Genomic DNA, 57,671 nt, shown 5'->3' with positions numbered 1-57,671 from the left:
TCCTGGAGGGCACCGGTGAGCAGCTCGGCCGCGCTCATCGTGCCGCCGTCGACGAGCGCGACCAGGGGTCTGGTGGTGTCGCCGCCCGGTTCGGCGTGCAGGGCGCGCTGCTCGCCGTTGACGTCGTACGTGGCGACGAGGCCGCCGTCGAGGAAGGCGGAGGCGGCGGTGACGGCCTCGGTGACCAGCCCGCCGGAGTTGCCGCGCAGGTCGAGAATGATCCCGGCCCCGGCCGGCGCCTTCCGGACTGCGCCGCGCACCACATCGCCGACGCCCTTGGTGAAGGCGGCGACCCGGATGACGGTGACCTTCTTCTCGGCGACCTGCCGGACGGTCGCGGAGTCCGTGGAGAGCTGGGCCCGGCGTACGGTCCGGCTCCACGCGTGCGTGCCGCGTTCCAGACCGAGCCGGACAGCCGTACCGGCGACGGCGTCCTGTGCGTCGCCGCGCAGTAAGGAGACGACCTCGGTGACCGGCCGCCCGTCGACCGGCTTGCCGTCCACACTCCGCAGCCGGTCGCCGCTGCGGATCCCGGCGACGGCCGCGGGCGACCCGGACCGCACCTTGGTGACCTCGATACGGCCGTCCCGCTCACGCCGCGCCCACAGGCCGACGCCCGTGTACCGGCCGTCGAGGGCCTCCTCCAGCTCCTCGTACTCGCCCGAGGAGTACACCGCCCCCCAGCGGTCCCCGCTGCGGCTGACCGCGCGCTCGGCGGCCTCCATGGGGGACTTGCCCACGGCCATGGCCTCGGCAGCGGCGGCGGCGACCTCCTCGTGGTGCCCGGCGGGGGCGGCGGAGGGTGCCGGGTCCGGGAGGGGGGCCTTGCGCTCGGCGGTCTCGGGGAACGAGCCGGTGGCCGCGCCGGCGATCAGGACGCCGGCGAACAGCAACGTCAGAGCCGCCCCGCGGCCTGCGCGGCGGGGCTGTGTGAACAGGTCGCGGCCCGACATGCCGGTGAGTCTAGGACAACGCGAAGGGCCGTACGGTCGGTTGACCGAACGGCCCTCTTGGCATGCGTCACACCTTCAGGTACTTGCGCAACGCGAAGAACGCGGCAAGCGCGGGCATCAGCAGACTCGTCGCGAGGATGAGCGGCAGCTTGGTGAGTACGGCTTCCCAGCCGATGAAGTTGATCAGATTCAGCTTCTCGGACAGGGCCAGCCCGTGATCGATGATGAAGTACCGCGCGACCAGCAGGAAGGCACAGGCGACACCGCCCCCGATCAGCCCGGCGACGGCCGCCTCCATGATGAACGGCGCCTGGATGTAGAACCCGGAGGCGCCGACGAGCCGCATGATCCCGGTCTCACGCCGACGGCTGAACGCGGACACGCGCACGGTGTTGACGATCAGCATCAGCGCGACGACGAGCATCAGCGCCATCACCGCCCGGGCGGCCCAGTTCATGCCGTTGAGCAACCCGAAGAGGTTGTCAAGGATGCCTTTCTGGTCCTGCACGGACTGCACACCGTCACGCCCGTCGAACGCGGTGGCGATGACCTGGTACTTCTCCGGGTCCTTCAGCTTGATCCGGTACGACTCCTGCATCTGGTCCGGGGTGAGCGAACTGGCCAGCGGGGAGTCGCCGAACTGCTCCTTGTAGTGCTTGTAGGCCTCGTCCGCGGACTCGTACGTGACCGTCTGCACGACCGAGTCCATCTTCTCCAGATCGGCGAGGATCTGCTTCTTCTGGTCGCTGGTCACCGCGCCCTTGGCACAGTTCGGGTCGGACTCGGCGTCGCTCTTGTTGCAGAGGAACACCGAGACGTTGACCTTGTCGTACCAGTAGCCCTTCATCGTGCTGACCTGGTCGCTCATCAGGAGCGACCCGCCGAACAGGGCGAGGGAGAGGGCGACGGAGACGACGACGGCGAACGTCATCGTCAGATTGCGACGGAGACCGACACCGATCTCCGACAGTACGAACTGGGCGCGCATGGCGTGCTCAAGCCTTTCCGAGAACTCCGAGGACTCCGAGGACTGTGGGCGTCACTGACCGTCAGTGCTGGTAGCCGTAGACGCCGCGCGCCTGGTCGCGGACGAGACGGCCCTTCTCCAGCTCGATGACGCGCTTGCGCATCTGGTCCACGATGTTCTGGTCGTGCGTCGCCATCACCACGGTCGTGCCCGTCCGGTTGATCCGGTCGAGCAGCTTCATGATGCCGACGGAGGTCTGCGGGTCGAGGTTGCCGGTCGGCTCGTCGGCGATCAGCAGCTTGGGCCGGTTCACGAAGGCCCGCGCGATGGCGACACGCTGCTGCTCACCACCCGACAGCTCGCCGGGCATCCGGTCCTCCTTGCCGCCGAGGCCGACGAGGTCGAGCACCTGGGGCACGGACTTGCGGATCTCGCCCTTCGACTTGCCGATGACCTCCTGGGCGAAGGCGACGTTCTCGGCGACCGTCTTGTTCGGCAGCAGCCGGAAGTCCTGGAAGACCGTCCCCAGCTGGCGCCGCATCTGCGGCACCTTCCAGTTGGAGAGGCGCGCGAGGTCCTTGCCGAGGACGTGCACCTGCCCGTGGCTGGCGCGCTCCTCGCGGAGGATCAGTCGCAGGAAGGTGGACTTTCCGGAGCCGGAGGACCCGACGAGGAAGATGAACTCACCCTTCTCGACCTCCAGGGTGACATCCCGGAGAGCGGGGTGGTTCTGCTTGGGGTAGACCTTGGAGACGCTGTCGAATCGGATCACGGATACACCACGGACCATCGGGGGCAGATGGCGTGACCATACGCGACCCGGGCGTCCGGGCGCAGGCTCCGGTCACGGTTGCGCAAGGGTTGTGGCCTTTTGTACGGGGCCGGTCGCCGGCCCGGTGTCGGCGGCAGAGCCCCCGAGGACACGGGGAATCGCGCAACCTCCACCGGAACCTGTCACAGTGGAGCGTGAAGTCGGGAACGGATGCGGTCCCGAAAGCGTTGGGTACGTGGAAGCGGCGCAAGGAGGGCGAGGCGCATGACGTACGACCGATTGGTGTGCGCGAACTGCGCGGCGCCCGTGAACGAGGGGCGCTGTCACGTCTGCCGGGCGAACCGCGAGCGGTTGCAGCAGGAGAGCCCGTTCGCCGGGCTCAACCCGATGACGCTGATAGCGCTGCTGGCGGTACTGATAGCGGCACTGGCCCTGGTGGCTCACCAGACGGCATAGCCCACGCTTGACAGTGACACGCGAAGGGCCCGGAGCGATGATGCTCCGGGCCCTTTTGCGCTTACGCGCCACCGGCTTCCGCCGGCTACAGGTGCCGCTTAGGCCGCTGCGCCGCCACGGCCGCCCACGAGACGCGGGAGAACGCGGAAGGCGACACCGCCGGCGATCATCGTGGCCGCACCGATGATCAGGAAGGTCGTCTCCATGGCACCGGTCTCGGCGAGCTCGGCACCGGAGCCCTGGGCCGAGGTCTCCGAGCCCGTGTCGGTGAGGGCCGAGGTGCCCTCCTCCTGGGCGGAGGTGTTCGAGCCACCGTCGGGGCTGGTGTTGTCGCCGCCGTCGGTGTCCGTACCGGAACCGTTGCCGTTGCCGTTGCTGCCGGAGCCGGCGTCGTCCGTGGGCTCGTCGTCGGTGGGCTCACTCGGCTCGGCGGAGGGCTCCGACGGTTCCGAGGGCTCCGGGTCGGCCGTGGTGGGCCCCGGGTCGGGCAGCGGCGGCTCCGGGTCCGGCAGCGGCGGCTCCGGGTCGGGCAGCGGCGGCTCGGGGTCCGGCACCGGCGGCTCCGGGTCGGGCAGCGGCGGCTCGGGGTCCGGCACCGGCGGCTCGGGGTCCGGCAGCGGCGGCTCGGGGTCCGGGCTCGGCGTACCGGCGCAGATACCGAGCAGCTCGCAATCGTCGGCCGAGGCAATGCCCGCGGTCGTCAGCGAGGCACCGGCGGCGATCACCACGCCCGCCGCTATCCGCGCGACACGAACCCGCGTCTTCTTCGTCATATAACTGCTACCCCCAGTAGCTGTTCGTCAGGTGGGGCCGCGTCGGGGCGGTGATCGACGGGGCGGCAAGAGAAGCCCCCCGGTTCACATGCGCCCCAGAGATACGCATGCCGCGCTTTACCTTTCCGATTTTCCAAGAGCACGTCAAGGTCGTTGCGCGCGCAATGTCCCCTTGTTCCTTCCTTGCCGCACATCGGACCCTGTGAGTGTGATGTAAAACCCAGACATCTTTCCAACGCAAAGCAACCACCGCCCGGTGGGCGGCGGTTGCTTTGTCGATAAGGAGCTCTGCGGGAGTTCTACTTCTCCTGCTGCTTGCGCCAGCGAATTCCGGCTTCGAGGAAACCGTCGATCTCACCGTTGAACACGGACTCGGGGTTACCGACCTCGAACTCCGTCCGCAGGTCCTTGACCATCTGGTACGGGTGCAGGACGTACGAACGCATCTGGTTGCCCCAGGAGTTGCCGCCGTCGCCCTTGAGGGCGTTCATCTTGGCCTGCTCCTCCTGGCGGCGCCGGTCGAGGAGCTTGGCCTGGAGCACGTTCATCGCGGAGGCCTTGTTCTGGATCTGCGACCGCTCGTTCTGGCAGGAGACGACGATGCCGGTGGGGAGGTGGGTCAACCGCACCGCGGAGTCGGTGGTGTTGACGCCCTGGCCGCCGGGACCGGACGACCGGTAGACGTCCACCCTCAGTTCGGACTCGTCGATCTCGATGTGGTCGGTCGTCTCGACGACCGGCAGGATCTCCACACCGGCGAACGAGGTCTGCCGACGGCCCTGGTTGTCGAAGGGCGAGATGCGTACGAGGCGATGCGTGCCCTGCTCCACGGACAGCGTCCCGTAGGCGTACGGCACCTGGACGGCGAAGGTGGTCGACTTGATGCCGGCCTCCTCGGCGTACGACGTCTCGTAGACCTCGGTCTTGAAGCCCTTCTGCTCGGCCCACCGCAGGTACATCCGCTGCAGCTTCTCGGCGAAGTCGGCGGCGTCCACGCCACCGGCCTCGGCGCGGATGTTGACGAGGGCCTCGCGGGCGTCGTACTCGCCGGAGAGGAGGGTACGGACCTCCATCTCGTCGAGGGCCTTGCGGACGGAGGCGAGCTCGGCCTCGGCCTCAGCGCGGGTGTCCGGGTCGTCCTCCTCCTCGGCCATCTCGAAGAGCACGCCCAGATCGTCGATCCGTCCGCGCAACGCCTCGGCCTTCCTCACCTCCGCCTGGAGGTGGGAGAGCTTGCTGGTGATCTTCTGCGCTTCCTCCGGGTCGTCCCACAGGGACGGCGCTGCCGCCTGCTCCTCGAGCACGGCGACATCTGCCCTCAGCTTGTCGAGGTCCAGGACGGCCTCGATCGACTCCATGGTCGAGGAGAGGGACTTGAGCTCTTCGGATACATCGACGACTGCCACGACACCAGCGTAACGGCTCCGCCGAGCGAGGGGTTTCCCGCCCGCCCACCCGTTTACCGCATGTGGCCCCGGCGCACCTCAGCCCGTCCGGCGTTTGAGGACGAGGCCCCTTCGGGGCCGAAAGCGGGGGTCCGGGGGCGGCAGCCCCCGGGGATGGGACGGGTAGGGGCGGCGGGGGCGAGGAACCCTCACGGCGCCCCCGGCGCCGAGTTCCCCGTGTCCTGCGGCGTAGCCCCCGCATCGTCCCCCGACGTGGCCACCCACGTCCCGACCCCCAGCACCGCCACCAGCACCACTCCCGCCACCCCCAACGTCACCCTCCGCCGCCGCGCCGAAGCCCGATGCCGAGCCGACCCAGGACGCGGCGCCCCCACCGGCCGCGGCACCCGCGCCGTCCCCAGCGCCCCACCCGCCAGCTCATCAGGCCCCGGCACCCGCATCGACGTATGCGTATCCCGGTTGGAGTCCGGCTTGGCCCCCCGCACCAGCGGCACCGCCCCCCGCCGCACCCGCTCCCCCGCCGGCACGGCCACCTCGTCGTAACCCTCGTCCCGCACCGCCCCTGACCCCGGCCCATGCCCAGGCCCCGCCCCCTGCCCGGACTCCTCCCCGTCCTCCGACTCGGGCTCGTCCACGTCCAGCGGCGGCATCCCCACCAGCAACGGCAACTGCTCCCGCAGCCGCACCCCCAGCTCCGACGCCCGCAGCCGCGACGCCGGCGCCTTCGCCAGGCACTGCACGATCAGCTGCCACAGTTCCTCGGGAATCCCGGGGAGCGGGACCACCGTCTCGGTCACGTGCCTGCGCAGCACCGCGCCCGGGTGGCCGCCGCCGAAGGGTGTGAAGCCGGCCAGCAGCTCGTACAGGACGGTCGCCAGGGCGTAGATGTCGACGGCCGCGCGCGGGGGCAGGCCCTCGACGAGCTCCGGCGCCAGATAGTCGGGCGTACCGATGATCTTCGTGGCCCGCGTCCGCCGCGGTGAGTCGATCAGTTTCGCGACGCCGAAGTCCGTCAGAAGGGCGGGGTGCGAGCCGCCGGGGCCCAGGGGGCCCTGCATGTCCAGCAGGACGTTCTCCGGCTTCACGTCACGGTGCACGATCCCGGCGGAGTGCGCGGCGGCCAGCCCGTCCGCGATGTCGGCCACTATCGCCACGGCGGCCTCGGGGGCGAGCCTGCGTTCGCGGTCGAGCCGGGTGCGCAGGTCGGTGCCCCGCACCAGGTCCATGACGAGCGCGAGGTCGTTGCCGTCGACCACCAGGTCCCGTACGGACACGATGTTGGGGTGTTCGAGCCCGAGCAGCGCGGTCCGCTCCTGTACGAAGCGTCCGACGAGCTCCTGGTCCGACGCCAGGTCCTCGCGCAACAGCTTGACGGCGACGGGCCCGTCGGGACCCTCGCCCAGCCACACCGTGCCGGCGCTGCCCCGCCCCAGGATCTGGTTGGCGGTGTACCGGCTGCCGATCTTCCGTGCCAAGACTGCTCCTACAGACGCGTGTTGCCGACGCGGCGCCGATCCGGGGCGTGACACCAGCGGCAGCGCCGCGGGTCCCCGGACCGCCGGCCGACAAGACCTCGACCTCAGCCGATAAAACTACGCGTCCGGAGCCCCAACCTTCACCGCCGGGACGTAAATCACCCGCCAGGTGTCGACAAATCCCCAGAGTCGCACCGGAATCACAGTCGGAACACCGCCCGACTGATCCTCAAATGCACGGCAACCACCTGATTGCCCCGCCGGAGCAGTGGGTCGGTTCGGGTCAGTTCCCCGTCCCTGCGGAACCCCCGGAGCCGCCAGACCCGCCACCGAGATCCCCCACCCACCCGCTGACCGTGTCGATCCAGTCACCGAGCTGCGCGAAGAACCCCTTCGTCGAGCCGATCCACCCCTGCAGTGGGCTCAGTTCCCAGATCAGCCACGCGGCGACGAACAGGATGACGATCGTGAACAGGCATCCCTTGAGGCAGCCGAGCCCGGGGATCTTCATCGGGTTGGCGCTGCGCTGCCGGGGTTCCCTCGGCTCGCGCGCCGGCCGGCCCTCGGGCTGCTGAGGGCGCTGGGGAGCGGGGGCGGGCGCGGGCGGCGCGTACCGCTGCTGCGGTTGCTGTTGCTGGTGCCGGGGCTGCTGCTGATGCTGGGGCGGCGCGTACTGCTGGTGCTGCGGGGGCTGCCCCGGCCCCTGCGGATAGCCGTATCCGGGCTGGGGCTGCGGGCCGCGCTGCTGCTGACGCGACGGCGGCTGCTGCTGGTACGGCGGCTGCTGGGGCTGTTGCTGCGGCGGCCTGCCCGGCTGCCGCTGCGGACGGCGGCGCAGCGGGTCGTCACCGGGGTCCAGGTACTGGACCTGGGTCTGCTCGTTGCGGTCCCGGGCGGCGCGCAGCTGGTTCTGCCAGGGGTGCGGCTCCTCGGGCCCTCCACCCTGGCCCCCGCCCTGGTTTCCGGGCTGGTTCTGCGGCACGGGCGGCATGACCGCCGTGGGATCCGCGGCGCCCAGGCCGCCCACGGCGCCCATCCCCACGGAACCAGGGCCTCCGGTGTGCGGCAGCACGCTGGTGGCGGCGTTCGGGTCGTACGCCCCCGGCATGCCCGCGCTGTGCGGCAGCACCTGGGTCGGGTCGCCCGCCCCGGGCACCGCGGTCGGTGCCGGATCCGGTGCGAGCAGGTGGACGACCCCTTCGGCCGCCGCGATCTGCATCGAGTTGGAGTGGACGCCGATGCCCTCGGCGACGACACGCAACCCGCGCGCGAGGTTCTCGGCGCTGGGCCGTTCGTCGGGGTTCTTGCGCAGGCAGCGCTCGATGACCGTCCACAGGGGTTCGGGCACGGTGGACGGGCGGCGCGGCTCGGAGGCGAGGTGGTGGTGCAGTACTTCGAGCGCCGACTCGCCGCTGAACGGGGGACGGCCGGTGACCAGCTCGTACATGAGGATGCCGGCGCCATAGATGTCGACGGCGGAGGTCTGCGGACGTCCTTCGGCGGACTCGGGTGCGACGTACGCGGGCGTGCCGACGAACTCGTGGGTGCGGGTGAGGCCCGGGGAGTCGGCGAGGCGGGCGATGCCGAAGTCGGTGAGCATCGGGTGCATCCGGCCGTTGTCCTGCATGAGCAGGACGTTGGCGGGCTTCAGGTCCCGGTGCACGACCCCGTCGGCGTGGCTGACGGCGAGCGCGTCGGCGATCTGCGCGGTGAGGAGGGCGGCGGCGACGGGCGTGAAGGGGCCGTTCTCCCGCAGGTACTTGTGCAGGTCGGGCCCGTCGATGAGGTCCATGACCAGCGCCAGCAGATCGCCCTCGACCACCAGGTCCCGTACGCGGACGATGTTCGGGTGGGTCAGCCGCAGCAGCACGGACCGCTCGCGCAGGAAGCGCATCACGATGTCCGCGTCGTTGGCGAGTTCCTCCTTGAGGACCTTGATCGCCACGGTCTCGCCGGGCTGGCCGGGCACGGCCGCCTCGGCTCCCGCGGTCTCCCTCTGGCGGGCGCGCCAGACGGTGCCTGTGGCGCCGCGTCCCAGCGGCTCCTCAAGGAGGTACTTGCTCCCTACCGGCCGCACGTCATGGCTCCCTTACATACGTACATCCCGTACACGGTCCTCCGACCCACTGTAGTGCCGCGCTCCATGGACACCCTGTGGGCGGCGGCCGCCGCCCACAGACGGCTACGTACCGCCTCCTTCTCGCGTTCGACTCGAAGAGGCCGGTAAGTCGTCGAAAAATCGTCGGAAAGTCGATGGGAAAGACGTCTCGACCGTCGTCCCGGTTGCCGAATCCCGAACGTGACCGATCTCAAACCGATTGCCAAACCGATCCGAATCGGACAGCCGCCGGTCACTGGTCAGGCACTTTTGCGGGCAGAGGTGACCATTCAAGATCACTTATGGGTGGGGGGCGGGCGCGTTGTCAGTGACAGGTGCGAGGATGCCTCCAGTACTGGCCTACGTGCTCGTGTGCGGTGGGGGAAGTCCGCGGTGGTGGGACCCGTGGCGTGGCTTCGTCCTCCTTTCCGGGTGTCCGTGCAGAAGGGACCGCTGACGGCGATGCAGATCCGGTTGACCGTCGTAGACCCGCTGGGGCCGCCCTCGGAGCCGTGGGCGCGTGCCGCGAGCTGCGATGTGCTGGTCACCGCTCCCGCCGGCACGGCGCTCGCCTCGGTGGCCTCGGCCCTGGCGTCGGTGGTCGCGGGCGACGGGGGTTCGACCCTGCCCGAGCGCGGCTCGGGCCGCGAGAGCGGCGGCGCGGTGGTGCTGTACGCGGGCGACCAGCGCCTCGACGCCCAGCGTTGCACCCTCGGTGAGCCCCCCTTGGTCGACGGGGCGGTGCTCGCCCTCGGTACGCCCGCCGAGCCCGAGCCGCACCCGGAGGCCGACGAGGTGGCGGCCCAGCTGCACGTGGTCGCGGGACCGGACGCGGGCGGGGTCCATCTTCTGCACGGCGGCCAGATCACCATCGGCCGCTCCGCCGACGCCGACGTCCCGCTGGACGACCCGGACGTCTCCCGGCTGCACTGCGCGGTCACGGTCGAGGAGGACGGCCGGATAGCGGTCGCGGACCTCAACTCCACGAACGGCACGACGCTGTCCGGCACCCGCCTGGGCACCCGCCCGGTCCGTCTCGCGCCGGGCGCGCTGCTGCGCATCGGGGAGTCGGCCCTGCGGCTGACCCCGCCCGGGGACGCGGGCGCCCGCGTGGGCACGACCCCCGACGGCGAGGGCCACGTACGCGTGAGCGTCGCCGAGGGCCACACGGGCGACGCGGGACACCCGGCCGACAAACCGAACGACACCGAGGACACCGAGGACACCCACGGCAGGCGCCTCACGTCGTTCACCTCGTCGCCGCCCTCCGGGGAGACCCATCACGCCTACGGTTCGGCGAGTTGGGGAGCCGCCGGTGGCGCCTCCGAGTCTCGGGGCACCCGGAACCCGGCGGAGGCCGCGCAGCCGCTCGTCCCGGGTCAGGGGCGGGCCCCGCGCATCGAGAGCCGCAAGACCACGGGTACGGCCGGTACGGGCAGGGCCTCGGACAGCGCCGGGGACACCCACGGCGCCGGGTTCTCCGTACCGGGGCCGGTGTCCGGGACCCCCGCCGTACCGCACGCGCGCTCGCACGACGAGGGCGGGCGACAGGCGGAGGCGGAGGCTTCCACGGGCGGCGGCGGCCGGAAGGGAACTCCCCTCAGGGGTACGGATGTTCCGCAGGGTGCGCGCAAGCGCGGCGGTCTCTCCAAGTGGGCGCGGCGACTGACCGGCGGGCGCGCCGAGCCGGAGACGACCGAGGGCGAGGCGTACGACGACGAGGGTGCGGTGTACGAGCAGGCCGCCCGGGAGTTCGCCGACGTCCCCGCGCAGGTCCCGGAGAGCTGGCCCGACCCGGCGACGCTGCTGCTCACGGCCCTGGGTCCGGGCCCCCGGCTGTGGGAGCGCGGCCCGGGTCACCCCGAAGCACTCACGGTCCGGCTGGGTACGGCGGACCGCGCGGCCCCCGACGGCTCGGGGCTGCTGCCCGCCGTACCGGTGACCGCCGGGCTGCGTGAGGTCGGGGCGCTGGGGCTGGCGGGGCCGCGCGCGCGGCTCGTGGGGCTGGCCCGCGCGATAGTGGCCCAGCTGACGGCGCTGCACTCCCCCGAGGCGCTGGAAATCGTCCTGATCAGCACGGACCGCGCGCGTACCGCCGAGGAACGCACCGCCGAGTGGTCGTGGCTCGGCTGGCTCCCCCATCTGCGCCCCGGGCACGGCCAGGACTGCCGACTCCTCCTCGCCTACGACCGCGAGCAGGCCACGGCCCGCACCGACGAACTCCTGCGCCGCCTGGAGGACCACGACACGGAGACGACGGCGAAGAGGGTCGCCTCCGGCGAGGGAGAGCCCGCCCTGGGCGACCGGGAGGTCCCCCAGGGCGCGGCCCGGCGGCCTTCCTGGGCCCGGCCCGACGACCCCGCCGATGACGGGGCGGACCGTTTCGCTGGGCCCTACACCGTGGTCGTCGTGGACGGCGACCCGGGCGGTGCGGCGATCCGGGAGGCCGTCGCACGGCTGGCGCAGGAGGGCCCCCGGGCGGGGATCCATGTCGTGTGCCTCGCGGAAACGGAGGCGGCATCCCCCGCGTCACCGGTGACGGAGACGTACGAGGCGGCGTGCGCGGTCTCACCGCCGTTCCGCGAGTGCGGCGCGGTGGCACTGCTCAGCGGCGACGTGGCCACGGCTGTGCATGTGATGCGGGTGGCCAGGGCGGGGGGCCACGTATCCGGCCACGTATCCGGCCGGGGCTCCGCCGACATGGGGTTCGATGACTTCGGGGGTGGGTCGGGGGGCGGGGCGCGGGGCGGTTCCGTTGGCGGTGGTGATGCGCGGGGTGGATTCCGGGGCGGTTCCGGGGGTGATGCGCGGGGCGGTTCCGGTGGTGATGCGCGGGGCGGCTCCCGGGGCGGTTCCAATAGTGACTCCGGTGGTGACGCCCGGGGCGGATTCCGAGGTGACTCCGGTCGTGATGCCCGGGGCGGATTCCGGGGTGACTCCGGCGGCGGGTCCCGTGCCGGTTCCGGTGATGACTTCCGTGGTGACTCCGGCGGCTTCCGTGATGACTCCGGCGGCTTCCGTGATGACTCCGGCAGTGACGTTCGTGCCGGTTATGGCGGTGACTTGCGTGGCAACTCGGGCGGCGGCTCACGCAGCGACTCCGGCAGCGGCGCGCGCGGCGGTTCCGGCGGCGGTTTCCGCGGCGGCAGCGGCTCCCGTGCCGGTTCCGGTGGCGACTCCGGCTCCGGTGGCGGCTCCCGTGCCGGTTCCGGTGGTGACTTCCGTGGCAACTCCGGCGGAGCGCATGGCGACTCCGGTGGCGATTCCCGTGTCGGTTCCGGCGGCGGTTTCCGCGACGACTCCGGCAGCAGCGCCCGCAGCGGTTCCAGCGGCGCCCATGGCGACTCCGGTGGCGGCTCCCGTGCCGGTTCCGGCAGGGGTGACCGTGGTGAGTTCGGTGGTTCGGCAAGTCGGGGGCCCGGCGGGCTGGTGGGGCAGGGGTCCGTTGCTGCTGTGGATGCCGTGTCTCTTGCCTGGGCCGAGCGGTTCGCGCGGGCGCTGGCTCCGTTGCGCACCGACGGTGCCGCCGGTGGGCGCCCGCAGCGCGTCTCCGCGCCCTTGCCGCAAGCAGCACGCCTGCTCGACGAGTTGGGGCTCGCCAGGGCCACCCCGGCGTCCCTGATGGCCCGTTGGGCCGACGCGGCGGACCACGCGGAGACGCTCGGCGGCCGGGCCTGGGCCGTACTCGGCGCCGGCCCGCGCGGCCCCGTCGGTGTGGACCTCGCGGCCGAGGGACCGCACCTGCTGATCGAGGGGCCGCCCGGCAGCGGGCGTACGGAGTTGCTGCGGGCCGTCGTCGCGTCGCTGGCCGCCGCCGAGCGGCCCGACCGGCTGGGCATCGTGCTGATGGACGGCCGGGACGGCACCGGCGGCAGCGGCGGGGGCGCCCCGCACGGGGAAGGGCTGCGCCTCTGTACCGACCTTCCGCATGTCACCACCCACCTCACCGCCAACGACCCCGTCCGGATGCGCGAGTTCGCCCAGTCGCTCAGCGCCGAACTCAAACGACGGGCCGAGCTTCTCGGGCGGGTCGGTTTCGGCGAATGGCACAACGGGCGCGAGCTGTCCGGCCGGATCGGGCCGCAGCGGTCGAAGTCCGGGTCGGGCACGCACGGTTCGGTGGGCACGGGAGCGAAATCCAGCTCGGGAGAGGGCGCCGGGGATCTCGATTCGCCGCCCAGTTCGACGATGAGGCTGCGGCCGGCGGCGAGCAGGCGGCGTACGGAGACACCGCCCCTGGCCCGTCTCGTCGTGGTCGTCGACGACCTGGACGCGTTGGTGTCGCCGCCGCTGGGGTCCCCGGGGCGGCCGTCGGCGGGGTCCGTGGTGCGGGCGCTGGAGGCGGTGGCCCGGGAGGGTGAGCGGCTCGGGGTGCATCTGGTGGCCGCGGCGGGCGTCGGTGGGCGCACCGCGGAGACGGAACTCGCCCGGGGGGCCGCGCTGCGGGTCGTCCTCGACGCACCGGCGCCGGGGCCGGACGAACCCGCCGCCGGGCGGGGGCGGTTGAGCGGGGCGGACGGGAGGGGGGTCCCGTTCCAAGGGGGGCGGGTGACGGGGCGTATCCCGCGTACGGCGACGTTGCGGCCGACTGTCGCGGCGCTGGACTGGCAGCGGATGGGGGATCCGCCGGCGCGGCGGCCGGTGCGTGAGCTGGGGAACGGGCCGACTGATCTGGCGTTGTTGGCGAGTGCGTTGGAGCGGGCGGCGCGGTCAGTTTCGGCGGCGGAGGTGCCGTCACTGCTGTGAGCCCGGCCGGGTTCTTCGCCCCCGCCGCCCCTACCCGTCCCTCCCCCAGAGGGGGGACCCCAGGGGGGACCCCCACTGGGGGCTGCGCCCCCAGACCCCCGCTTTCGGCCCTGAAGGGGCCTCGTCCTCAAACGCCGGACGGGCTGAGGGTGCCTGGGCCGCGCTGATCACATGCAGTAAACGGGTGGGCGAGTGGGAAAACCAGGCCTGTGTTGCAGCAGCGTTGTGCGTGAAGGAGCAGTTCGAGGGCACGCTGCAAACTGGCCGAGTCGGGCAGGCGCACTTGCCGACCCCCACGACCCGGCGTAGACCAGAGCCCACGGGACAGCGCCGAACGACGAACGGGGCCCACATGCGCAGCACGCTACGTACACGCACCCTGACCGCCCTCTCCGCCACCGCCCTCGCCCTAGCCCTCACCTCCTGCGGCTCCGACGACGACAGCCCGGGCGGCAAAGGCACCGACGCCACCACCGGCAGCGGCGGGGACACCTCCGCCTCCGTCAAGCTCCCCAAGCTGGACGGCCAGACCTTAGAGGTCGCCGCCGTTTGGACGGGCCCGGAGCAGGAAAACTTCACCAAGGTCCTCCGGGAGTTCGAGAAGCGCACCGGCGCGAAGGTCAACTTCGTGCCGACCGGCAACAACACCTCCACGTTCCTCGGTACGAAGATCCAGGGCGGCCAGCCCCCGGACGTCGCCTTCCTCCCCCAGGTGGGCGTACTGCACCAGTTCGCCGAGAAGGGCTGGCTCAAGCCGCTCGGCGCGGATGCCCAGGCGCAGCTCGACAAGAACTTCTCCGCCGGGTGGAAGGACCTCGGGGCCTTCGAGGGCAAGCAGTACGGCATCTACGTAAAGGCCGCCAACAAGTCCCTGGTCTGGTACAATACCGCCGCGTTCGAATCCGCGGGCCTCACCGACACGCCCAAGACCTGGAAGGACTTCATCGCCGCGGCCCAGACCCTCTCCGACGCGGGCTCCCCCGCCGTCTCCGTGGGCGGCGCCGACGGCTGGACCCTCACCGACTGGTTCGAGAACGTCTATCTGTCCCAGGCCGGTCCGGAGAAGTACGACCAGCTGGCCCAGCACAAGATCAAGTGGACCGATCCCTCGGTGAAGGACGCCCTGACCACCCTCGCCGAGCTCTGGGGCAACGACGAGCTCCTGGCAGGCGGGCGTTCCGGCGCGCTGGCGACCGAGTTCCCGAAGTCGGTCATCCAGACCTTCACCGGCGACAACCCGGCGGCGATGGTCTTCGAGGGCGACTTCGTGGCCGCCAACATCAACGCGGACACCAAGGCCAAGATCGGCACGGACGCGAAGGTCTTCCCGTTCCCGGCGGTCGGCAGCCAGGCACCCGTGGTCAGCGGCGGCGACGTCGCCGTGGCGCTGAAGGGCGGCGCGGGCGCCCAGGCCCTCCTGACGTTCCTCGGCTCGACCGACGCGGCGGAGATCTGGGCGGCGCAGGGCGGCTTCCTCTCGCCCAACAAGGCGATGGACCAGTCTGCGTACAAGGACGATGTCACCCGGGACATCGCCAAGGCCCTCATCACGGCCGGCGACGACTTCCGCTTCGACATGTCCGACCAGGCCCCGGCCGCGTTCGGCGGTACCCAGGGCGTCGGCGAGTGGAAGGACCTCCAGGACTTCCTGAAGAACCCGAAGGACGTCGCGGGCACGCAACAGAAACTCGAGGCCGACGCCGCCAAGGCGTACAAGAACGGCTGACGGCGCCGACATGGAGTCGAGGAGAGACAACAACACACCAGGGGACGACACACCAGGGGACAACCCGCCAAGGGACAACACGACACCGGTCGGCTCGACAACCACCATGCCGGTCGGTACGACGCCGGGCAGGCCCAGGAAGGTCACGGGCACCCGCTGGTGGGTGGCAGGCCTGTTCCTGCTGCCCGCCCTGGTTCTGCTGGGCTCGCTCGTCGTCTACCCGATCGGTTACTCCGTCTGGCGCAGCCTCTACGACGCCGACGGTTCGGGTTTCGTCGGCCTGGAGAACTACGGCGACATCTTCACCAACGACGCCACGCTGACCGCCGTACGCAACACGGCGATCTGGGTGGCCGTGGCCCCCGCGCTCGTCACCGCGCTGGGGCTGATCTTCGCGGTGCTGACGGAACGGGTGCGCTGGGGTACGGCGTTCAAGCTGATCGTCTTCATGCCGATGGCGATCTCGATGCTCGCGGCGGGCATCATCTTCCGCCTCGTCTACGAGCAGGACCCGGACCAGGGCGTCGCCAACGCGATCGTGACGTCGGTGCACGACGCCTTCGTGGACTCCTCGGTCTATCCGAAGGCCCGTCCGAACGCGCAGGCCAGTGACCTGAAGCCGTCCGGTGGGGGGTCCTTCACCTCCACCGGGTCCGTCAGCCCGGGCACCCCGGCGCTCCTGCCACTGGTGGGGATCGCCCCGAACAAGCTCCCGGGCACGCCCGAGGACGCGAAGGCCCCCGGCGCCTCGGACGGCTCCGGGATCACCGGCACCGTCTGGCTGGACTTCAAGCTCGGCGGTGGCGGTACGAAGGGGCAGGTCGACCCGGGTGAGAAGGCGCTGGAGGGGGTGAAGGTCGAGGCCGTGAAGGATGGGAAGGTCGTCGCGTCGGCGACGAGCGGCGCCGACGGGACGTTCAGCCTGCCCGCCGATGCCGACGGCGCCCAACTGCGCCTGCCGGGCTCGAACTTCGCCGCCGCCTACAACGGCATCGACTGGCTCGGGCCCACTCTCGTCACCCCGGCCATCATCGGCAGCTACACGTGGATGTGGGCCGGGTTCGCGATGGTGCTCATCGCCGCGGGGCTCGCGGGCGTGGACCGCAACCTGCTGGAGGCGGCGCGCGTGGACGGCGCCAACGAGTGGCAGGTGTTCCGGCGGATCACCGTCCCGCTCCTCGCGCCTGTGCTGGTCGTTGTCCTCGTCACGCTGATGATCAATGTGATGAAGGTGTTCGACCTCGTCTACATCATCGCCCCGCAGCCGAGTCAGGACGACGCGAACGTCCTCGCGCTCCAGTTGTTCCTGTCGTCGTTCGGCGGAGGCGGCAACTACGGCGTCGGCAGTGCGATCGGCGTGCTTCTGCTGCTGCTCGTCATGCCGGTGATGTTCGTCAATCTGCGTCGGCTCAGGAAGGAGCGTCAGCGGTGACGACTGTCGACCCGCCCGTCGAACGGACCATCGACCCGCCCGCACGCGCCAGACGCTCCTTCGCCGCCCGCGTCGCCAGTGGCGCCGCCGGCGGGGTGCTGCGGCTCTTCCTCATCCTCGTCGCGCTGATCTGGATGGTGCCGACGTTCGGGCTGCTCGTGTCGTCGTTCCGCGACCCGACGGACATCTCCACCTCCGGGTGGTGGAAGGTGTTCACGGCTCCCGGGCAGCTGACCGCCAAGAGCTACAAGACTCTGCTGGAGAACGACGCGATCACGAGCTCCCTCGTCAACACGGTGTGGATCACGGTCCCGGCGACGCTCCTGGTCGTCGTGATCGGCGCGATGGCCGGATACGCCTTCGCGTGGATGGACTTCAAGGGGCGCGACTGGTGGTTCCTGGTCGTGGTCGCGCTGCTGGTCGTACCCGTGCAGGTGGCGCTGATCCCGCTCTCGGATCTCTTCGGGAAGATCGGGATCTTCGGCGACATCATCGGGGTGGTGCTGTTCCATGTGGGGTTCGGGCTGCCGTTCGCGATCTTCCTGCTGCGCAACTTCTTCGCGGAGATCCCGCGCGAGCTGCTGGAGGCGGCCCGGCTGGACGGCGCGGGCGAGATCAGGCTGTTCGCAACCGTCGTCCTGCCGCTCGCCGCGCCGGCGATCGCGTCCCTGGGGATCTTCCAGTTCCTGTGGGTGTGGAACGACATGCTGGTCGCGCTGGTGTTCTCCGACTCGCAGTCGCAGCCGCTGACGGTCGCGCTCCAGCAACAGGTACGGCAGTTCGGCAGCAACATCGAGGTGCTGGCCCCGGGCGCGTTCATCTCGATGGTGATCCCGCTGGCCGTGTTCTTCGCGTTCCAGCGGCAGTTCGTGTCGGGGGTGATGGCAGGAGCGGTCAAGTAACCACATAAGAAGCTCAGTTCAACGGTCCCCCACATGCCGCAATCGTCGTAACCAAGTCACTCCATCGGCCGTTCCCGGGCAGTAGGCCCCGCGTCGACCCACCGACCCATGGATGTGCCTTGCCCAGGTTCAGTGTCATCGTCCCCGCGTACAGGGTTCAGGCGTATCTGCAGGACTGCCTGGAATCGGTTCTCGGCCAGTCGTATCCGGATCTCGAAGTGATCGCGGTCGACGACTGCTCGCCCGATGCCTGCGGTGCGCTCGTCGACGAGTTCGCGGCCCGCGACGCCCGGGTGCGCCCCGTCCACCTGCCGGAGAACGGCGGGGTGGGCGCGGCGCGCAACGCGGGGATCGATCAGGCGACCGGGGACTACCTCGTCTTCGTCGACGGCGACGACACCCTCGCCCCGAACGCGCTGCGGGCGGTCGCCGACCGGATCAAGGAGGCGGGCGAGCCGGACGTGCTGGTCTACGACCACGCGCACGCCCTGTGGAACGGCGAGAGCGTCCGCAGCCCGTTCCTCGGGCAGCTCACCGAGCAGGGTCCCGTCCCCTTCACCCTCGACGACCGCCCGTTGTTGCTCAAGCTGCCGCCGGTGGCCTGGAACAAGGCGTACCGGCGGGAGTTCGTCGAGCGGGAAAACCTCACCTTCCCGCCCGGCACCGACGCGGACCTCGCCTGGACGGTGCCCGCGCTGCTGGCCGCCGAGTCGGTCGCGACCCTGGACCGGGTCTGCGTCCACCACCGCCGACCGCGACAGCACGCCAACTCCCCCGTCGGCCTTGGGCACTTCGACATCCACGAGCAGTACGACCGGGTCTTCGCGTTCGTCGAGGCGCGCCCCGAACTCACGCACTGGCGGCCGGTGTTGTTCCGCCGGATGGTCGACCAGCTGATGTCGGCGCTGGCCCTGACCGAGCGGCTGCCGAGCGCTGTCCGCGCCGAGTTCCTGCGCAAGTCGCGGGCCCACTACCGCCGTTACCGCGTCCCGGGCGCCACCGTACCGCTGTACTCCCGCCTGCGGCACCTGCTCGTACGGACGGGCAGCTACCGTACGTACCGGGCGGCGCGGCTCGCGTCCGCTCTGCGCAGGCACCTCACCCGTTTCGTCAAGTCCCTTGCGCGGAGCGTCCGTTCGTCGGCCCTGCGACTGCACTACCGGGTCCAGCGGCGGCTGCCGCTGCGGGCCGACCGGGCCGTCTTCAGCAGTCGCTCGGGGCGCGGGTACGGCTGCAACCCGGGCGCCCTGGAGGCAGCGTTCCGCTCGTTCGTACCGGGCATGCGCACAGCGTGGGTCGCACGCCCCGAGCACCATCACACGCTCCCGACGGCGACCGCCCGGGTACGGCCCGGCACCGCCGCCTACTGGACGGCCCTGGCCCGCGCCAAGTACCTGGTGAGCAACGGGAGTTGGGACGAGCGGTATGTGAAGCGGGCCGGGCAGGTGGTGATCCGGAGCCAGGACGGGACGCCGCTGAAGCGCATGGGCCTCGACCTCCAGGACCGGCCGGCCGCCGCCCGTGAAACCGACTTCGCGGCACTCCTCGCGGACGTCGACACCTGGGACCACTGTCTGTCGGCCAACCGCCACTCCACCCTCGTATGGGAGCGCGTCTTCCCCGGCGGCTACGGCACCATCGAGACCGGGCAGCCCCGCAACGACGTGTTCCAGCAGGCGACTTCGGCGGACGTGGCCCGGCTGCGCGAGTCGCTCGGCATTCCGGAGGGCTCGGTCGCGATCCTGTACGCGCCCACCCACCGCGACTACCGACGCGGCCCCCGCCTCACCCTCGACCTGGAACGCGTCCTGCGCCAACTCGGCCCGCGCTACGTGCTGTTGACCCGCGCACACCAAGTCTACGACGCCCCGCTGACGTATGCCTCCGGCGGCCGGCTCATCGATGTGACCGACCATCCGAGCATCGAGTCGCTGTGCCTGGCCTCGGACGCGCTGGTCACCGACTACTCGTCGCTGATGTTCGACTACGCCAACCTCGACCGGCCGATCGTGATCCACGCGGACGACTGGGAGGCGTACGAGGCGGCCCGTGGCACCTACTTCGACCTGCGCGCGTTCCCGCCGGGCGCGGTGTCGCGCAGCGAGGACGAACTGATCGACATCTTCGCGACCGGCCACTGGCGCGGGTCGCGCTCGACGCAGCTGCGGACCGCGTTCCGCGAGCGGTTCTGCCCGTACGACGACGGGCGCGCCGCCGAACGAGTCGTTCGGCGGCTGGTGCTGGGCGAGACGGCCCGGCAGGTACCGGTCATTCCGCTCGCCGAGCGTCACCCGGTGCCGTCGGCGGCGGCCGCGTTCGCCGGCGCTCCGCTCACCAGCGTGCCGCGTCCGCAGGCCGCCCCCGACGGCGCACTGACTACTCGACCTCGAGGTTGACCTCGATGTTGCCGCGCGTGGCGTTGGAGTACGGGCAGACCTGGTGGGCCTGCTCGACCAGCTTGCGGCCGGTCTCGGCGTCGACGGAGTCGGGCAGCTCGACGCGGAGGGTGACCTTGAGGCCGAAGCCCTCGCCCTGCTTGCCTATGCCGACCTCGGCGGTCACGGCGGCGTCGCTGACGTCGACCTTGGCGCCACGGCCGACCAGGCCCAGCGCGCTGCCGAAGCAGGCGGCGTAGCCGGCTGCGAAGAGCTGCTCGGGGTTGGTTCCGGCGCCGTTGCCGCCCAGCTCCACCGGCATGGCGAGCGCGAGGTCCACCTTGCCGTCGGAGCTGACGGCGCGACCCTCACGGCCGTGTGTGGCGGTGGCGACTGCGGTGTAGATGGCGTCCATGGAACCCGTCCCTCTCGTCAAAGCTTCGTTGGAGCCCCTTGCGGGGTTCCTCGTGGACATCACTTAATCACACAATTCAATTGTGCACAACTAAGTGGTGGGCAAGGAGGTACTCTGGAGTCATGTCAGCAACCTCCGCCGAGGACTACCTCCGTCTCGACCACCAGATCTGCTTCTCCCTGAACGCGGCGTCCCGCGCCTTCAACGGCGTCTACCGCGTGGCGCTCAAGGACCTCGGGCTCACCTACCCGCAATACCTGGTGATGCTCGTCCTGTGGGAGCACGGACAGCTGCCCGTGAAGAAGCTCGGCGAACACCTCCGCCTCGACTCCGGGACGCTGTCACCGCTGCTCAAACGGCTGGAGACGGCCGGCCTCGTCCGGCGCGAGCGCAGCGCGCGGGACGAGCGGTCGGTGGAGGTGCGGCCGACCGACGAGGGCCTCGCACTGCGCGAGCGGGCGCTCCAGGTACCGCCCCGGATCCTCTCGGCGACCAGCTTGAACGTGGACGAGATCCGGGCACTGCGGGCCCGTCTCGACGAGCTCACCGTCGCTCTGGACGCGGCGGCCCTGGAGGGCTGACGCTCCGCTGGAGGCGCGGCGCCCCGCGCTCCTGTCGGGGCGCCGCTCCCGCCCTGCGTTCGTAGAGGCGCAGGGTCACTCCGCTGTCGCTGAACTCGCGCCTCGGCTCGAACTCCTCCTCCACCACCGCTCGCTTGACCCGGTCCGTCGCGCTGCCCGGGGACCATGTCGGGCGCAGGGCGTACGGCTCCGCGACCAGCCACACGTGGTCGAGCCCGGCCAGTTGCCGCCGCAGCGCCGCCGGGCCCACCTCGACGCCGTACAGCGTGCCGGACGTGCGCGCGGACTCGGCGAGCGCGACGTCACGGGTGTCGTGGAACCCCTTCGGGTACGCCAGTGCCGAGCGCCGTCCGATGGCCGGGAGGAACAGCACCGGGTCGCCGGGGCGCAGTTCGCGGGCCGCGATCGCGGAGGCGGCGGCGAGGTTGTCGCCGCCGCGCTGCGCGACGGAACGGTCCTGCCGGAGCAGCGGCAGCTGGTGCGCGCAGACGACGGCCACGGCGAGCAGCCCGGCCACGGTCACGGCCGCCCGGGGCAGGCGCGGCACGGCCCGCGCGAGACGATCGGCGCCGAAGGCGGCGAGGAGGGGGGCGCCGGCGAGTGCGTACAGGACGTACCGGTCGTCGTAGAGCGGCGACCACTGGGAGACGGTCATGAGGACCGCGGGCGGTACGAGGAGCAGCGGGAGGGCGACGGAGGCGAGGGACGGTTCATGGCCGTCGCGGCTGGGCCAGGGGCGCCGCAGGGCCACGTACATGAGGAGGAGGCAGGGCACGAGGACCTCGTCGGTGGAACCGGCGAACCGGTGCACCAGCCGGTTCACACCGCCCTGTCCGGGTGGCCGCAGCCAGCTCACCTGCGCCGACTGGGCGTGCGACACCAGCACCAGCGGGAGAATCACCAGCGCCACGGCGCCGGCCGCGCACAGCCACGCCGCCCACACCCGCCGGGGGACGCGGGCGAGCACGAGGGTCAGGGCGTGCGCGAGGAGCAGCAGTACGGCGAACTCGTGGAGGAGGCAGGTGACGGCGACGACCACCGCGTACGGCGTCCAGGATCGGCCCCCGAGCGCCCGTACGAGCAGCAGGGTCGCGCCCGCCGCACCGGCCGCGACCAGGGCGTACGACCGGCCCTCCTGGGCGTAGTGGCCGACCATCGGGTTGATGGCGTACAGCAGACCGGCCCAGAGGCCGACGCGCGGGCGGGCCAGGCGGGCGCCGAGGAGCGCGACCAGGCCGGCGGTCGCGGCCGCGGCGAGGACCGACGGGAGCCGCAGGAGGACCTCGCCGGGGTGGAGGGCGAGGACGGGCCGCATCAGCAGGTAGTACAGGCCGTGCACGGCGTCGACCTCGTGCAGCAGCCGCCAGATCTGCGGCACCGTGCGTCGCGCGACCTGGAAGGTGGCCGCCTCGTCGCGCCACATGCCACCCCGGTCGAGGCCCCAGCAGCCGATCACCAGCATGGCGACCACAGGGATCACGGGGACCGCGACGGCGGCCGTCTTCTTGTTCTTCCCCTTGTTCATCGGCCTGTTGATCACAGGCCTGATTTTGTGCGATTAGACAACATTTGATGGTTATTGACGGCGTTTGATAACCGATTGACGTGAATATGGCATCCGCTCGGCTTACGATCCGGCGGTGACGAGACCCCCCGCCCTCCTCGCCCTCACTGTCGGCTGGGCCGCCTCCCGCGCCCTGATGCTGTGGCTGCTGATCCACGACGACCTCCCGCCGCTCGGCGGCGGCTCGGTGGCTCGTGAGGTGCAGCGGCTGTACTTCCGCTGGTACGGCGTCCTCACTCAGGGCACGTTCCCCGCGCACGACACGCTGTGGCAGTACCCGCCGGGCGCCGGTCCGGTGCTGCTGTCGCCCGCGCTGCTTCCGACGTTCACCTACTTCGAGGCGTTCGTGGCGCTCACGCTCGCCACCGACGTCCTGGTCCTGCTGGCCCTCACGCGCGCGGGACGCCGCCCCGGCCGCTCCCTGCGCGGCGCCGTGTACTGGACGGCGAGCCTGCCCCTGCTCCTCCATGTCCCGCTCGCCCGCTACGACGTGCAGGTCACGGCGTTCGCCGTCATCTCCCTGTTGACTTTGTCGCGCTCCCCGCGCGCGTGCGGCGCGTTCGCGGCGCTGGGCGCCCTGGTGAAGGTCTGGCCGGCCCTGGTGCTGCTGGGTACGCCGAAGGGTTCAGCGACCCGGTCGGCGTGGACGTCCGCGACGGTCACGGCGACGGCCGCGCTGGCACTCCTGGCGGCCGTTTTCAGCAACCCGTTCGCGTTCCTGCGCCAGCAGGGCGGGCGGGGCGTGCAGATCGAGTCGCTCGGCGGCACCGCGCTCTCCCTCGCCACGCGCGCGGGGTGGGACGGGCGCGTGCGCTACCAGTACGGCGCGATGGAGTTCGTGGGCCCGTACGTCGCCTCGGTGGCGGCGCTGTCCCTCGCGCTGACGGCCGGCGCGTTCGGACTCCTGCTGCTGTGGCGGGTGCGGGCCCGGCACTGGACAGAGGCGACTCCGTTCGACGCGGCCATGAGCGCCGTACTCCTCTTCACGGTCACCAGCAGGGTGATCAGCCCGCAGTACCTGGTCTGGCTGGTGGGGCTGGCCGCCGTGTGCCTGACCTCGCGGCACACCAGCCAGCGCCCGGTGGCATGGTTGCTCCTCGCGGCCGCGGCGGTCAGCGGCCTCGACTATCCGGTCCTGTACGCCGAGGTCATCCACTGCACCTGGACGGGCGTGACGGTGATGGTCGTACGCAACGGTCTGCTGGCCGCGGCGGCGATCCTGTCCTTCGTACGACTGTGGCGCTCGACCCGGCCCACCGCGGCCCGGCTCCCGGTTCCTGCTTCCGTTCGTTCACTCCCCGAGCGGGAACTTAGCGCGCCTTAACGGAAGTTAACTGACAAAGTACGACCGAAACACCCGACCACACGAGGGGACGGCCGCAATGACCTGGCTGATCACCGGCGGCGCAGGCTACATCGGGGCGCACGTCGTGCGCGCGATGACCGAGGCGGGCGAACGCACCGTGGTGTACGACGACCTGTCCACCGGCATCGCCGAGCGCGTGCCGGACGGCGTGGCACTGGTGGTCGGCTCGACCCTGGACGGGGAGCGGGTGGCGCGTGCCCTCAGGGACCACGAGGTGACGGGCGTGGTCCATCTGGCGGCGAAGAAGCAGGTGGGCGAGTCGATGGACCGGCCGCTGCACTACTACCGGGAGAACGTGGAGGGGCTGCGCGTCCTGCTGGAGGCGGTCACGGCGGCCGGGGTGCCGTCGTTCGTGTTCTCGTCCTCGGCGGCCGTGTACGGCATGCCGCCCGCCGCGCGGAAGGGGGCCCTGGTGACGGAGGACACGCCGTGCGTCCCGATGAGCCCCTACGGCCAGACGAAGCTGGCGGGCGAGTGGCTGGTCCGCGCGACGGGCCGGGCCACGGGCCTGTCGACGGCGAGCCTGCGCTACTTCAACGTGGCGGGCGCGGCGAGCCCGGAACTGGCCGACGTGGGTGCCTTCAACATCGTCCCGATGATCTTCGAACGTCTGACGGCACACGAGCCTCCGCGCATCTTCGGCGACGACTACCCGACCCCGGACGGCACCTGCGTACGGGACTACATCCATGTGGTGGACCTGGCGGAGGCCCATGTGGCGGCGGCCCGGGCGCTGGAGGCGACCCCTGGCCGTGAGCTCACCCTCAACATCGGCCGGGGGGAGGGCGTCTCGGTCCGCGACATGATCGACCTGGTGAACGGCGTGACGGGCCATGCCCTGCCCCCGGTCGTGGCCCCGCGCCGCCCGGGCGACCCGGCGAGGGTGGTGGCCTCGGCCGACCGCATCGCCACCGAGCTGGGCTGGAAGGCGAAGCACGACGTCCACGACATGATCACCTCGGCGTGGGCGGGCTGGGTCCGACTGCACCCGGAGGCGGGGAAGGGGGCCGAAAGCTCAGGAAGCTACTGACTGTTCAGCGACATTCTTGCGAGGAACCCCAGGCGTTCACGCCTGGCAGGAATCGCATCGTGTGGTGGCGACGCGGAGCGTCGCGGTGTCCGGGAGTTCGGGCGCGGAGCACCCGTGGGGCTGTCCGGCGGAGCCGGGCAATGCCGAACGTATGGTCGGTGGGTCGCTGGATGGCGGGGCGGATGTGCGGAAGCCGTCCATGCGTGCGGGCGGCTGTGTAGGTTCGGGTGTCATGAAGCTGGTGGTGCGGGTCAAACTCCTGCCGACGCCCGTGCAGGCGGCGGCACTTGAGGCGACCCTGCACGCCTGTAACGAGGCCGCGACCTGGGCCGCGGAGGTCGCCCTCGAGAAGAGGGCGTGCCGTCCGTTGGGGCTGCGCAAGCACACTTACGTCGAGATCCGTCAACGGTGGGGGCTTGGGGCGCAGGCCGCCCAGCACGCGATCAAGAAAACATGTGACGCCTACACGACCCTGAAGGCCGGCCTGCGGGCCGGCCGCTACGGCAAGCCGGGCTCCAAGCGCCACACCCGCGCGGCGGGCAAGCCGGTCGTCTTCCGGCCCGAGGCGGCCCAGCCCTATGACGACCGGATGCTGTCCTGGCAGCACCAGGCCCGCACCGTCTCGGTCTGGACCACCGGCGGACGCCTGAAGAACGTGGCGTTCACCGGGCAGGTCGAGCAACTGGGGGTTCTGGCCCGCCACCGCAAGGGCGAGTCCGACCTGGTGCGCCAGGGCGGGAAGTGGTTCCTGATCGCGACCTGCGAGATTCCCGAGAAGACCCTGAACACCCACCCCGCGGCCTTCCTGGGTGTCGATCTCGGAATCGTGAACATCGCCGCCACGTCCGACGGTACAAAGCACTCCGGGCGCCGCATCAACCGCAAGCGGGAGAACGACCGGACACTGCGCTCCAAGCTGCAGAGGAAGGGCACCAAGTCCGCGAAGCGGCGGGCGAAGAAGCACGCGGGCCGTGAGGCCCGCCGTAACAAGGACATCAACCACAAAATCAGCAAACGGATCGTGGCGGAGGCTGAACGCACCGGTCGCGGAATCGCCCTGGAAGAACTGACGGGCATCCGCGAGCGGGCACGGCTGAGGAAGCCCCAACGAGTCAAGATCCACACCTGGCCCTTCGCGCAACTCGGCTCCTTCATCGCCTACAAGGCGCGGAAGGCCGGGGTGCCGGTGGTGTACGTCGATCCGGCCTACACCAGCCAGGAATGCTCCCAGTGCCACCACACCGAACGCGGAAACCGGCCCACCCAGGCCCGTTTCGCGTGCCGGTCCTGCGGCTTCGTTGAGCACGCGGACCACAACTCGTCCCACAACATCCGCCGACGCGGCTGGATGGCGTGGGTCTGCGGGGCCCCGCCAACGGCCCCTGAACTCACCCTCACCGCGTGAGTCCTGGACGCAGCCGTACCCATCACAGCCAGTGATGACTCGAGCAGCAAGCCCGGTCGCTCACGACCGGGTAGTTGACGTACGCCAGTACCACCGGCACCCGGCGGTGTCCGCTGTCGCTCGGGGGCAGACCCAGCTTCAGGAACACGTTGCAAACGTGTTTGCTGACCGAGCGCTCCGCGACCACCAGGTCTTGGCGATCATCGTGTTGTCGTGGCCCTCCGCATCAGCTCCAGAACCTCGCGCTCGCGCGGTGCGAGGGTGTCGAGAGGGGAGTCCCGGCGCCCGACGAGGAGTTCGGCGGCGACGCGCTCCAGGGCGTCGAGGAACTCGCCGATCCTGCCCACACGGTTCTCCAGGAGATAGCCCACGCCGCTCGCTCCGCCGCGTACGACTCCTCCACGTACTGGGACGGGACCAGAACCGGAAGGCCGGGAATCCGTTCCCGCGCTTCCAAGGCCGCCCGCGGACCCTCGTCGCGGAAGCCGGGAGGCATCCGGACGTCCAGATCAGGGCGTACGGATCGAGGCGTCACAGCGCCTTCAGCGCCGCCGTGGTCGCCCGGGCCAGCGATCCCAGATACCCCTTCGGCAGCTTCGGGCTGCGGATCACCACCGAGCGCCAGTAGAGGGGCCCGGAGATCAGGTCGAGGGCCAGGTCGGGGTCGATGCCGGAGCGGATCTCCCCGCGCTGCTCCGCCGCCGCGACGATTCCGCTCGCGACCCCTTCCTGCCCTTCCCGCAGCGCCTTCTGCATGGCGTCGGCGATCTCGGGGTTGCGGGCGGCCTCCGCCTGGAGGTCGGGGATGATCTGCGAGGCCACCGGGTGGCGCAGCGCACGGGACGTCAGCTCGTACAGCATCCGCAGGTCGCCCTCGAGGGTGCCCGTGTCCGGCGCGGGGAGCCCCTGCACCGCGATCGCCGAGACCAGGTCGAGCACCAGGTGCAGTTTCGAACGCCAGCGCCGGTACACCGCCGTCTTGCCGACGCCCGCCCGGCGTGCGACGCCCTCGATGGACGTCCTGGCGTATCCGACGGCCGCCAGCTCCTCGAACACGGCCGCCCGGATGGCCTCCGTCACGTCCTCCCGCAGTACGGCGGCTCCGGCGGGGGCCCGGCGGCGGGTCCGTGCCGGCGCGGTCCCGGGCTCGTCGGTGTTCGTCGTCATGCGGACCAGCATAGGGGCGTTACGACGAAACGGTTGCGTTCCGACGCCGAATCGGAATACGCTCCCGTTGCGACGATACGGTCCCGTCCCGACGTAAGAGTTTGGAAAGAAACGCGTAAGACCCGGCGTGCACCGCCGGCAGGGGGCGCCGGGAAAAGCGGGACCGGTCGCGCGCCCCCTTTCCACTCCCCCCAAGTGAAAGCAGCGGATGTGAGCCAGGTCCTCCACACACCGCCCCCGTCGCAGGCCACCGCGGCCGACGACGACCTCACGGCGCTCGCCGCCCGGTACGGGCTCTCGGTCAGCGGCGCCCGCCCCAGCCTGCGCACGTACGTCCGCCAGCTGTGGGACCGGCGCCACTTCATCACCGCGTTCGCCACCGCCAAGCTCACCGCCCAGTACAGCCAGGCGAAGCTCGGGCAGATCTGGCAGGTGATGACCCCATTGCTCAACGCGGCGGTCTACTACTTCATCTTCGGCGTCCTGCTGGGCACCAAGCACGGCGTGCCTGACTACATCCCGTTCCTGGTGACGGGCGTGTTCATCTGGACGTTCACCCAGAGCTCGATCATGGCGGGCACCCGCGCCATCGCCGGCAACCTCGGCCTGGTCCGGGCCCTGCACTTCCCGCGCGCGGCCCTTCCGATCTCGTTCTGCATCCAGCAGCTCCAGCAACTGCTGTTCTCGATGGCCGCGCTGATCGTGATCCTGCTCTGCTTCGGCATCCCGGTCAGCGCCTCCTGGCTGCTGGTCATCCCCGCCCTGGCACTCCAGTTCGTGTTCAACACGGGCGTGTCGATGATCATGGCGCGGATGGGCGCGTCGACTCCGGACATCGCCCAGCTGATGCCGTTCGTGCTGCGCACCTGGATGTACGTGTCCGGGGTCATGTGGAGCATCGACAAGCTGACCTCGAAGGACGACCTGCCGCACGTGGTGTCGGTGCTCCTCTCGACCAACCCGGCGGCGATCTACATCGACCTGATGCGCTTCGCCCTGATCGACAGCTACCACTCCAGCCAGCTCCCGGCGCACATCTGGCTGATCGCGACCGGCTGGGCGCTGCTCGCGGGCGTCGGCGGCTTCATCTACTTCTGGAAGGCTGAGGAGACGTACGGCCGTGGCTGAGAACCCGAACGAGCAGATCCCCACCGTCGTCGCCTCACACGTCGACATCGTCTACCGCGTCAACGGCACGGGTGCCGGACGGGGCACCGCGACCGCCGCCCTCAACCGCATGGTGCGGCGCAGGCAGAGCGAGAAGGCGGCCGGTGTGCGCAAGGTGCACGCCGTCAAGAACGTGTCCTTCGTCGCCTACCGCGGCGAGGCCATCGGTCTGATCGGCACCAACGGCTCCGGCAAGTCCACGCTGCTCAAGGCGGTCGCCGGACTGCTCCCGGTGGAGAACGGCCACATCTACACGGACGGCCAGCCCTCCCTCCTCGGCGTCAACGCGGCCCTGATGGGCGACCTGACGGGCGAGCGGAACGTCTATCTCGGCGGTCTCGCCATGGGCATGTCCCGGGAACAGATCAAGGAGCGCTACCAGGACATCGTCGACTTCTCGGGGATCAACGAGAAGGGCGACTTCATCTCCCTGCCCATGCGGACGTACTCCTCGGGCATGGGCGCCCGGCTGCGCTTCTCCATCGCCGCCGCCAAGGACCACGACGTCCTGCTGATCGACGAGGCCCTGGCGACCGGCGACCGCTCCTTCCAGATGCGCTCCGAGGAACGCATCCGCGAGCTGCGCCAGCACGCGGGCACGGTGTTCCTGGTCAGCCACAACAACAAGTCGATCCGCGACACCTGCGACCGTGTCCTGTGGCTGGAACGCGGCGAACTGCGCATGGACGGCCCGACGGACGACGTACTGAAGGAGTACGAGGCATTCACCAACCGCCCGACGAAGCCGACGGCCCAGGCCGCCTGAGCCCAGGCCTAGTGGCGGAATACCCAGGTGCGGTAGACGAGGAAGCGGAACGCCGAGGCGAGCACGATCGAGACGCCCTTCACCTCGTTCGACTCGACCGGCCCGTGCAATCCCAGACCGTGATAACCGATGTAGAACAGGCCGCTTTCCATCGCGATGCCGATCGCGCTGAACACGAAGAACAGCGCGATCTGCTGCCTGGTACGTGAGGCCCTGTCCCGGTACGTGAAATAGCGGAAACCCAGATAGTTCGAGCCCATGGCGATGAGGCTGGACAGCACGGTGGCCGTCATCGCCCGCCAACCCATCCCGTGCAACAGCAAGTTGAAGAACAGGAAGTTCACGAGCACGCCACTGCCGCCGACGGCCCCGAATTTCACCGCTTCGAGAATCAGGCGCCGCACCGACCTGGCCGGAACGGTCAGCCGGTCCTCGGAGACATTCACACTCACGCCCGCGACTTTATCCGAGGCATCCGGTCTAGCAGGAAAGGGTAAATTCCCCGTCTGCTTTTCTCTAACAGTTGTCAAGAAAAACAGGGGCGCCCCGAGCCGTGACGACGGCCCGGGGCGCCCCCGCACGCGTACCGGCTACGAGTGACTCCGCAGCAGCGTGCGCATCGTCCGCATCGCGACCGACAGGTTCGCCAGGTCGAAGGCGTCCGAGCTCTGGATCTCGTCCAGGGTCGTGCGCGCGCGGCCCAGGAGCGCGGTGTTCTTCGCCTCCCACGCCTGGAAGCGCTGCTCGGGCGTCGCCGAGCCGTTGCCGGCCGCGAGGACGTCCGCCGTGAGGGACGCGTGAGCCGCGTACAGGTCCTCGCGGATGGAGGCGCGGGCCATGGACTGCCAGCGGTCGGCGCGCGGCAGCTCGATGATGCGGTCCATGAGCTGGGTGATGTGGAGACGGTCGGCGAGGTCGTAGTAGACCTCGGCGACATCCATCGGGTCGCGGCCCATCCGGTCGGCGACCGAGACGATGTCGAGCGTCGGGAAGGCCGACGAGAAGCCCGCGACCTTGGTGGCGAGCTGGTCGGGGACTCCGGCGCCCGTCAGCTCGTCGTAGATCTTCCGGTACCACTCGAGATCCGCGCCGCTGAGCAGCTTGGCCAGCTGGGACCACACTTGGCCGACCCGCTCGCCGAAGAACTCGACGGTCTCCGTGAGCTGCACCGGCTGCGGCCGGTTGTTGAGCAGCCAGCGCGTGCCGCGCTCGACAAGTCGCCGCGAGTGGAGGCGGATCCGGGTCTGGACTGCGGCCTCGACCGTGTTGTCGAGCGCCTCGACCCCGTCCCACACCGCGCTGGAGTTGAAGATCGCGCGAGCCGCGGTCTGCGCCCGCACCACCTCCTCCAGTGAGGCGCCGGTCTCCTCGCGCAGCCGGTGCAGGAAGCTCGTACCGCCCGTGTTGACCGTGTCGTTGACGAGCATGGTCGTGATGATCTCGCGGCGCAGCGCGTGCCCGTCGATCTGCTCGGGGAACTTCTTGCGCAGCGCGCTCGGGAAGTAGGCGTCCAACAGGCGGCGCAGATACGGGTCTTCGGGCAGCGAGGTCTGCAACAGCTCGTCGGCGACCGTGATCTTGGTGTACGCGAGGAGCACGGCCGTCTCCGGCCCGGTCAGCCCCTGCCCGCCGCTGAGGCGTTCCCGGATCTGCCGGTCGGTCGGCAGGAACTCCAGCGCCCGGTCCAGATGGCCTTCCCGCACCAGGTACCGCATGAAGCGCTGCTGGGCGTGGAGCATGTCCTTGGACTGGGCGAGGGCGTTGGCGATGGCCGTGTTCTGCGCGTAGTTGTTGCGCAGGACCAGCGCGCCGACCTCGTCGGTCATCTGGGCGAGCAGCTTGTTGCGCTGTTTGACGGTCATGTCACCTTCGGTGACAAGGGAGTTGAGCAGGATCTTGATGTTCACCTCGTGGTCGGAGGTGTCCACGCCCGCGCTGTTGTCGATGGCGTCGGTGTTGATCTTCCCGCCGATTTGCGCGAACTCGATCCGCCCGAGCTGGGTGAGCCCGAGGTTGCCGCCCTCGCCGACGACCCTGACGCGCAAGTCGCCGCCGTCGACGCGGATGGCGTCGTTGGCCTTGTCGCCGACGTCGGCGTGCGACTCCGTGCTCGACTTGACGTACGTGCCGATGCCGCCGTTCCACAGCAGGTCGACCGGCGCCTGGAGGATCGCCTTCATCAGGTCGGCCGGCGTCATCTTGCTGACCGCGGCCTCGATGCCGAGCGCCTCGCGGATGTGCGAGTTGACCGGGATGGCCTTGGCGGTGCGGGGGAAGATGCCGCCCCCGGCGGAGATCAGCTGACTGTCGTACTCCGCCCAGCTGGACCTCGGCAGCTCGAACAGGCGTCGCCGCTCGGCGTACGAGGTGGCCGCGTCGGGCTTCGGGTCGATGAAGATGTGCCGGTGGTCGAAGGCGGCGACGAGCCGGATGTGCTCGCTCAGCAGCATGCCGTTGCCGAACACGTCACCGCTCATGTCACCGACGCCCACGACCGTGAAGTCCTCGGTCTGGGTGTCGACGCCCAGCTCACGGAAGTGCCGCTTGACGGACTCCCAGGCGCCGCGCGCGGTGATGCCCATGCCCTTGTGGTCGTACCCGGCCGAGCCACCCGACGCGAAGGCGTCCCCGAGCCAGAAGTTGTACGACTCGGCGACCTCGTTGGCGATGTCGGAGAAGGTCGCCGTGCCCTTGTCGGCGGCGACGACGAGGTAGGTGTCGTCCTCGTCGTGCCGTACGACGTCGGCGGGCGGCACGACCTCGCCCGCCACCAGGTTGTCGGTGATGTCGAGGAGCGCCGAGATGAACGTCCGGTAGCTCCTGACCCCCTCGGCGAGCCACGCGTCCCGGTCCACACTCGGATCGGGCAACTGCTTGGCGACGAACCCGCCCTTGGCGCCGACCGGCACGATGACGGTGTTCTTCACCATCTGCGCCTTGACCAGCCCGAGGATCTCCGTACGGAAGTCCTCCCGCCGGTCCGACCAGCGCAGTCCGCCGCGCGCGACCTTCCCGAACCGCAGATGGACGCCCTCCACCTTCGGCGAGTACACCCAGATCTCGTACGCCGGACGCGGCGCCGGCAGGTCCGGGATGGCCTGCGGGTCGAACTTCATGGAGACGTAGTCGTGCGGCTTGCCGCCCGCGCTCTCCTGGTAGAAGTTCGTCCGCAGGGTCGCCTTGATGACGGTGAGGAAGGACCGCAGGATGCGGTCCTCGTCGAGGGAGGCCACCTGGTCGAGGGCCGCGTCCAGCTCCTCCATGAGCGCGTCGGTCAGCTCGACGCCCGCCCGCTGCCGCTCCGGCGACATCCGCGCCTCGAACAGGGACACGAGCAGCCGGGTGGTGTGGACATTGTTACGGAGGGTGTCCTCCATGTAGTCCTGGCTGAACGTGGAACCGGCCTGCCGCAGGTACTTCGCGTACGCCCGCAGCACCAGCGCCTGCCGCCAGTCGAGGCCCGCGCTCAGCACCAGCGCGTTGAAACCGTCGTTCTCGGCCTGCCCGGTCCAGGTGGCCGAGAAAGCCTCCTGGAAACGCTCGCGGCCGTCGTCCCCGAGATAATCCCCGCCGCCGCTCAGCGACTTGGGCAGCCTGAGCCCGAAGTCGTAGATCCAGGCGGTGGTCCGGTCCGAGCAGCGCAGCTCGTACGGCCGCTCGTCGATCACCTCGACGCCGAGCCGGTTGAGGACGGGAAGCACGGAGGACAGCGAGACGGACTCGCCGGTGCGGTAGATCTTGAACCGGCGTTCACCGGGCGCGGCGCTCACCGGCTCGTAGAGGCTCAGCGAGAAGTTGGTGCCGACGCCCAGCTTCTCGAGGTGGACGAGGTCGGCGACGGCGGCGCGCGGGGTGTGGTCGGCCTTGTAGCCCTCGGGGATGGCGTTGCCGTACCGGCGCAGCAGTTCGGCGGCGCGCTCCTCGCCGCACTCGGCGTTGAGCGCCTCGGCGAAGGCGTCGGCCCAGGACCGGGCGGCCTCGACGAGCCGCGCCTCGATGCGCTCCTTGTCCTGGTCGGACAGCTGCGGCAGCTCGGTGCCCTGCGGAACGCGGACGACGAAGTGCAGCCGCGACAGGATGGACTCGGTGTTCCAGGCCGTGAAGTCGACGCTGATGCCGCCGAGTTCCTCCTTCAGGATGTCGATGATCCGCAGCCGTACGCCGGTGGTGTACCGGTCCCGGGGCAGATAGACGAGGGCGGAGTAGTAGCGCCCGTACTCGTCCTGGCGCAGGTAGAGGCGCAGCCGGCGCCGCTCCTGGAGGTACAGCACCGAGGTGACGATGGCCCGGAGTTCGTCGGGCGGCGTCTGGAAGATCTCGTCGCGCGGGTAGGTCTCCATGATCTGGAGCAGGTCGCGCCCGTCGTGGCTGTCGGGCGAGAACCCGGCGGCCCGCAGCACCTCGTCGACCTTGCGCCGCACGACGGGCACCCGGCGCACGGACTCGGTGTACGCGGCCGAGGAGAACAGCCCCAGGAACCGCCGCTCGCCGACGACCTCACCCTTCTCGTCGAACTTCTTCACCCCGACGTAGTCGAGATACGACGGCCGGTGGACGGTGGCGCGGCTGTTGGCCTTGGTCAGGACGAGCAGCTTGTGCTCGCGGGCCTTGGCCCGGGCGTCGGCGGGCAGCCGCTCGAAGGACGGGCTGACCGGATGGCCCTCGTCCTCGGAGTGGTGGGGATCGGCGCGCAGAATGCCGAGCCCGGTCCCCGGCACGGCACCCAGCGAGTCGTCCTCGCGCAGCTCGTACTCGCGGTAGCCGAGGAAGGTGAAGTGGTCCTGCGCGAGCCAGCGCAGCAGTTCGCGCGCCTCCTCGACGTCCTGGTCGACCAGGTCGTCTGCGGTCGGCTCCTTGGGCAGCTCGTCGGCGATGCGCAGCGCCGCGTCGCGCATCTTGTCCCAGTCCTCGACGGCCTCACGGGTGTCGGACAGCACACGCAGCAGGTCGCTGGTGATCTGCTTCAGGTCGGCGCGGTCGGTCTCGCGGTCGATCTCGACATGGATCCACGACTCGACGTGCGCATCGTGCGGCAGGTCGGCGTCCCCGACGGCCGCGCTCCCGGTGGCCCGGTCGGGCAGCACCTCGATGAGCCGGCCGGTCAGGTCCCGTCGTACGACGAACTGCGGATGGACGACGAGATGGATGCCGCGCCCCTGGCGGGACAGTTCGTTGGTGACCGAGTCGACGAGGAAGGGCATGTCGTCCGTGACGACCTCGACCACGGAGTGGCTGCACGTCCAGCCGTTCTCCTCGACGGTCGGGGTGTGCACCCGCACGCTCGCCGTGCCCTGCGGACGGGTCTCGCCCAGCCGGTAGTGCGAGAAGGCCGCGCCGAAGACGTCCTCCGGGTCGCGGTCGGTGAGGTCCTCCGGGGCGGTGTGCAGGTAGTAGCGCTGGAGGAACGCGAGCACGGTGTCGTGGTCCGGGGTGCCGGGGTCCCGGCCGGACTCGGTTGCACGTGTCGTCCCAGTCGGTAGGTGCCCCCCGACCGGGCTGTTCTCAGCTACCCGCGCGGCCCTTTCGAGCAGCTCGGCCTTGGCTTCGTCCAGCTTGGTCTGCATTGTCCTCTGACTCCTGTCGCGCGCCGTTGCGTGACGTAGAAGGAAGTACGGCTCCTCCTGCGGTACAACGCCTCGACGCGGGGTCTCCGGTCTGTTCCGACGCTATGCCGCAGGGTGGGAAGAGCGGGGGGTTATCGGCCATTCTCGGCACCCCGGCGGAGTGTGACGCTGCTCTCGGCAACGCCGGTCCACGGGATGCGTACGGCGTCCTGGGAACCCTCGGGGTTCCGTCCCGCCCGCGCCGACCAGCGATCACCGCCCGGGCACGGATGTGGTCCGTGCACTCCGGGCGCAAAGCAGGGACGAGGGCGCCCCCGCGACGTATCGCGCTGATCACGCCACAAGGCTATCGCTCATGACGGGGGCCACGTCATGCGCCATTTGTGTACAAAAGATGGCTGACAAGTTTGCCGTTATGCACAGCGGGAGAAGAGGAGATGCCCGAATCGCCCGGAACGGAGGCCTGCCGAGCGCGCGCTGTGGCTACGCGGCCGGCCGCGAGGCCTCCGCGACGGCCTCCTCCAGGCTGTCCACCACGGGCACGCCCACCTCTTCGAGGCTGGCCCGGCCATGGGAACCCCCGGTGTAGAGCACGGCCCGGGCACCGACGTGCAGGGCCGCGAGCGCGTCGTCGGCGGCGTCCCCGATGACCACCGTGCGCGCGGCCTCGACGCCGGTGCCGGTCAGCGCTTCGAGATGGCGCACCATGTGCTCGGCCTTGCTGCCGCCGGAGGGACCAGTCCGCCCGTCGACCCGTACGAAGTGCGGCTCGATCCCGAATCCCCTGACCAGCGGGACGAGTTCGGCGTGCCCGTACATGCTCAGAATGGACTGGCTGTGGCCCGCCGACTGCCACCCGGCCAGCAGATCCCGCGCACCGGCCGCCAGCTCGCACGTCACCCGGTGCTCCGCGTAGTACCGGTGGAAGATGTCGTCCATGGCGGCCCACTCGGCCTCCGTGGGCAGCCGCCCGAGCAGTCGCTCGTAGAACCGCGGCACCGGGACGCAGTACAGCGCCCTGTACTGCTCGAGGGTGATCGGTGCCAGCCCCAGCTCGGCGAATGCGGCGTTCGTCGCGCCGATGACGGCCTCGGTGTCGTGGAACAGCGTTCCGTTCCAGTCCCACACGATGTGCGTCACTCCGTACTTCCCCATACCAAGAAAGTACAGCCAGCCCGGCCCGTCGCTCAGTCCGGCAACCCGACCAGGTTCGGAATCTCCTGGGTGGCATACCAGAGCAGCTCGTGGTCCTCGGCCCCGTCCACCGTGAACTGCGCGTCGTCGTCGCCCTGGTCGGCCGCTCCCAGCGCCGCCGCGGCCGCCGCCACGTCCTTCTCGGCGTCCCCGGCGTCGACGTGCACAGCAGCTGCCTTGCCGAGCGACACGGCCCCGCCCACCCGGACCTCGCCCAGCGCGACCGGGTCGAGGCCCCGGTCGGGGTCGGCCACCGCGACCCCGTCGGCGACATCGACGGCGACGACCACTCGGCGCCGCGCCACCCCCGGGTCCATGGCGAGCAGGCGCAGGGAGGCCAGCGCGGCCCGGTTCAGCGCCGCGTACTCCAGCTCCTCGACGTCGTCGGACAGGTACCACTCACGCAACGCGGGCGTGACGGCGTACGCGACGAACGGTCCCGCCCCCAACTCGCCCGTCTTGTACGCCTCGGCAAGGCCCTGGAGGGTCAGGGGGACGTAGACGCGCATGACTGACCGCTTTCGTAGAGGCGTTTCAGACGACCCGGGAAGACCTTCAGGATACGTCGCGGAGTCCCCTTTCGGGTCCCCGCTCACGCCCCTCGGAGCGTCCACCGGGCGCCTCGGAATTCACCCAGGCCACAGCTCCCACCAGGCCTTTGCCCCTCGCGAATCACCCTGATAAGTGAACCTGCGCCTTCGCCGACCCGCACCCCATCTCTCCTTGCACCAGGTCGATTACTCCCCGTACAAGATCCCCAACGGAAAGTTACTGCCCGGTATCCATCCGGGCCTCGAGAACGGGGACATTCCATGAACAAGGTGATGACGAGGACGGTCCGCCACACCCCGTCCCGCCCGCCGGTACGCCGGGACACCCGCCGCCCCGGCAGCACCCCGCACCGCACCTCCCCGGGCGGAGGCACGCCCCGCACACCCCTCACCGAAGCCACCGCGCCCACCAGGACCCACCCGGAACCCCGAGTCCCCGCCCAAGGGCAGCCCCGCGCCCTCCCGCAGCCCCGCCCCACCGACCTCTTCGCGGACCGCCTCCTGGCCGTCCTGAGCGGGGAACGCCCCGTCCACAGCATGCTCCGCCACACCGTGGGCCGCGCCTACGACGAGCTGGCCTGGCTCGCGGCGCGCGGCCCCCTCCGCACGCGCGGCACCCGCCCCGTCGTCCGCGACGTCGGCTACTACGAGCCCAGCCGAGGCGCCCTGGAGGCCTTCGCCCGCATCGGCGCCGGCGATCAGCTCAGGGCGATGGCCTTCCGCCTGGAACTCGGCCGGGACTTCCGCTGGCGCTGCACGGCAGTGGAACTGGGCGGCCCCCGCAGGCCGCACACGGCGGACGACTAGACACCGGGCACGCGAAAGGGCCGGCCACCCCGCAGGATGCCCGGCCCTTCCCACCAGAGGTCACACAGCGACCACCAGCTACTGCCTACTCATTCACCAGGTACTGCCGACTCGTCACTTCTTGCGTCGGATCCCACGGCGCTGCTGCTTGCGCCGCTCCGCGCGCGTGAGCCCGTCCGCCTCGGACCGCACCTCGTCGTCGTCGCCGACGAGGTCGCCCTCGACGATGCCGCCCTCGCCGTCCACGGTCGGGGCGGAGAAGTGCAGCCGGTCCCGACGCTGCGGAGCGTCGAGCCCCTTGGCGCGGATCTCGGGCCGGGAACCGGCACTCGCCTGCGCCGGCACCGAGTCCTCGAGGCCCTTGTCGAGCGACGGCTTGGTGTCCGCGACCGGGACCTCCTCGACCTGCTGCTCGACCTGGACCTCCAGGTTGAACAGGTAGCCGACGGACTCCTCCTTGATGCCCTCCATCATGGCGGTGAACATGTCGAAGCCCTCGCGCTGGTACTCGACCAGCGGGTCCTTCTGCGCCATGGCGCGCAGACCGATGCCCTCCTGGAGGTAGTCCATCTCGTAGAGGTGCTCGCGCCACTTGCGGTCCAGGACCGACAGCACGACCCGGCGCTCCAGCTCACGCATGATCTCGGAGCCGAGCTGCTCCTCACGCGACGCGTACTGCTCGTGGATGTCGTCCTTGATGGACTCGGAGATGAACTCGGCGGTCAGCCCGGCGCGGTCGCCGGCCGCCTCCTCCAGCTCGTCGACGGTGACCTTCACCGGGTAGAGCTGCTTGAAGGCGCCCCACAGCCGGTCCAGGTCCCACTCCTCGGCGAAGCCCTCCGCCGTCTCCGCGCTGATGTACGCGTCGATGGTGTCGTCCATGAAGTGCTGGACCTGCTCGTGCAGGTCCTCGCCCTCCAGGACGCGGCGCCGCTCGCCGTAGATGACCTCGCGCTGCCGGTTGAGGACCTCGTCGTACTTGAGGACGTTCTTGCGGGTCTCGAAGTTCTGCGTCTCGACCTGCGACTGGGCGGAGGCGATGGCACGGGTGACCATCTTGTTCTCGATCGGTACGTCGTCCGGGACGTTCGCCATCGACATGACGCGCTCGACCATCTGGGCCTTGAACAGCCGCATGAGGTCGTCGCCGAGGGAGAGGTAGAACCGGGACTCGCCGGGGTCGCCCTGACGTCCGGAACGACCGCGCAGCTGGTTGTCGATCCGCCGGGACTCGTGCCGCTCGGTACCGAGGACGTACAGCCCGCCGAGGTCCTTGACCTCCTCGAACTCGGCCTTCACGGCCTTCTCGGCCCGCTCCAGGGCGGCCGGCAGGGCCGCGGCCCACTCCTCGATGTGCTCCTCGGGGTCGAGGCCGCGCTGCCGCAGCTCCGCCTCGGCGAGGTCGTCGGGGTTGCCACCGAGCTTGATGTCCGTACCACGACCGGCCATGTTGGTCGCGACCGTGACGGCGCCCTTGCGGCCGGCCTGGGCGACGATGGTCGCCTCCCGGTCGTGCTGCTTGGCGTTCAGCACCTCGTGCTGGATGCCTCGCTTGGAGAGCTGCTGCGAGAGGTACTCGGACTTCTCGACCGAGGTCGTGCCGACGAGGATCGGCTGACCCTTCTCGTGCTTCTCGGCGATGTCGTCGACGACCGCCTCGAACTTCGCGACCTCGGTGCGGTAGATCAGGTCGGACTGGTCCTTGCGGACCATGTCACGGTTGGTCGGGATCGGGACGACACCGAGCTTGTAGATCTGATGGAACTCGGCGGCCTCGGTCATGGCCGTACCGGTCATACCGGAGAGCTTGCTGTAGAGGCGGAAGAAGTTCTGGAGGGTGATGGTCGCCAGGGTCTGGTTCTCGTCCTTGATGTCCACCCCTTCCTTCGCCTCGATGGCCTGGTGCATGCCCTCGTTGTAGCGGCGGCCGGCGAGGATACGGCCGGTGTGCTCGTCGACGATCATGACTTCGCCGTCGATGACGACGTAGTCCTTGTCGTTCTTGAAGAGCTCCTTGGCCTTGATGGCGTTGTTCAGGTAGCCCACCAGCGGCGTGTTCACCGACTCGTACAGGTTGTCGATGCCCAGCCAGTCCTCGACCTTGGCGACACCCGACTCGTGGATGGCGACGGTGCGCTTCTTCTCGTCGACGTCGTAGTCGCCGGTCTCCTCGATGCCCTTGAGGGGGTTGCCGGACTCGCCGCGCTTGAGGCGGGTGACCAGCTTCGCGAAGTCGCCGTACCACTTGGTGGCCTGGTCGGCCGGGCCGGAGATGATCAGCGGCGTACGGGCCTCGTCGATGAGGATCGAGTCGACCTCGTCGACCACGGCGAAGTTGTGGCCGCGCTGGACGAGCTCGTCCTGGGACCACGCCATGTTGTCGCGCAGGTAGTCGAACCCGAACTCGTTGTTCGTGCCGTACGTGATGTCGCAGGCGTACTGCTCGCGCCGCTGGGCCGGCGTCATGTTGGCGAGGATGCAGCCGACGCTCAGCCCCAGGAACTTGTGGACGCGGCCCATCATCTCGGAGTCGCGCTCGGCCAGGTAGTCGTTGACCGTGATGAGGTGAACGCCGTCTCCGGACAGCGCGTTCAGATACGTCGGCAGGGTGCCGACCAGGGTCTTGCCCTCGCCGGTCTTCATCTCGGCGACATAGCCGAGGTGGAGGGCTGCGCCGCCCATGATCTGCACGTCGTAGTGGCGCTGGCCGAGGGCGCGCTTGGCGGCCTCCCGCACGGTGGCGAAGGCCTCGGGCAGCAGGTCGTCCAGGCTCTCACCGTCGGCGTACCGCTGCTTGTACTCATCGGTGAGGGCCCGCAGCTCGGCGTCGGAGAGGTCGACGAAGTCCTCTTCGATGGAGTTGACCTGGTCCGCGATGCGGTGCAGCTTGCGCAGGATTTTGCCTTCGCCTGCACGCATGATCTTTGAGAGGACGGACACGGGGGTTGGTCTCCTTGCCGGTCGGGCCTGGGACGGTCGGTTTCCATTGTCTTAACTGAGCAACGGCCATCGTATGCGAGCCCCCGCCAAGCCGGGAGGTCTGCCGGTGGGACAGCCATAAGGAGAACGGCCGGGAGTCACGGATGGTGCCGGATGCCACCCACGAATTGCACGAATTGTGATCACGAACTCACGCACAGCAAAAGGGATGGCGCCCTCATCGTGCCCCGAGCAGAATCGGCCGATGGACCCCGTCACGCTCACCACGGCCCGCCTCCTCCTGCGCACGGTCGGCCCGCACGACTCCGACGCCGTGTACGCCGCGGCGCAGGACCCCGACATCCAGCGCTGGACGACGATCCCCTCGCCATACCGCCCCGAGCACGCCCGCGGCTTCACCTACCAGCTGGTGCCCGACGGCTGGGCGGACGGCTCGATGTTCACGTTCGGTGTCTTCCTCCCCGAAGGGGAGGAACTGGTGGGCATGCTCGCCCTGACCATGCGTTCCCTGGGCGTGACCGAGGTCGGCTTCTGGGCCGCGAAGGCCCACCGGGGCAACGGCTACATCGCGGAGGCCACGATCGCCGCCTCCCGCTGGGCCTTCACCCATCTGTCGGTGGACCGCGTGGAGTGGAGGGCGGAGGTAGGCAACACGGCATCCCGAACAACAGCGGAACGAGCCGGCTTCATCATGGAAGGCACCCTGCGCTCGGCAATCAACAACAAGGGAGTACGCCGAGACTGCTGGGTAGCCTCCCTTCTCCCCTCAGACCTGAACCTCCCATCCACGGCCCCGTACATCCCCGGAGACTCCGGCGCTTGAGAACGCGGCCCGCACCTCCAGCCCGTCCGGCGTTTGAGGACAAGGCCCGTTCAGGGCCGTAGCGGGGGTCTGGGGGCGCAGCCCTCAGTGATGGGACGGGTAGGGGCGGCGGGGGCGAGAACAACACCCGAAACCCCAGCTCACCCCCACTGTCAGTCCCACCCCCTATCGTGCGGAAGCATGACGAGCAACCCGCCCCCCACCCACCTCTCCGCCCCCGAAGCCCGCCGAATCGCCCTACACGCCCAGGGCTTCGTCGGCACCCCCAACCGCAAGGCAGGCGTCCGAGGCATCCTCCGCCACCTGGGCGCGGTCCAGCTCGACACCATCTCCGTACTCGCCCGCTCCCACGAACTCATCCCCTACGCCCGCCTCGGCGCCATACCCCGCAAAAAAATCGAAGACGCGTACTGGAACCCAGCACCGACAACCCCCCATGCCCGCCCCCACCCCCACGCCTTCGAATACTGGTCCCACGCGGCCTGCATCCTCCCCGTCGAGGAGTGGCCCCACTTCGCCTTCCGCCGCCGCGCCTACCGCTCCCGCCCCCACTGGAACCACGACCTCCCGTCCGGCGTCTACGAGCAGGTCATCAAGCAGCTCCGCGCACAGGGCCCGCTCACCGCAACGGAGTTGGGCGGCGCGAAACGCACCAGCGAGTGGTGGGACTGGTCCGGCACCAAGGTCGCCGTCGAACGCGCCCTGATGTACGGCGAGGTGGTGTGCGTGGAGCGCCGCGGCTGGAAGCGGGTGTACGACCTCGCCGAGCGCGCCATCCCGGACACGCTGCTGCACGACGACCTCGACGACACGGAATGCCTGCGCCGCCTGGTCCGCCTCGCCGCCCAGTCGCTGGGCGTCGGAACCCGCGCGGACATCGCCGACTACCACCGCCTCAAGGCCGAGCAGTTCGACGCCGTGATCGCGGACTCGGGCCTGGTCCCCGTCACGGTCGAAGGCTGGGGCAAACCGGCCTGGGCCGACCCGGCAGCTCTGGAGACACCCCCGCGCGGCCGACACCGCACGACCCTGCTCTCCCCCTTCGACTCCCTGATCTGGGAGAGGGCCCGCACAGAACGGATCTTCGGTTTCACCCACCGCCTGGAGGCCTACGTCCCCAAGCCGAAGCGCGTGTACGGCTACTTCGCGATGCCGGTCCTCGCCGGCGGCCACCTCGTCGGAAGAGTGGACCCCGCCCGGGAGGGCAACACCCTGGTGGCCAAGCAGGTCTCCCTGAACGGCCCCAAGGCGGTCCCGGCGGTGGCCCAGGCCCTGCTGGAGGCGGCAAGCTGGGTCAACTGCACGAACGTACGAGTGGAACGGGTAGATGCCCCGGACCTGCGCACTCCCCTGACAAGGGAACTGGCCCAGGCGCTCGGATAGCCCCCCGCCCCCCGCCCGTCCTTCCGAAGCCCTACCGGATCTCGAGGATCTTCTCCCGCATCGCGTAAACCACCGCTTCCATCCTGGAGTGCAGCTGCAGCTTCTCCAGGATGTTGCGCACATGGTTCTTCACGGTGTTCTCGGAGATGAACAGCTCTTTCGCGATATCGCGGTTGTTCATCCCGGTCGCGACCAGCTTGAGCACTTCCAGCTCGCGATCCGTGAGCCGCGGCGCGGGCACCAGCCGCCGCTCGTCCGTCCGCTGGATCATCGACTTGAATTCGGTGAGCAGTTTCGACGCCATGGAGGGACTGATCTGCGACTGCCCGTCGGCCACGGCGCGAATGGCCGTGGCCACCTCGTCGGTGGAGATCTCCTTGAGGAGATAACCGGTCGCACCCGCCTTGATCGCCTCGTAGAGATCCGCTTCCTCATCACTGATCGTCAGCATGATGATCTTGGCGCTGGGCGCGACCTCCTTGATGGAGGTGCACGCCTCGATCCCCCCGCGCTTCGGCATCCGTACGTCCATCAGGACGATGTCGGGCAGCAGGTCGGCGGCCTTGTCGACGGCCTCGGCACCGTCCCCGGCCTCGCCGACAACCTGGATGTCCTCCTCGGCCGCGAGCACGATCTCCAGTCCACGGCGGAAGAGCGCGTGGTCGTCCACGACAAGGACTCTGATCGGCTCCTTGCGCGAGGTGTCCGCGTCCGGGCCCGTCTCGGTCACGCCGCCGTGGGCATGCCCGACCTGCATCGGTCCGAAGCTGTCCGCCATCGTTCCTCCCCCTGAAGGCTGTGGCCTGTGGTCCTGTGCCATCGCCAACCCAAGGCAACGGCCCACCGGTTGAGCCGTTGCGGCCATGATTCCATGCCCGGGCCACGCTGCGGTGACAGTGCGGACCGCTGAGGGGTCGCACACGGGTGCCCCTGGGGGCGCACGCGCGCTCCAGGGGCACCCGCTCGGCTGTCACCGGGGGCGGTCAGCCTCCCAGCGTGCCACCCGCCGCGGGGGAGTGCGCCTGGTTGGCGACCATCGGGTCCGTGTTGAGGTGGATCACGCCGTAGTCGTAGGCGTGCCGTCGGTAGACGACACTCGGTTCCTTGGTCTCGGAGTCGACGAACAGGTAGAAGTCGTGCCCGACCAGTTCCATCTCGTAGAGGGCCTGGTCAAGCGTCATCGGGGAGGCGACGTGGGTCTTCTCGCGGACGATGAGGGGGCCTTCGCCCTTCACTTCCAGCGAGCCGATCCTCTTGACTGGCACGCCGTCCGCGTCTTCCTCGTGGACGGGGTGTCCATTGCCGTTCAGCGTTGCCGCGTCCGGGACGTGGTCGGCGACCTCGGCGGCTGTCAGCCGGCCGGCGCCTCGGCGGGTGTAACGCTTGTCGTGCTGCTTGCGCAGCCGGGCCTCGAGCTTGTCGGCCGCGAGGTCGAGTGCCGCGTACGGGTCGCTTGCCGCTGCTTCCGCCCGGATCACCGGACCGCGGGAGTGAAGCGTGATCTCCACTCGGTCTGAGCGGTCGGCCTGCCGGGGGTTGGGCTCCTTGGACACCTCGACGTCGAGGCTGATCACTTTGCCGTCGAGCTTCTGGATTCTGTCCAGCTTCAGCTTCTCGGCCACGTGCTTCCGGAACCGCTCGGGCACCTCGGTCTTGCGTCCCTTGACGACGATGTCCACGCAGAACTCCGTTCCCGGATCGCCCCGCTTCAGTGGCGGAGCGTCTCCCTTTTGCACCAGGCTCCGGCGTACCCCGGAACCTCGGACTCGGTGACTTCCACCTCCTCCTCCCCCATGGGCAAGATCCCCACTCCGTCGGCCGGGGTGATTAACGAAAACCCGCAGCACGGCATTCGGTTTTGCGAGGTGTGGCCTGCGGCTTTCCCTCACAACCGAACATATCTCGCCCGGACGTATGTCGTCACCCTCTACTGCCGCGTACCTCCGTTCCAGTGAATTGGCCCTCTCACTACCTGCAACGATGCAAGTTAAGTGTCAGTTCCAGTTTGTTTCGAAGGAATCAGGCGTCGCCGCGACCACAGCAGCGCAGATCATGCCTCCGAAGGCACCGGTCGCCACCATTCCGGCCACTCCAGGCCTCCGCTCCACATCCGCAGCCACACCCGCGCCCACGGCTCCCGTACGTCGCTGCCCTCTGACTTCCCGCCCCGCGTCCGCGTACACAGCGTTTCCCACTCTTCTCACGTCTCCCACCTCTCCCGCCCATTCCCTCCCTCCCGCCGCCGCCTCCCCGCCCCCGACCGCCTCCCGTACGGCACGCGCGGCCTCGGCCAGCGAGGCTCCGGTCGTCATCAGATCGTCGACCAGGACGACCGCGCCGGCCCCGGCCAGCAGCCGTCCGCCCCCGGGCGCAACGCTCAGCGCGCCCGCGAGATTGTCCAGCCGCTGCCGGGAGTTGAGGCCCGCCTGGTCGGCCACGCCACGCCGCTGCCGCAGCACCGCCAGCACCCGCGCCGGCGTACCGGACGCGCGCAGGTCGCCCGCCGCGGCGAGCGCGATCCGCCGGGCCGGATCATGCCCTCGGGCCCGTACGGCCCGCCGTGCGGACGGCACAGGGACGAGCAGCACGCCCCGGCGACCGGGCGGCGTCTCGTCGACCCCTGCCCGCACAGCTCCCGCCAGGGCCGTCCCGAGCGGCCCCGCGAGTGCCAGCGCACCCCTTTCCTTGTGCGCGAGGAGCACCGCGCGCACCTCGTCCGCGTACCGGGTCGCCGCGTGCACCACCGGCAGCCCGAGCGGCTCGGGCACCGGACGCACCCGGCTCGGTACGGCCCCGTTGAGGGCGGCACGGCACTCCGGGCAGAGCACCGTGCGAGGCGTCCCGCAGCCTCCGCACTCGGCCGGCAGCACCAGGTCACCGAGGTCCTGCCACCACCCCCGCATGCGCACCACTGTGCCAACACCGCCGCGACTCGGCCACCCCTGTGGACAACGCCCTGTGGACAACGTCCCCGCGCAACTCCACGCCCCGCGAGCACCCCCGGACACGCCGACGGCCCGCCGGACTTCCGACGGGCCGCCAACACAAACCGGGGCAGGTCACCGCCCGGCGGGGCCTCTCACCCCGGATAGACCGGAGCCGACCCTCCCTCGACCAGCTTCTGCCACTTGGCACCGGACAGCAGCCGCACGATGCCGTCCTCCTCCGAGTACGCCACCAGCGGCATCCTCTCGTCCTCGGACGCGGCGATGCCCTTCACGCCGGTCAGCGCGGCAGGCGCCGACCCCACCGGCGTCGAGCCGTCGACCTGCACATAGCCCATCTGCTGCACGCCACCCTGCTCACGCCCCACCACCACGAGGCGGCTGTCCCCGGCCCACGACATGGCGGTGACCTCCTCCAACTGCGGTGTCACGGAATCCAGTTCGAGGACCGACACGACCGACCGCTCGTCGGCCTTCTGCCCCGCCGCCCGACCCGGTTCCGCCGGCAACTTCCCCTTGGGCGCCCCGTCCGACGCCGTCGCCGCCCGCTCGTCCCGCTCGATCCGCCCGATGTACAGCGACCGCTGGCCGCCCTTCTCCACGATGAGCGCGATCCGGACCCCGTCGGCGGCCACCCGTACCGCTTCGATGCGCCCGTCGAGCCCCGGCGTCCTGACCTCCAGGGGCTCGCCGGCGCCCTTGGCCAGGAGCAGCAGCCGGGGCTTCCTGGGATCGCGGTCGGCCACCCACAGGTCGCCGTCGCCGTCCCAGCTGGGCGTGGTCAGCCGGTCGGCCTTGGTGGCGCCCTGGCTGGTCAGCACGGGCTCCCCGAGCGATCCGCCCGACACCAGCGACCCGACGTACAGCATGCTCCCGTCGAGCGAGACCCCGGCCGCGGTCTCCTCGTCACGCGAGACCGCCGCCGACCGCAGCTGCTTGACGCCCTCGCCGAGCGCGCCCGGCACCGGGGTGACGTCGGCGGCGGGACTGTCATTGCCGGACACGCGTACGAGACGGTGCTTGGCGTCGATGAAGTACTGGAACTCGGGCCGTTGCACCACACCGCGCGCGGCGACGGTCTCGGCGCCGTTCTTGTCGAGGACGCAGAGCTGGGAGCCGTTGGCGCGCTGCAGGGCGACCTCGTCGACACCCGTGGGCGTCAGGTCCTGCAGGGTGTAGAGGAGTTGGGCGGCCATCTCGGTGCACTTGGCCGACCCGACCCGGTTCGCCTTGTCGTTGAGGGGCACCGTCAACCGGTTCTGGTCGTCGGGGGCCAGCGAGGTGACCCCCTTCTTCAGCGCCGTACCGGTCGGGAAACTCGACCTGACGACCGGCCCCAGCCAGCGCGAGGGGCCCTCGATCAGCGAACTCACCGTCTGCGTCATCGGGTCGACCTTCTTGCGGACGTAGACCGGATCGGCGACCGACACCAGTTGCGCGTCCGCCTGCGACGGCGTGTTCGAAGCAAAGTAGTACTTGTTGACGGACGTGTAGTTGCGCAGGAAGTCCGACTTTCCCATGACGACGCCCTGCGGCAGATCGTCGATCCGCCACTGTCCGCTCTTCTTCTCACGCGTCAGGTGCAGCGTCGCCCGGTACTGCCCGTCGGCCGGTTCGTACGACTGCTGGGAGTCCAGCGTGGCGAACCTGCCGCCGGTCAGCGTGGACGCGTAGTCGTCGGTGTCGTCCCGGCCGCCCGCGTGGACGGCGTCGGCGGTCGGCCCGCCGTCCAGCACCGTGGTCGACGCGTCGGGGCGCCAGCTCTTCGCGGCCTGCGCCGTCAGGTACTTGCGTGCCGTCTCGTAGTGCGGATCGTCGCTGGTCAGCGCCTCCAGGAAGCCCTGGACGATCTGCCCGGGCGGGGCGTTCTCGTGGGGCGGCAGGGCGAAGACCCGTACCTGGGCGTCCTGCCGGGGCGTGGACTCGACTCCGCGCAGATCCCCGCTGTCGGGCATCGAGGCGCATCCGGCCAGCAGAACGGCGCCACAGGTGGCGTACACCACCGCGCGAACCGTTTCCCGCCGCCGACCGTCCCGCTCGCGGTCAGGGCCCACGAAATGCCTCCCCTTACTCATCCACACGCTCGGTCCCGGCGTCCGTGGACGCTCTGTCCGAGGACTGCGACTCCGTACCGGGCACACCGTCCCGGCGTGCCCCGCCGCCCGCGCGCGGCACCACACGGGCACCGCTGCCGGGCAGCGCCGTCGGGTCGGCGGACGGGGCCACGGCGGCGAGCCGCGGCGCTATCGGCCCCTGTTCGACGGCCGCCGTCCCCACCGGCACCGTGGCGAGCTTGTCACCGCCGCCGTAGGGCAGACCGGCGTCGCCGAGCTCCCGGTGACGCCGTGAGTCCTTGGGCTCCAGCGGTATCGGCGAACCCCGCAGGGGCTCGTCGGCGGTGCGCGGCAGCGTCAGCCGGAACTGTGAACCACCGCCCGGCTCACCCCAGGCCTGCAGCCAGCCGCCGTGCAGCCGGGCGTCCTCCAGCGCGATGGACAGGCCGAGGCCCGTACCGCCGGTGGTACGCGCGCGTGCCGGGTCGGCCCGCCAGAAGCGGCTGAAGACTCGGGTCGCCTCACCGGGCTTCAGCCCGACCCCGTAGTCCCGCACGGCCACCGCGACCGCACCGCCCGCGGCGGCCAGCTTGACGACGACGTCCTTGCCCTCGCCGTGCTCCACCGCGTTGACGACGAGGTTGCGCAGCACCCGCTCCACCCGGCGCGCGTCGGCCTCCGCCACGACGGGCTGCTGGTCGCCCACCACCCGTACGGTCGTCCCCTTGCGCTCGGCCAGCGGCTCGGCACCGCTCACGACGCGCCGTACGACCTGCCTGAGGTCTATCGGCTCGGCCTCCAGCGCCGCCGCGCCCGCGTCGAACCGGCTGATCTCCAGCAGGTCCGCGAGCAGCGTCTCGAACCGGTCCAGCTGATCGGCGAGCAGTTCGGCCGACCGCGCAGTCACCGGATCGAAGTCCACGCGCGCGTCATGGATGACATCGGCGGCCATCCGTACGGTCGTCAGCGGCGTCCGCAGTTCGTGCGACACGTCGGACACGAACCGGCGCTGCATCCGCGACAGCTCCTCCAGCTGCTGGATCTTCAGCTGCAGATTCTGCGCCATCTTGTTGAAGGCCTCACCGAGCCGCGCGATGTCGTCCTCACCGGTGACCTTCATCCGTTCCTGCAACCGGCCGGCGGACAGCCGTTCGGCGATACCCGCCGCCATCCGCACGGGCGTGACGACCTGCCGCACCACGAGCCAGGCGATGGCCCCCAGCAGGACGACGACGAACAGCCCGGCCGTCGCCAGTGTCCCCTTGACCAGGCTCAGCGACTTCTCCTCCTGCGTCAGCGGGAAGAGGTAGTACAGCTGGTACGGGTCGCCGTTCGGGTCGTCGACCTGTTTGCCGATGATCAGCGCGGGCTGCGACTCGCTGCCGTTGGTGTAGGTGATCCGGGTGTAGCTCTGGGCCATCAGCGGGCTGCTGTCGGCCCGCGCGCGCAGTGCCTCGGGCACGCTCGCTGTCGGGTCCACCCCGCCGGAGGCACGCGGCCCGCGACCGCTGCCGCTGTCGTCGCCCGCCGGCCCGACCGGGAGCGTCACGACGTCGAAGGCCCCCTGGCCGCCGCTGGAGAGGGACTCCACCAGGTCGCTCATCCACTGGATGGGGCTCTGCGCGGGGCGGCCTCCCGTACCGGAACCGTCGTCCCCGCCGGCGCTGGCCGCCGCGTCCGCCCGCAGCTTGGCCGCCGTGAACCCACCCGCGGCCTGGCTCTGCGAGGCCTTCACCTTGGCGTCCAGAAGCCCGTTTCGCACCTGCCCGATGACCACGAAGCCGAGCAGCAGCACGACCCCGAGCGACATCAGCAGCGTCGTGACGACGACCTTGAGCTGGATGTTGCGCCGCCACAACCGCATGACGGGCAGCAGCGGCCGCCGCACCCAGCGCATGAACAGCCGAAGGACCGGGCTGCCCTGGACACCGCCCTGAAGCAGCCCGCCCTCGAAGAACTGCCGCCAGCCGGAGCCGACCCTGCTCACCTTCTGCCGCCCGACAGGCCGCCCCGCACGACCCCCGGAACGCCCGGGGGGCGAAGCGGCACTGTCCCCGGACATGTCAGCTCGGTCCTGCCTTGTACCCGACGCCACGGACGGTCACCACGATCTCCGGCCGCTCCGGGTCCTTCTCGACCTTGGAACGCAGCCGCTGCACATGGACGTTGACCAGCCGGGTGTCCGCCGCGTGGCGGTAGCCCCAGACCTGCTCGAGAAGCACCTCACGCGTGAACACCTGCCACGGCTTGCGCGCGAGCGCCACCAGCAGATCGAACTCCAGAGGCGTCAGCGCGATCGACTGCCCGTCCCGCTTCACGGAGTGACCGGCGACATCGATCAGCAGGTCGCCTATGGCCAGCTGCTCGGGCGCCGGCTCCTCCGACCGCCGCAGCCGCGCCCGGATCCGGGCGACCAGCTCCTTCGGCTTGAACGGCTTCACGATGTAGTCATCGGCACCCGACTCCAGGCCCACCACGACATCGACGGTGTCGCTCTTGGCCGTGAGCATCACGATCGGCACCCCGGACTCCGCCCTGATCAGGCGGCACACCTCGATACCGTCCCGGCCGGGAAGCATCAGGTCCAGGAGCACCAGATCGGGCTTGGACTCACGGAAAGCGGCCAGCGCCTTGTCGCCGTCAGCTACGAAAGACGGCTCAAAACCTTCACCACGCAACACAATGCCGAGCATCTCGGCCAGTGCGGTGTCGTCATCGACGACAAGGACTCGTCCCTTCATAAACGACATCATCCCATTAACTAAATCGTTACCTGTCGTGACCTGTCACACAGCTCTGCCAGCGCCTCAGCCGTCACGGGCGAAACAACACCCGCTTCGGTGACGATCGCCGTCACCAACTCGGGAGGCGTCACATCGAACGCCGGGTTGTACGCCTGGGTCCCCAGGGGTGCCACCGGTATCCCGCCTCCCGCTTCCGCTCCCGCCACCGGCACCTGAGGCGCCGCGATCTCCGTCACCTCGTGCCCGGCACGCTGCTCCACCTCGATGGACGCCCCGTCGGGGGTGTCCGGATCCACCGTCGTCACCGGCGCCACCACGATGAACGGCACGTGGTGGTACCGGGCCAGCACGGCGAGCGGATAGCTCCCCACCTTGTTCGCCACCGAACCGTCGGCCGCGATCCGATCGGCCCCGATCAGCACCGCGTCCACCTGACCAGCGGCGAACAAGGAACCCGCGGCGTTGTCCGTGAGCAAGGTGTACGCCATTCCGCTGCGCGCCGCCTCATATGCCGTCAGGCGAGCACCTTGCAGCAACGGACGCGTTTCGTCCACCCAGAGCCTGCGCAGCCGCCCCGCCCGGTGCGCCGACAGCGCCACCGCGAACGCCGTCCCCTCACCACCCGACACCAGCGAACCGGTGTTGCAGTGCGTGAGCAGCCGGTGCCCGCCGCCGGACAGCAACTCGTCCAGCAGCGCCAGCCCGTGCACCGCCATCCGCGCACTGGCCTCGGCGTCCTCCCGGTGCAGCGCCCGCGCGGCGTCCAGCGCGGCCCCGGCCGCCTGCTCCAGGTCACCGCCCCCGGCAAGCACCGCCCGATACGCGCCCAGAGCCCTGCGGACCCCGACCGCGAGGTTCACCGCGGTGGGCCTGGCCTGCGCCAACGCCTCGGCCGCCTCATCCACGTCGAAGCCGCGCACGGCGGCGAGCGCGACCCCGTACGCCCCCGCGATACCGAGCAGCGGCGCCCCGCGCACGGCCAGCGAACGGATCGCCGCCACCAGCGCGGGCGCGTCCGTACAGACCAGCTCGACCTCCTCGGCCGGCAGTCTCGTCTGGTCGAGAAGCACCAGCACGGGACCCTCGGGGGGTTCCTCCCAGCGGATCGCCGGTATCTCGGTGGGCCGGTTGTCCTCGCGGATTTGCGCGTACTGATCAGCCATCCACCCAGTCTGCCCCCTCGGCGTCGCACTATTGAAGGAGTCCAGCCCCTACGGGGGCCGATCCCCCGCAACTCTCCCCATGGCACGATGGCTGCCAACCTGCCGCGAACGCGGACGGGCACCGTGAAGGAGCGACGATGAACGACACTCCGGGCTGGGCCTCGCCCGGATCTGCCCCCTCCGAAGGGCAGCAGCCCGACGCGTCCGCCCCCGCCGACCGCCCTGACCCCACGAAGCCCGCGGACCAGCCACGCCCCGACGCCCCCGCCTCCGGCCCGAACTGGTCCAATGAGCAGCCGCCGCCCGCCCAGTGGTCCGCCCCCACCGGCCCCCAGGGCCCCGGCCCCGGTCAGGCTCCACCACCGCCCCCGGGCCCCGGCTGGGGCGGCACGCCCCCCGGCGCCCCCGGAGGGTACGGCGGCCCCGCAGGCCCGGGAGGCTACGGCGGATACGGCCCGCCCGGCGGCCACCCCGGCTGGGGAGGCAACTGGGGCGGCCCCCCGCCCGCGGCCAAGCCCGGTGTGATCCCGCTGCGCCCCCTCGGCGTCGGCGAGATCCTCGACGGCGCCGTCTCCACCATGCGAGCCCACTGGCGCACCGTGCTGGGCATCTCCCTCACCGTCGCGGTCGTCACGGAGATCGTCGCCGTCCTCCTCCAGGGCTTCTTCCTGGACGACACCACGAGCGTCGACTCCCTCAACGACCCGAGCGCGAGCCTCGACGAACTGAGCCGCGCCATGGGCGACGCCCTGCTCAGCTCCGGCGCCCTCTTCGTGATCTCCGTGATCGGCACCGTCATCGCGACCGCACTCCTCACGACCGTGACCAGCCGCGCCGTACTCGGCAAACCCGTCACCCTCGGCGAGGCCTGGCGGGACGCCCGCCCGCAGATCCCGAAGCTCTTCGGCCTCATCTTCCTGCTGATGCTCACCGTCGTGGCGGTCATCGCCGTAGGCACCGGCCCCGGCCTCCTCGTGGCCTTCTCGGGCTCGGAGGGCGGCGGCGCCGCACTCGCCATCCTGGGCGGCTTCGGCGCATCCCTCGTCGCGCTGTGGCTGATGATCCGCTTCTCCCTCGCCTCGCCGGCGCTGATGCTGGAGAAGCAGAGCATCACCAAGTCGATCGGCCGATCCGCGAAACTCGTCCGCGGCTCTTGGTGGCGGGTCCTCGGCATCCAACTGCTCGCCGGGATCATCGCGATGATCGTCTCGTCCCTCGTCGTCCTCCCGTTCACGTTCATCGCCGCGGCCCTCACCGGGGACGGCGTCAGCGACTTCCTCAACGGCACGGGCGGCTACGGCTGGACATTCCTGATCGTCAGCGGCGTCGGCTCGGTGATCGGCTCCACGCTCACCCTCCCCATCACCGCGGGCGTGACCGTGCTCCTCTACATCGACCAGCGCATCCGCCGCGAGGCCCTCGACCTCGACCTGGCTCGCGCCGCAGGCGTCCAGGACACCGGCTCCGGCGCGCCGGGCGCCACCCCGGGGAGCTGATGCGGTGAGCCCGACGGGGGGATCCTTCACCACGCTGCCGGCCCTGCCGCACACCGCCGAAGCAGCCGTACGAGCCCTGCTGCGGGCCGGCGACAGCGCCGTACTGTCACTGTCGGCCGACGACCCGCCGCTGACGATCCCGCGTGATCCCGCGCGGGAGGCGGCCCGGCGCGAGCTGTCCAGGCGCATGTACCACGAGAACGACCCCGGCCTGCTCCAACGGGCCATGGACGCCTTCTGGGACTGGCTCGGCCGGCTCTTCAACGCGACCTCCACCGCGACCCCCGGAGGAACCGTCGGGCTGGTGGTGATCCTCCTCGCCGTCGCCGCCGTGATCGGCGCCCTGTGGTGGCGCCTGGGCAGCCCGCGCCCCGGCCCCACCTCCTCCGCCGTGCTCTTCGACGACCGCCCCCGCAGCGCCGCCGAACACCGCGCCGCCGCCGAGGCACACGCCGCCCAGGGCCACTGGAACCAGGCCGTCCAGGAACGCATGCGCGCCGTCGTCCGCGCCCTGGAGGAACGCGCCCTGCTCGACATCCGGCCGGGCCGCACCGCCGACGAGGCAGCGGCGGAAGCCGGCCGCACCCTCCCGGCCCACACCGACCGCCTGCGCACCGCCGCCCGCGACTTCGACGACGTGACATACGGCGGACGCAGCGCGTCCCCCCAGACGTACCGCCGGCTCACAGAACTCGACAGCGACCTCGAACGAGCGAAACCGGCCCTCGCGACCAGCAACAGCGCCCCCAGCAAGGCCCCCAACGCCCACCAGGGAGCCCCCGAATGAGCACCGAGGCCACGCTGCTCCCCGCCTCCACCTCGGCCTCGCCCACTGCCCGCCAGGTGTGGACCCGCGCGCGAGGCGTCATCCTCGCCGTCGTCCTTCTCCTGGTGGCCGCCGTCACCATCGCGGTGATCAACTCCGGCGCCGAGCGTGGCGGCCTCGACCCCCGTTCCGCCGACCCCCACGGCAGCCGCGCCGTCGCCACCCTGCTCGCCGACCGGGGCGTGTCCACACGCGTGGTCACCACCCTCGCCCAGGCGACCACCGCAGCCGACGCCGACACCACCCTCCTGATCGCGGTCCCCGACCTGCTGACCGACCCCCAACAGCGGCAACTGCACACTGCGACGGCCAGCTCCGGCGGACGCACCGTCCTGATCGCCCCCGACAGCCCCTCCGTCGGAACACTCGCCCCCGGCGTAACCGCCGATCTTGCGATCAGCCTCGACTCGAAGCTCTCCCCCGACTGCGCCCTGCCCGCCGCCCGCCGCGCGGGCACCGCGGACACCGGCGGCTTCCGCTACGACACCACCGCCCCCGGCGCCGACACCTGCTACCCGAGCAACGGCCTGCCCACCCTCGTACGCCTCCCCGCGGCCGTCGGAAACGGCGACACCGTCGTGCTCGGCGCCCCCGACATCCTCTACAACGACCGTCTCGACGAACACGGCAACGCCTCGCTCGCCCTGCAACTGCTCGGTTCCCGCCCCCACCTGGTCTGGTACCTCCCCTCGCTCTCCGACGACTCGCTCACTGACTCGGGCCAACGCGACTTCCTCGACCTGCTCCCCTCGGGCTGGCTCTGGGGCACCCTGCAACTCTTCTTCGCCGCAGCCCTCGCCGCCCTCTGGCGGGCACGCCGACTCGGCCCCCTCGTACCCGAACGTCTCCCCGTGGCGATCCGCGCCTCCGAAACCGTCGAAGGCCGCGCCCGCCTCTACCGCAAGACCAACGCCCGCGACCGCGCGGCAGCCGCTCTTCGCTCCACCACCCGCACCCGCCTCGCCCCCCTCGTAGGCATCCCCGCGACCCAGGCGCACTCGCCCGAGTCCCTGCTCCCCGCCCTGTCCGTCCAGCTCCAGAACCCCAGCGACGGACAGGCCCTGCACACCCTCCTCTTCGGCCCGCCGCCCAGCGACGACGCCGCCCTCATCTCCCTCGCCGACCAACTCGACGCCCTCGAAAGAGAGGTACGCCGTCCATGATGGACCCGACCACTGACAACGCCGGGATCACCGGGGATCCGGGCGCCGCCCGGGCCTCCCTGGAAGCCCTGCGCGCCGAGATCGCGAAAGCCGTGGTCGGCCAGGACCCCGCCGTGACCGGCCTCGTCGTCGCCCTCCTCTGCCGCGGACACGTCCTCCTCGAAGGAGTCCCCGGAGTAGCCAAGACGCTGCTCGTACGGGCACTCGCATCCGCTCTCGAACTCGACACCAAGCGCGTCCAGTTCACCCCGGACCTGATGCCCAGCGACATCACCGGCTCCCTCGTCTACGACACGCGCACGGCGGAGTTCTCCTTCCAGCCCGGCCCGGTCTTCACCAACCTCCTCCTCGCGGACGAGATCAACCGCACTCCCCCGAAGACCCAGTCGTCCCTCCTGGAAGCCATGGAGGAACGCCAGGTCACAGTCGACGGCACCCCGCGCCCCCTCCCCGACCCCTTCCTGGTCGCGGCGACCCAGAACCCGGTCGAGTACGAGGGCACATACCCCCTCCCCGAAGCCCAGCTGGACCGTTTCCTCCTCAAGCTCACGATCCCCCTACCCTCCCGCCAGGACGAGATCGACGTCCTGACCCGCCACGCCGAGGGCTTCAACCCGCGCGACCTGCGCGCCGCCGGCATACGCCCCGTGGCAGGCCCGGCAGACCTGGAAGCGGCCCGCGCCGCCGTCGCCAAGACAGCGATCTCCCCCGAGATCACCGCCTACGTGGTGGACATCTGCCGCGCGACCCGCGAATCCCCGTCCTTCACCCTGGGCGTCTCCCCCCGAGGCGCCACAGCCCTCCTGGCGACGTCCCGCGCCTGGGCCTGGCTGACAGGCCGCGACTACGTCATCCCCGACGACGTCAAGGCACTCGCCCTGCCCACCCTCCGCCACCGGGTGCAACTCCGCCCGGAGGCCGAGATGGAGGGCGTGACGGCCGACTCGGTCATCAACGCCATCCTCGCCCACGTCCCCGTCCCCCGCTGATGCCACTCACCGGCCGCGCCGCCCTCGTGGCGGCCCTGGGCTCGCTCCCCATCGGCCTCCTCGATCCCAGCTGGACGGGTCTCCTCGCCGTCAACGGCCCCCTGGCGATCGCCTGCGCCTGCGACTACGCCCTGGCAGCCCCCGTACGCCGCCTCAGCCTCACCCGCTCCGGCGACACCTCCGCACGCCTGGGCGAATCAGCGGACGTCACGCTCACAGTCACCAACCCGTCCCGCCGCCTACTCCGCGCCCGCCTCCGCGACGCCTGGCCCCCCAGCAGCTGGGAGTCCGGCACCGAGGTGGAGGCCTCCCGCCACCGTCTGACGGTCCCCGCCGGCGAACGCCGCCGCGCCACCACCCGTCTACGCCCCACCCGCCGAGGCGACCGCCAGGCCGACCGCGTAACAGTCCGCTCGTACGGCCCCCTGGGCCTCTTCGCCCGCCAGGGCAGCCACCACGTCCCCTGGACGGTACGCGTCCTGCCCCCGTTCACCAGCCGCAAGCACCTTCCCTCGAAACTCGCCCGCCTGCGCGAACTCGACGGCCGCACCAGCGTCCTGACCCGCGGCGAAGGCACGGAGTTCGACAGCCTGCGCGAGTACGTCCCCGGCGACGACACCCGTTCCATCGACTGGCGTGCCACAGCCCGCCAGTCCACGGTCGCGGTACGCACCTGGCGTCCCGAACGCGACCGCCACATCCTCCTGGTCCTCGACACCGGCCGTACTTCGGCGGGCCGCGTGGGCGACGTCCCCCGCCTGGACGCCTCCATGGACGCGGCCCTCCTCCTGGCAGCCCTTGCCTCCCGAGCCGGCGACCGCGTGGACCTCCTCGCGTACGACCGCCGAGTACGAGCCCTGGTCCAGGGTCGCGCCGCAGCCGACGTCCTCCCTTCCCTGGTCAACGCGATGGCCACCCTGGAACCCGAACTCATCGAAACGGACGCCCGCAGCCTCGCGGCCACTACTCTCCGCACGGCCCCCCGACGCTCCCTGATCGTCCTCCTGACGAGCCTCGACACGGCCCCCATCGAAGAGGGCCTCCTCCCGGTCCTCCCGCAACTGACCCAACGCCACACAGTCCTTGTCGCCTCGGTGGCCGACCCGCACATCGCAAAAATGGCAGCGTCCCGAGGAAACACAGAAGCGGTGTACGAGGCTGCAGCTGCCGCCCAGGCACAGACGGAACGCCAGCGAACCGCCGAACAACTCCGCCGCCATGGCGTCACGATTGTCGACGCAACCCCGAATGACCTGGCGCCGGCACTGGCAGACGCATATCTGGCCCTGAAGGCAGCAGGCCGCCTCTGAATGGTGCCTCTCTCAGAGGAGGCACCATTTCTCAAACAACCCTGAAAAACAGAAAACCCCCGTACCGGTAACCCGGTACGGGGGTTTTCCCAATATTTGTTCGGCGGTGTCCTACTCTCCCACAGGGTCCCCCCTGCAGTACCATCGGCGCTGTGAGGCTTAGCTTCCGGGTTCGGA

Annotated in this window: 42 protein-coding genes, 1 rRNA gene and 1 pseudogene (1 of these 44 running past the window's edge); 20 read left to right on the top strand and 24 right to left on the bottom strand. The window is 70.5% G+C overall.

Annotated elements, in window-relative coordinates; genetic code table 11:
• From PV396_RS41145 to ftsE, 3 genes are all read right to left on the bottom strand, one after another.
• Nucleotides 1-953: the 5' portion of a S41 family peptidase gene (locus PV396_RS41145; RefSeq protein ID WP_319213459.1), read on the bottom strand. Its footprint begins 226 nt before the window's first position; only the first 953 of its 1,179 coding nucleotides appear in the window; its start codon is at nt 951-953; the stop codon falls past the left edge of the window.
• 67 nt (nt 954-1,020) lie between these two features.
• Nucleotides 1,021-1,941 (bottom strand): permease-like cell division protein FtsX, encoded by a 921-nt coding sequence (gene ftsX / locus PV396_RS41140; protein ID WP_319213458.1) that lies wholly within the window; start codon nt 1,939-1,941, stop codon nt 1,021-1,023.
• 61 nt (nt 1,942-2,002) lie between these two features.
• Nucleotides 2,003-2,692: a cell division ATP-binding protein FtsE gene (gene ftsE / locus PV396_RS41135; RefSeq protein ID WP_319213457.1), complete on the bottom strand. Its 690-nt coding sequence runs from the start codon at nt 2,690-2,692 to the stop codon at nt 2,003-2,005.
• A gap of 264 nt (nt 2,693-2,956) precedes the next feature.
• Between ftsE and PV396_RS41130 the strand changes: the two genes are divergently transcribed.
• Entirely contained in the window at nt 2,957-3,148 is a 192-nt protein-coding gene (locus PV396_RS41130) for a hypothetical protein (protein WP_319213456.1), read from the top strand.
• A 98-nt stretch (nt 3,149-3,246) separates the two neighbouring features.
• On the opposite strand, the gene PV396_RS41125 is transcribed toward PV396_RS41130, so the two are convergent.
• From PV396_RS41125 to PV396_RS41110, 4 genes are all read right to left on the bottom strand, one after another.
• On the bottom strand, nt 3,247-3,921 hold the full coding sequence (locus PV396_RS41125) for a hypothetical protein (protein WP_319213455.1): 675 nt from the start codon (nt 3,919-3,921) through the stop codon (nt 3,247-3,249).
• A gap of 299 nt (nt 3,922-4,220) precedes the next feature.
• Entirely contained in the window at nt 4,221-5,327 is a 1,107-nt protein-coding gene (prfB, locus tag PV396_RS41120) for a peptide chain release factor 2 (protein WP_319213454.1), read from the bottom strand.
• A 188-nt stretch (nt 5,328-5,515) separates the two neighbouring features.
• Complete coding sequence (locus PV396_RS41115; protein WP_319213453.1) at nt 5,516-6,802, bottom strand: serine/threonine-protein kinase; 1,287 nt, start codon at nt 6,800-6,802, stop codon at nt 5,516-5,518.
• A 283-nt stretch (nt 6,803-7,085) separates the two neighbouring features.
• Entirely contained in the window at nt 7,086-8,879 is a 1,794-nt protein-coding gene (locus PV396_RS41110; RefSeq protein ID WP_319213452.1) for a serine/threonine-protein kinase, read from the bottom strand.
• 483 nt (nt 8,880-9,362) lie between these two features.
• Here PV396_RS41110 and PV396_RS41105 point away from each other — a divergent pair, with 483 nt between their 5' ends.
• The 5 genes from PV396_RS41105 (at nt 9,363) to PV396_RS41085 (ending at nt 20,102) form a co-directional block, all read left to right on the top strand.
• A complete protein-coding gene (locus PV396_RS41105; protein WP_319213492.1) occupies nt 9,363-13,646 on the top strand; it encodes an FHA domain-containing protein in 4,284 nt (1,427 codons plus the stop codon).
• A 352-nt stretch (nt 13,647-13,998) separates the two neighbouring features.
• Complete coding sequence (locus PV396_RS41100; protein ID WP_319213451.1) at nt 13,999-15,372, top strand: ABC transporter substrate-binding protein; 1,374 nt, start codon at nt 13,999-14,001, stop codon at nt 15,370-15,372.
• Nucleotides 15,373-15,478: 106 nt separating this feature from the next.
• Nucleotides 15,479-16,804: a sugar ABC transporter permease gene (locus PV396_RS41095; RefSeq protein WP_319213491.1), complete on the top strand. Its 1,326-nt coding sequence runs from the start codon at nt 15,479-15,481 to the stop codon at nt 16,802-16,804.
• 29 nt (nt 16,805-16,833) lie between these two features.
• Complete coding sequence (locus PV396_RS41090) at nt 16,834-17,706, top strand: carbohydrate ABC transporter permease (RefSeq protein ID WP_416071571.1); 873 nt, start codon at nt 16,834-16,836, stop codon at nt 17,704-17,706.
• A 119-nt stretch (nt 17,707-17,825) separates the two neighbouring features.
• Nucleotides 17,826-20,102, top strand: coding sequence for a bifunctional glycosyltransferase family 2 protein/CDP-glycerol:glycerophosphate glycerophosphotransferase (locus PV396_RS41085; RefSeq protein WP_319213449.1), 2,277 nt, complete (start codon nt 17,826-17,828; stop codon nt 20,100-20,102).
• On the opposite strand, the gene PV396_RS41080 is transcribed toward PV396_RS41085, so the two are convergent.
• Nucleotides 20,083-20,496: an organic hydroperoxide resistance protein gene (locus PV396_RS41080; protein WP_319213448.1), complete on the bottom strand. Its 414-nt coding sequence runs from the start codon at nt 20,494-20,496 to the stop codon at nt 20,083-20,085. The two genes, PV396_RS41085 and PV396_RS41080, sit on opposite strands and share 20 nt — an antisense overlap.
• A 122-nt stretch (nt 20,497-20,618) precedes the next feature.
• On the opposite strand from PV396_RS41080, the gene PV396_RS41075 reads away from it, so the two are divergent.
• Nucleotides 20,619-21,077, top strand: a complete 459-nt coding sequence (locus tag PV396_RS41075) for a MarR family transcriptional regulator (protein WP_319213447.1) — start codon at nt 20,619-20,621, stop codon at nt 21,075-21,077.
• On the opposite strand, the gene PV396_RS41070 is transcribed toward PV396_RS41075, so the two are convergent.
• Nucleotides 21,040-22,617 carry a glycosyltransferase family 39 protein gene (locus PV396_RS41070; RefSeq protein WP_319213446.1) on the bottom strand — a complete coding sequence of 526 codons (1,578 nt, stop codon included), beginning with the start codon at nt 22,615-22,617 and terminating at the stop codon, nt 21,040-21,042. The two genes, PV396_RS41075 and PV396_RS41070, sit on opposite strands and share 38 nt — an antisense overlap.
• A 160-nt stretch (nt 22,618-22,777) precedes the next feature.
• Between PV396_RS41070 and PV396_RS41065 the strand changes: the two genes are divergently transcribed.
• From PV396_RS41065 to PV396_RS41055, 3 genes are all read left to right on the top strand, one after another.
• On the top strand, nt 22,778-23,965 hold the full coding sequence (locus tag PV396_RS41065; RefSeq protein WP_319213490.1) for a glycosyltransferase family 87 protein: 1,188 nt from the start codon (nt 22,778-22,780) through the stop codon (nt 23,963-23,965).
• A 58-nt stretch (nt 23,966-24,023) separates the two neighbouring features.
• On the top strand, nt 24,024-25,037 hold the full coding sequence (galE, locus tag PV396_RS41060) for a UDP-glucose 4-epimerase GalE (RefSeq protein WP_319213445.1): 1,014 nt from the start codon (nt 24,024-24,026) through the stop codon (nt 25,035-25,037).
• Nucleotides 25,038-25,269: 232 nt separating this feature from the next.
• Nucleotides 25,270-26,442, top strand: a complete 1,173-nt coding sequence (locus PV396_RS41055) for a transposase (RefSeq protein ID WP_319213444.1) — start codon at nt 25,270-25,272, stop codon at nt 26,440-26,442.
• Between the two features lie 22 nt (nt 26,443-26,464).
• On the opposite strand, the pseudogene PV396_RS41050 reads toward PV396_RS41055, so the two are convergent.
• Nucleotides 26,465-27,067: pseudogene (locus PV396_RS41050) on the bottom strand (LuxR C-terminal-related transcriptional regulator).
• Nucleotides 26,974-27,609: a TetR/AcrR family transcriptional regulator gene (locus PV396_RS41045; protein ID WP_319213443.1), complete on the bottom strand. Its 636-nt coding sequence runs from the start codon at nt 27,607-27,609 to the stop codon at nt 26,974-26,976. Before PV396_RS41045 ends, PV396_RS41050 begins: the two are co-directional and overlap by 94 nt.
• A gap of 210 nt (nt 27,610-27,819) precedes the next feature.
• Here PV396_RS41045 and PV396_RS41040 point away from each other — a divergent pair, with 210 nt between their 5' ends.
• Nucleotides 27,820-28,737, top strand: coding sequence for an ABC transporter permease (locus PV396_RS41040; RefSeq protein WP_319213442.1), 918 nt, complete (start codon nt 27,820-27,822; stop codon nt 28,735-28,737).
• Nucleotides 28,730-29,542: an ABC transporter ATP-binding protein gene (locus tag PV396_RS41035; RefSeq protein WP_319213441.1), complete on the top strand. Its 813-nt coding sequence runs from the start codon at nt 28,730-28,732 to the stop codon at nt 29,540-29,542. Before PV396_RS41040 ends, PV396_RS41035 begins: the two co-directional genes overlap by 8 nt.
• A gap of 8 nt (nt 29,543-29,550) precedes the next feature.
• Here PV396_RS41035 and PV396_RS41030 read toward each other — a convergent pair whose 3' ends face one another.
• The 4 genes from PV396_RS41030 to PV396_RS41015 form a co-directional block, all read right to left on the bottom strand.
• Nucleotides 29,551-29,994, bottom strand: a complete 444-nt coding sequence (locus PV396_RS41030; protein WP_319213440.1) for a GtrA family protein — start codon at nt 29,992-29,994, stop codon at nt 29,551-29,553.
• A 138-nt stretch (nt 29,995-30,132) separates the two neighbouring features.
• Nucleotides 30,133-35,106, bottom strand: coding sequence for an NAD-glutamate dehydrogenase (locus tag PV396_RS41025; protein ID WP_319213439.1), 4,974 nt, complete (start codon nt 35,104-35,106; stop codon nt 30,133-30,135).
• 483 nt (nt 35,107-35,589) lie between these two features.
• Complete coding sequence (locus tag PV396_RS41020; RefSeq protein WP_319213438.1) at nt 35,590-36,261, bottom strand: HAD family hydrolase; 672 nt, start codon at nt 36,259-36,261, stop codon at nt 35,590-35,592.
• 32 nt (nt 36,262-36,293) lie between these two features.
• On the bottom strand, nt 36,294-36,809 hold the full coding sequence (locus PV396_RS41015) for a DUF6912 family protein (protein ID WP_319213437.1): 516 nt from the start codon (nt 36,807-36,809) through the stop codon (nt 36,294-36,296).
• Nucleotides 36,810-37,112: 303 nt separating this feature from the next.
• Between PV396_RS41015 and PV396_RS41010 the strand changes: the two genes are divergently transcribed.
• Nucleotides 37,113-37,658 (top strand): Rv3235 family protein, encoded by a 546-nt coding sequence (locus PV396_RS41010; protein WP_319213436.1) that lies wholly within the window; start codon nt 37,113-37,115, stop codon nt 37,656-37,658.
• Between the two features lie 114 nt (nt 37,659-37,772).
• Here PV396_RS41010 and secA read toward each other — a convergent pair whose 3' ends face one another.
• A complete protein-coding gene (gene secA / locus PV396_RS41005; protein WP_319213435.1) occupies nt 37,773-40,598 on the bottom strand; it encodes a preprotein translocase subunit SecA in 2,826 nt (941 codons plus the stop codon).
• Nucleotides 40,599-40,842: 244 nt separating this feature from the next.
• Here secA and PV396_RS41000 point away from each other — a divergent pair, with 244 nt between their 5' ends.
• Together PV396_RS41000 and PV396_RS40995 are read left to right on the top strand one after the other, a co-directional pair.
• Nucleotides 40,843-41,421: a GNAT family N-acetyltransferase gene (locus PV396_RS41000; RefSeq protein WP_319213434.1), complete on the top strand. Its 579-nt coding sequence runs from the start codon at nt 40,843-40,845 to the stop codon at nt 41,419-41,421.
• A 180-nt stretch (nt 41,422-41,601) separates the two neighbouring features.
• Nucleotides 41,602-42,804 carry a winged helix-turn-helix domain-containing protein gene (locus PV396_RS40995; RefSeq protein WP_319213433.1) on the top strand — a complete coding sequence of 401 codons (1,203 nt, stop codon included), beginning with the start codon at nt 41,602-41,604 and terminating at the stop codon, nt 42,802-42,804.
• Between the two features lie 31 nt (nt 42,805-42,835).
• Here the strand turns inward: PV396_RS40995 and PV396_RS40990 are convergent, their stop codons facing one another.
• The 7 genes from PV396_RS40990 to mtnA all read right to left on the bottom strand — a co-directional run bounded on the left by PV396_RS40990 (nt 42,836) and on the right by mtnA (nt 51,710).
• Nucleotides 42,836-43,582, bottom strand: a complete 747-nt coding sequence (locus PV396_RS40990; protein ID WP_319213432.1) for a response regulator transcription factor — start codon at nt 43,580-43,582, stop codon at nt 42,836-42,838.
• Between the two features lie 205 nt (nt 43,583-43,787).
• Nucleotides 43,788-44,483, bottom strand: coding sequence for a ribosome hibernation-promoting factor, HPF/YfiA family (gene hpf / locus PV396_RS40985; protein ID WP_416071568.1), 696 nt, complete (start codon nt 44,481-44,483; stop codon nt 43,788-43,790).
• A gap of 315 nt (nt 44,484-44,798) precedes the next feature.
• Nucleotides 44,799-45,707, bottom strand: coding sequence for a ComF family protein (locus PV396_RS40980; RefSeq protein WP_319213431.1), 909 nt, complete (start codon nt 45,705-45,707; stop codon nt 44,799-44,801).
• A 176-nt stretch (nt 45,708-45,883) separates the two neighbouring features.
• Complete coding sequence (locus PV396_RS40975) at nt 45,884-47,803, bottom strand: LpqB family beta-propeller domain-containing protein (RefSeq protein ID WP_319213430.1); 1,920 nt, start codon at nt 47,801-47,803, stop codon at nt 45,884-45,886.
• Nucleotides 47,804-47,816: 13 nt separating this feature from the next.
• Nucleotides 47,817-49,865: an MtrAB system histidine kinase MtrB gene (gene mtrB / locus PV396_RS40970; protein WP_319213429.1), complete on the bottom strand. Its 2,049-nt coding sequence runs from the start codon at nt 49,863-49,865 to the stop codon at nt 47,817-47,819.
• A gap of 1 nt (nt 49,866) precedes the next feature.
• Complete coding sequence (mtrA, locus tag PV396_RS40965) at nt 49,867-50,556, bottom strand: two-component system response regulator MtrA (RefSeq protein ID WP_189148219.1); 690 nt, start codon at nt 50,554-50,556, stop codon at nt 49,867-49,869.
• Nucleotides 50,557-50,564: 8 nt separating this feature from the next.
• Nucleotides 50,565-51,710: an S-methyl-5-thioribose-1-phosphate isomerase gene (gene mtnA, locus PV396_RS40960; RefSeq protein WP_319213428.1), complete on the bottom strand. Its 1,146-nt coding sequence runs from the start codon at nt 51,708-51,710 to the stop codon at nt 50,565-50,567.
• 137 nt (nt 51,711-51,847) lie between these two features.
• On the opposite strand from mtnA, the gene PV396_RS40955 reads away from it, so the two are divergent.
• Genes PV396_RS40955 through PV396_RS40935 form a run of 5 tightly spaced genes read left to right on the top strand, consistent with a single transcriptional unit; the run spans nt 51,848 to nt 57,494 of the window.
• Nucleotides 51,848-53,206, top strand: coding sequence for a glycerophosphoryl diester phosphodiesterase membrane domain-containing protein (locus tag PV396_RS40955; RefSeq protein ID WP_319213427.1), 1,359 nt, complete (start codon nt 51,848-51,850; stop codon nt 53,204-53,206).
• Nucleotides 53,207-53,210: 4 nt separating this feature from the next.
• On the top strand, nt 53,211-53,993 hold the full coding sequence (locus tag PV396_RS40950) for a DUF4129 domain-containing protein (RefSeq protein ID WP_319213426.1): 783 nt from the start codon (nt 53,211-53,213) through the stop codon (nt 53,991-53,993).
• Nucleotides 53,990-55,195 (top strand): DUF4350 domain-containing protein, encoded by a 1,206-nt coding sequence (locus tag PV396_RS40945; RefSeq protein WP_319213425.1) that lies wholly within the window; start codon nt 53,990-53,992, stop codon nt 55,193-55,195. The genes PV396_RS40950 and PV396_RS40945 overlap by 4 nt, the downstream gene beginning before the upstream one ends.
• The gene (locus PV396_RS40940; protein WP_319213488.1) at nt 55,195-56,184 is read left to right on the top strand and encodes a MoxR family ATPase; all 990 of its coding nucleotides are present in this window, start codon (nt 55,195-55,197) and stop codon (nt 56,182-56,184) included. The genes PV396_RS40945 and PV396_RS40940 overlap by 1 nt, the downstream gene beginning before the upstream one ends.
• On the top strand, nt 56,184-57,494 hold the full coding sequence (locus PV396_RS40935) for a DUF58 domain-containing protein (RefSeq protein ID WP_319213424.1): 1,311 nt from the start codon (nt 56,184-56,186) through the stop codon (nt 57,492-57,494). Before PV396_RS40940 ends, PV396_RS40935 begins: the two co-directional genes overlap by 1 nt.
• Nucleotides 57,495-57,592: 98 nt before the next feature.
• Here PV396_RS40935 and rrf read toward each other — a convergent pair.
• Nucleotides 57,593-57,671: ribosomal RNA gene (rrf, locus tag PV396_RS40930) — 5S ribosomal RNA — on the bottom strand; the annotation flags it as partial.

This window comes from Streptomyces sp. ME02-8801-2C, from assembly GCF_033793965.1.
Classification (GTDB): Bacteria; Actinomycetota; Actinomycetes; order Streptomycetales; family Streptomycetaceae; genus Streptomyces.
The sequence above is the reverse complement of the archived record's forward strand: the minus strand, read 5'-3'. Positions and strand labels throughout refer to the sequence as shown.

Bases quoted from the DNA above. Each gene is read 5' to 3' on its own strand.
- ftsX (WP_319213458.1), bottom strand. From the start codon at position 1,941: ATGCGCGCCCAGTTCGTACTGTCGGAGATCGGTGTCGGTCTCCGTCGC.
- PV396_RS41130 (WP_319213456.1), top strand. From the start codon at position 2,957: ATGACGTACGACCGATTGGTGTGCGCGAACTGCGCGGCGCCCGTGAAC.
- PV396_RS41125 (WP_319213455.1), bottom strand. From the start codon at position 3,921: ATGACGAAGAAGACGCGGGTTCGTGTCGCGCGGATAGCGGCGGGCGTG.
- PV396_RS41105 (WP_319213492.1), top strand. From the start codon at position 9,363: ATGCAGATCCGGTTGACCGTCGTAGACCCGCTGGGGCCGCCCTCGGAG.
- PV396_RS41100 (WP_319213451.1), top strand. From the start codon at position 13,999: ATGCGCAGCACGCTACGTACACGCACCCTGACCGCCCTCTCCGCCACC.
- PV396_RS41095 (WP_319213491.1), top strand. From the start codon at position 15,479: ATGCCGGTCGGTACGACGCCGGGCAGGCCCAGGAAGGTCACGGGCACC.
- PV396_RS41080 (WP_319213448.1), bottom strand. From the start codon at position 20,496: ATGGACGCCATCTACACCGCAGTCGCCACCGCCACACACGGCCGTGAG.
- PV396_RS41075 (WP_319213447.1), top strand. From the start codon at position 20,619: ATGTCAGCAACCTCCGCCGAGGACTACCTCCGTCTCGACCACCAGATC.
- PV396_RS41065 (WP_319213490.1), top strand. From the start codon at position 22,778: ATGCTGTGGCTGCTGATCCACGACGACCTCCCGCCGCTCGGCGGCGGC.
- galE (WP_319213445.1), top strand. From the start codon at position 24,024: ATGACCTGGCTGATCACCGGCGGCGCAGGCTACATCGGGGCGCACGTC.
- PV396_RS41055 (WP_319213444.1), top strand. From the start codon at position 25,270: ATGAAGCTGGTGGTGCGGGTCAAACTCCTGCCGACGCCCGTGCAGGCG.
- PV396_RS41045 (WP_319213443.1), bottom strand. From the start codon at position 27,609: ATGACGACGAACACCGACGAGCCCGGGACCGCGCCGGCACGGACCCGC.
- PV396_RS41025 (WP_319213439.1), bottom strand. From the start codon at position 35,106: ATGCAGACCAAGCTGGACGAAGCCAAGGCCGAGCTGCTCGAAAGGGCC.
- PV396_RS41020 (WP_319213438.1), bottom strand. From the start codon at position 36,261: ATGGGGAAGTACGGAGTGACGCACATCGTGTGGGACTGGAACGGAACG.
- PV396_RS41015 (WP_319213437.1), bottom strand. From the start codon at position 36,809: ATGCGCGTCTACGTCCCCCTGACCCTCCAGGGCCTTGCCGAGGCGTAC.
- PV396_RS41010 (WP_319213436.1), top strand. From the start codon at position 37,113: ATGAACAAGGTGATGACGAGGACGGTCCGCCACACCCCGTCCCGCCCG.
- PV396_RS41000 (WP_319213434.1), top strand. From the start codon at position 40,843: ATGGACCCCGTCACGCTCACCACGGCCCGCCTCCTCCTGCGCACGGTC.
- PV396_RS40995 (WP_319213433.1), top strand. From the start codon at position 41,602: ATGACGAGCAACCCGCCCCCCACCCACCTCTCCGCCCCCGAAGCCCGC.
- PV396_RS40990 (WP_319213432.1), bottom strand. From the start codon at position 43,582: ATGGCGGACAGCTTCGGACCGATGCAGGTCGGGCATGCCCACGGCGGC.
- PV396_RS40980 (WP_319213431.1), bottom strand. From the start codon at position 45,707: ATGCGGGGGTGGTGGCAGGACCTCGGTGACCTGGTGCTGCCGGCCGAG.
- mtrB (WP_319213429.1), bottom strand. From the start codon at position 49,865: ATGTCCGGGGACAGTGCCGCTTCGCCCCCCGGGCGTTCCGGGGGTCGT.
- mtrA (WP_189148219.1), bottom strand. From the start codon at position 50,556: ATGATGTCGTTTATGAAGGGACGAGTCCTTGTCGTCGATGACGACACC.
- mtnA (WP_319213428.1), bottom strand. From the start codon at position 51,710: ATGGCTGATCAGTACGCGCAAATCCGCGAGGACAACCGGCCCACCGAG.
- PV396_RS40955 (WP_319213427.1), top strand. From the start codon at position 51,848: ATGAACGACACTCCGGGCTGGGCCTCGCCCGGATCTGCCCCCTCCGAA.
- PV396_RS40945 (WP_319213425.1), top strand. From the start codon at position 53,990: ATGAGCACCGAGGCCACGCTGCTCCCCGCCTCCACCTCGGCCTCGCCC.
- PV396_RS40940 (WP_319213488.1), top strand. From the start codon at position 55,195: ATGGACCCGACCACTGACAACGCCGGGATCACCGGGGATCCGGGCGCC.
- PV396_RS40935 (WP_319213424.1), top strand. From the start codon at position 56,184: ATGCCACTCACCGGCCGCGCCGCCCTCGTGGCGGCCCTGGGCTCGCTC.